The organism is Dyadobacter psychrotolerans, assembly GCF_004349265.1.
Taxonomy (GTDB): Bacteria; Bacteroidota; Bacteroidia; order Cytophagales; family Spirosomataceae; genus Dyadobacter; species Dyadobacter psychrotolerans.
On the sequence record NZ_SMFL01000003.1, the window covers coordinates 1 to 57,671 of the forward strand.

Below are 57,671 nucleotides of genomic sequence, written 5' to 3' on the forward strand. Positions count from 1 at the left end.
AATGGATCAGGGATGGCAGGAGGTTAAATTGGGTCGTGTTTTCAGAGAAGGAAGTAGGATTGAAAATGGTACGAAGGAAGAAAACGAGATACGCTACAAACTTGAAGAATCTATATATAGTGGTCATTTAGGGTCATATCTGGATTTTATCCCAAAGTTTGAGGCAAGTCTGGGGACTTATAACGACCATGAAAACAAACTGGTATTTATTACAGATGGAGCCCAGTGGATACATAACTACTTGACTAACAGATTCCCCGACGCCATACATATTTTAGACTATTACCACGCTGTAGAACATCTAACAGATTTTGCTAAATTGAATTTTTCAGACACCACCAGGCGCAAAAACTGGGTAAAAGATCAAAAATTTGAATTGTTAGAAGGGTCTGCTTACAATGTGCTCGGTAATATATTGAAACTCAGAAACCTATCCCACGATGCGAAAAAGAGACGAATAAGCCTGGTGGAATATTACAAAAACAATATCGAAAGGATGCATTATAAACTTTTTCGTAGTCAAGGCCTTATGATTGGAAGTGGTCCAATGGAAGCAGCCCATAGAACTGTTAATCAAACACGAATGAAGCGTAGTGGTCAGCGGTGGACACCTGTTGGTGCGCAGGCCATGCTCAATCTTAGAGTCATAAGAGAAAGCAATCGATGGGATTGCGTCACGAACATGCTAACACAGGCTGCGTAAAATTGAAATGCACCCGTCAAAAATTAATAAAACATTGATTCAACAACTCATTGATGCAGAACAAATGACACCAGCGGGATTTGAGGCTATCGAAGTGGCCAAGCAGAATAATTCATGGAGCATACTAGACGAGGTAGAAGAACTTATTTTGCCTGTTGACCTGACCCAGGCTTTGGCTAGTACTCCCAATTCCGACACCTTTTTTGATCAATTAAGTGGGTCTGATAAACGGAACTTATTACAATGGCTGGTTTTAGCAAAACAAATGAAACACGTCAAAAACGGATCAGAGAAATTGTTGAATCTGCAAATCAAAAATTGAAACCAAGTATCCTTAAATGGGCAAAAAAGCCTGAGCCATGAAAGATACCGAAGTTACCCGCCTGTCGCGTCTGGTGGCCTTGCTTACACTTCTCCAGACAAAGCGGACAATTTCTGCAACAGAACTGGCAGATCGCTTTTCAGTGAGCACGCGCACGATTTACAGGGACATCAGAACCCTTGAAAGCGCAGGGATACCGGTTGTCACTCAGGAAGGAAAGGGATATTCGATGGTGGAAGGATACCGTCTTCCACCTGTCATGTTCACCAGAGAAGAAGCCATGGCATTACTCACAGCTGAAAAGCTTGCTTCCAGGCTTACTGATGCGGCCACTGCCAAGCTCAGCGGTGCAGCCATGGACAAGCTCCGGGCAGCACTCCGGCATTCAGACCGCGACCATCTGGAAACTATTGCTCCTTATATTCAGGTAATGGAACCGGCCAGCGCGTCTGATCGGCCCAATACGTATCAGCAACTGATTACCGCTGTGACATCTTACGGAGTTGTCCGCATGGGTTATCAGGCGGGAGAATCCGGAGAAACTACTATGCGCGAGATTGAGCCGATCGGGCTTTATCTAAGCGATCATTGGCATGTAGTAGCCTATTGTCGCCTGCGGCAAGCGTTTCGAAATTTTAGGCTTGACCGTATCAGCAGCTTGACCATAACGAATGAATCGTTCGCTGCACGTGCTGAAACTTTGCAACAATATTGGACAGACCAAGCTAAACGAATGGACCAGGAAAAAGTGGTGATACATTTCGATCCTTCAAAGGTATCGCCGGCCCAGGTCCAGCATCTTCATGATACCAAGCACAAATATGGCTGGGCTTATGAAAAAAACATGACCGACGGCAGCATAGAGATCTTGTTTTTTGTAGGCTCTCTCACTTACCTGTCTATTTGGTTACTACCTTTTGCCGGTTCAGTTAAAGTTATAGAGCCTGTTTCGCTATCAGGACATTTATCCAGGCTAGCAAAACAGACATATGATTCTTTTTATATAGAATAGAGTTTAATACTCCAATTAACGCATTGCAAATAAAATTAGGCTCGTCATGGTGATACCCACTAAGTGGTAGCTGCTGGTAATGACGCTGTAAAGCAGCGGCCGCGGAATATTTGGATTAATCGCGATGTTCGTGGTATTAGAAACTAAAAATCCAATCCCGATAAGCATTGCAAACTCGATAGCTTCACCGTAGGTTGTAATATTTAAATTATAAAACAGGATAGCGCTTGCAATGATGATCACTAATACGCAGAGCCCGGGGCCGGCAATAAAAAGCGGACCCTGATTATTAAGTTCTTGCCCATCTTTTCCTAGTGACACTTTATAGATTTCGCCAAACAATTTGAGAAACCACAACGCTCCCAACATAAAATAAGCAAAGAACGCTACCAGGACGCTTATCCAATTAATACTGCTCAGTACATTAATCATCGATTTAAAATTTTAGGTGTAATAAGATGCTTTGTCATTCGACTCTGTAAAGGTCGCAGTGGTGTGTGACAGCCTTATGTCATACCTGGTAATGGCAGCAAAAAAAAATTAAATCCATTTCATTGGAAACAGCATATACCAGATCATATAGGTTGTCGAGAATACTCCATGTAAGGTTGTGTGTGCGATAAGATAGCTCTTAGCCAAATCCGCCAGTATAAACCAGAAAAGCCTTTCACCTTTCGGGCTATATATGTTCCTTCATTTTTTGCCATGAAGGCAACTAATTATGGCCTATGGATCTTCTTCCCATTTGTTATTTGTCCGCGTACGCGAAAACGGTTGCTAAAGTGAGAATAACGCATGCAGTAAGTCCGAAGCCATATTCAAGTTGGGATCTAGCTTGCTGGTAGGACTAATCCCACTTCCTAATATGGGTCTAGAAATCGACAAATCCGCATTCGAAAGCACAGCACAAACCAAGGCAATCAGATAGATAAAAAAAAGCATATACCAGCTTATCTACACTAAAAGCCCTCCAATACTAAGGAACACAACTCCGCCAAACTCAATTGCCATACCTTGCCAGGCAATCATTTTCAGCCGATCTTTTCATCGAAATAATTCGGCAATCAGCCCGGTTCCCGATGCCATTACAGAGACAGTCGCCGCTCCTAATAAGATTCGGTCAACAATGACAATATATTGATTGTGAAGGGCTACAACAGCGACACCGAAAACTGCATATGGGATTAGTCCCGATAAAGAACGATAGTTGACTTTATATAGCAAAGATTTAGTTTCTATTCAAAAGTCAAGGCCCCGAAATAACTTGCCAAATAAAATGACATTGTTACCGCACCCAGGAAGAATGCAATCCATAAGAACTTTGACCTATTCCTGAGCTTGACAAAGTAAATAATAGCGAAACCGATCAGGAAATTGATCATGGCCCATAGCACATTATATGCCGGAGATGACGTCCCCTTACCGGGAGGATCAGCGAATGGCGTTGGAAAGGCTTTTCCGGTAATGCCATGAATGTAGTGCGGAAGCGTGTTGACAAGGAAGATGCCTGCAAAAAATGCGAGCAAATAATGAAACCATTTTGTTTGCATACGATGTTTGTTGTTATTAATCTTCTTTTAGCTACAAGTGAGCCGTAAAGCTAAGATATCCAGCTGTCAGCAACATGAGGCAAATGTCTCAATTTATCTTGCCGGATACGGGTAATCGTCCTTCTGTTCATACCCAGGTAGGAAGCAAGGTTCGATAATGAGACCCGGTGCAACAGTCGCGGGTTGGTTCTTTCAAGGTGTGCATACCTATCCCGCGCATTATACACTCTGAGAATAAAATCTTGGGTATCATGGTTGAGCAACATATAAGTCAATAGCCTTCTTGCGAAGGTCAGGATGTCCGGATGAGCGTGGCAGAGCGCTTCCAATTTTTTTCGGTCAATCAGCCACACTTCACATTTTTCACAGGCTTCTATCGTAAATGGGGAAGGATTACCGATTTTTCCATTCTTATAATCAGAAGTCAGCTCCCCTTCCAGATGAAAGTGGAGATTAATCTCGGCTCCTTCTTTAGTAATGAAAGTACGCAGGGCTCCCATTTCGACAAAATAGAAGGCACTACAAACCTGTCCTTCCGTCAACAATGCATCCCCCTTTCGTAATGGCACAAATTCAAACAATGTTGCGATCTGCATAATGCAGGAACCGCCATGCGGCGCAAGTAAACTGAGGAATTCCAATAGTCTTGTGTTTGCCATAATCTGGGGAGTTTTTGTCTGCATTAACGGTCAGCTTTTCCAAAAGAAGGCATAAAGATAGTAGTTCTTTACAGGTCACAAATTCTGTCCATCGGTAACAATGTTGAGTTGGCCTACTTTCCTTACCCGCTAAGAGCCAATTTTAAATTCGGTTCAGGACAATGCGCATCGAAAGCGGAGTTTTAGCACAACCTGCATAATTTGGTTAGGTTTATACGTCTATTCCAAGCGTATTTTGATTTACCTTTTTTAAAATGGAGTTACGATATTTTACTCCCCAATCCCCCATTGCTTCGATGACAGTACTTAAACTTTTACCTAAGGCTGTAAGCTCATATTCAACTGTAACAGGCCAGCAGGGAGCTTAGACTCGTGGCTTTTTCTCTCAGTTGTCGTTTCCCAGCGGACTTGAAAAGTTGTATACTCCCAGTGTCTCACTAACTCTTGTGAACGTTAATTGGCAATATCTATTGGACTTCTGACACCAAACCATATCTTACTTAAAAGCGTAATCTCCTTCGGAAAAACAAAATTACCCCAAGCATCAGGACGAGAAATAGCAAAACAAGACGAAATGATATTTCAGTGCTCTCGGGGATCTGGTGCCCGCTTCCGATGAAACAGAACCAAATGAATAGGTGCGCAAAAATAAGAAAGGCAACCAGCCAGTTTGTTATTTTCAAAAATAACTTAATAGTAATGCGTTAAATCATAGGTACGGTATAAAAATGCAATTCTATTAAGATGGAGGATGTTGAACAAACAAAAATTTTGTTTGCTTATGCTGCCTTTTGATATTTTTTGATTCTATGCTTTTTAATCCAATTAGATAAAAGTGGCTTCCGTAATTTGTTAATGGTCGGCAATATACTTCTGACTCGAACCACTCAGCAGCAACGCTTCGATCTCAGGTCTGAATTGATCAAGTTTGCTTTTAACTATACCGGTTGGCCGGTCTAGCTTTATTCCGGATAATTTCTTGGCCGCAAGTGACTCTTTCGTCCGCTTGCTGATCAGGTCTCTTCGGTTCGCTGATGCGATCAATTTCTGATGCCATCGCAAAAACCATGGCCATCACTTTACTCTGGATTGAGTCGTCAAGTTACCATGCTTCTTTCACAGTATGGATCCGGATACCTTTCTGCATGGCTATCGATATGATCTCCATCACTTCAAGCATGGACCTGGCCAGTCCGGAAACTCACTCAGCAAAATCACATCTCCTTTTTTAGCTCGTCCAGGATTGGACCGATTTTACCATTGCACCAGGAAACTTTTCCGGAACCGGTTTCCTGCACAGACTCTTCTTTCCCAAATTTTTCTCATTAGCCAGGTGCAGGATGTCGGATTTATTCTTTTCAAGGTCCTGGTCCACTGTTGAGACACGTAGATAGGCGATATTCCTGGGCTTTACCAGGCAATTAGATGAAAACCTTTTTTTTGTAATTATCTTACAATAATAGGTGATGTAGCTTTAATGCTTTTACTAAATTAGCCTTATTATTTATATGAACGTTTATTTTTGTAACAAATAAACACCTTTGAAGGCATCGCCGTTTGTGATCAATTCAGCGGCCAGGTTGGCAACCTGCCGTTTTTCGTGTTCTTTGCTTTCTATCATGTTTAGTAAAGCTTTATAGTATTTGGTATTAGCAGGAGTTCTAATCAGCCGAAAAGTAGAATTAGTTTATTCAGATAGACGCATTGTGCTGATCTGTGTCAATATACCAGGCATATCGGGTTGTACATGCTCCTCATGATCTGCCAGCCTAGTGCAACAAGCTGCTATCATTAAAATGATGATAGCGGACAGAATTAGATTTATTTTCATGATAATGGCCTGTTTGAAAGATGGATGGGACTCCTTTTGTAGAGGATTGTTGAATGATGACACAAAATTAATCTGATGATTAGCAGAAGAGTTAAATGTATTCAAACAGAAGGTTAATACATTCAAACAGTTTGACTTAACTTCAAGCAAACGATTTAAAAACAGTCATGGAATGGAAACCATACAAATAGGTTAATTGGGGTAATGTAGTTGCATTGTGATGATGCAGTTACAAAAAAATCTCCGGAGATGGTTTCCCCGGAGATTTGTAATTCACAATACGATTTTTAGCATCAATTAGCACCATTTATTCTATGACGGAATAGTCGACACCGTCGAGTGTTCATCTCTGACTGCCAGTGGATTAGTACCTGTTCGCTTTTTGAAAAAATTGTTAAAGTAAGTAGGATATTCATAGCCAAGACTATACGAGATTTCTGCAACGTTCCAATCCGTGTTTAAAAGTAGCGCCCTGGCTTCCGCAATAATACGGTCATTCAGATGTTCGGTTGTCGTTTTACCGGTTGCATCCCTGACAGCCCTGTTCAGGTGATTTACGTGAATCGAAAGTAAGTCCGCATATTGGTTGGGTGTCCGTAGTGTCAATGGTCTTTGCGGATCGACCGGAAATTGCCTGTCGAGCAGCTCCATAAACAGGGAGGCAATCCTCGTTGCTGCATTCTGATGCTCAAAATTCGTGTCAGGGGCTGCATTTTGAGCGCCTCATGCATTAACATATTCAAATGATTACGCAGCAGATCAAATTTGTGCACATAATCGGAATTAAACTCCTTGTACATGGTTTGAAAGATCGGTTTAATGTAAATGATCTGATCCGGATCGATGTAGTAGACCGGGTCAGATCCAAGCCTGAACAAGGGCGAGTGTTACAGAGCAGCATCCGCGTTGGTTTCCTGGTAGAACTCTTCGGTAAACAGGACAAAATATCCTTTTTGCTCTTCTGATATTGGCTCCCAAAAGTATGGTATTCTGGAATTTGTAAAGAGTAAGGCCGGTTTATCGATCAGAATTCCTTTGTCGGCATATTCCAACCGGCTGGTACCGAACTGGAGTGTTATTTTATAAAAGTCCCTGCGACTATATGGTACTGGCCGTGCCTGGAAATCATCGCATTCATAGATATTGAACTTGCTTCCGACATTCGGCAGTTTGTCTCCAAAGACTTCCTGCTGCGATTTTGCTTTTATCATCACCTTATCATAATAAATTCAAACAATACTTATATAAAAGCTTACCTCCTGAAAGGATCCCAAAATGGAAGTAACGAAAAACCAACCTGGACAAATGGTGTGGCACCCGTTTTGTTCCTGATCAGGTAATCATTCTGTTTTGCTCCAACTTTAAAAATCCTGGATTGCAGCGTTGAATTCAGTCCTCCTGAAAAGCTTATAACCGCTTTCTTAGTAAGCCTGTGCTCAAACATCAGCCCTGATTTTAATTCCGTTGTGGCAAAAGTCATACGGTGTGGCAGCGTCAGGTTCGGACCGTCGAATCCAAAGAATGAATTATTACCTGCCATTTCACTGAAAATACTTATAGAATTTCTTTTACCGATCGTTTTCCGAAGAGCGGCCCTGTACGGCAGGTCAGCGAGCAGATAAACGTCCAGTTCTTTAAATTTATGTGAATAGCTGATCAGGGGAATAAACGGGGTTAGTGAAGATGGATCGATGTTAAGCACCACCCCCACAGTCATATTCGTATTTTCCTTTCGAATGACCGGTATTGTAAGAACACCAAGGAAGCGTAACTGTTTGCTGGCAAAATCAGGATTGAAAATTCCCCCAACAGAGGCCGTCAGCGAAACAGGAATATTAAATAATGTATCTCGTCTGTTGAAACTTGCAGCCAGGTTGATCATCGGAACGTAACGGGTTTCTTCTGTAACCGAATATTCGGGGTTTTGTGTTGTGATTTGGTTCAGGTCAAAAAACTGATGAACAAACCCTACGCTTGCAACTAAGGTGTTTTTGTTTTGGGTCAGGATCGGAATATTCATGTTTACTGTTGTTCTGGACATCCGCATGCGACCACTAAAAAATTCACTGCCATAAAGTTTAGACCGGATATTTCCCTCGGCACTGCTTTGGTGGGTTATAGTCAGCTGACGAATTCGGGGATATATCAAAGCGGCCTCGTCAATACGGGCCGAACGGATGGAATCGATCATTTTCCGCTTCATTTCAGCCATCATTTTTTGTCTCACCGGGTCCATTTGCGACTGAGCTTGTACATATCCTGAAACAACTAATAAAAGAATCAAAATTTTAATGTTACGCATCGTATTTTGTTATTGATTAATAATAATGGGAGTTAATTGCTTGATTTAATGCTCAAATTAGATACAGCTCCATTTTTCGCCAGTGGCGCAGCAATAGCTAACCAACTGGCTTAAAATGGAAGTGCCCTATTGAAGGCATACTGATACATGGCTAATATTCGGAAAGCTTAATAAATCCTTCCCTGACCCAAAATTTGCCATTTAAATATCAGTACAGTAATCGTTTTAATGTGAAGCGGGCAAAAAGAGCAATAAGCCGACATTGGGGAATAAGAAAAGGCAGAAATCCGCGTGGAAATAAACTAGCAGACCATTTCGTGCCACAATTTGGTTGGTAAAATCCGGGGCCGTGATGACTATCTAACAATTCTTATCATGCTGAATTGTCCAAAAGTTGTAGGTTAATTGATGACTCTCAGGTTCCTGATAACCATTTAAGGAAGGCAGGGGCTTTTTCCTTACTAATCGTTATTACTTCGTCAACGGGTACGGAAATATTCAACGACAATTTCCTGGAAAATATACTTGAAGCGTTAACGATTGCTTTCCGGTTGATAAGCATTTGCCTGTTGACCCTGAAAAAATCATCTCCTACAATTTCTTCAAGCTCTTCAAGACTTTTTCCCGGATAATGTTTCTCCTGCCTGAATGTAATTAAGTGGACATTACCATTATCCAGGCGAAAAAAAGCGATATCGTCGATTTTTAAAGGTTTAATTATATCACGGTACTGTATCAATAACGATGAAGGCTTTGGAGATTTTATTCCCGACAATAGCCTTTTTATAGATTCATATTGGTCCGTCTGGGCTTCAACATTGGTCCTGGTTAATTTTCTGAATTTCTGTAATGAAGCATCAACCGACTCAGAGGAAAAGGGTTTGAGGATGTAATCAATTCCGTTTGCGTGAAATGCATTGAGTGCATATTCGTCATAAGCGGTACAAAAAATGACCGGCACAAATTCACTGCCAAGGATTTCGAAGCTAAGGCCATCTCCCAATTGAATATCACTGAATATCAGATCAGGCGCGGTATTGGTTGAGAACCACTTTTTTCCTTCTTCAACTGATTTAAGAATCGCTACAATTTCGATTGTAGGATCCAATTGCATCAGGGTTTGTGACAGGTCAAATGCGAGTGCATTCTCATCTTCTATAATGACTATTCTCATTTATCCAGAATTCTTATTGTAACGGTAAAATACTGGTTGTCGGAGGTGATGCGTATATCTTCGCTTCCCATAAACAGGTAACGTTCGGAAAGATTTGAAAGTCCATATCCGGTTGATGGCTCCTTATACCTGCGCGGCTGCATGTTATTTGAAATACTCAGGTAATCACCCTGCTGTTCAATTTGAATATGAATCGGCCGATTTTCAGTTAAATCATTGTGTTTTAGCACATTCTCAACCAGTGGCTGTAAGGCAAAGTAAGGCAAAAATCGTGTTTCCGCCGTTTCCTGGTCAATGGCTATGGAAAAGCTAAGTGCCTGGCCAAACCTGACCTCCTGCATTTTCAGGTAATCCAGGCAAAATTTCAGCTCATCTTTTATCAAGGCGGTCGTAGTATTGTTGCTTGATATGGCTACCCGGAGAAAATTGGCCAGGTGGATCAGATAACTTTCACCTTGCTTTGCATCGACTTTATAAAGTGATTTAATCGTAGTAAGCGAATTAAACAAAAAATGAGGATGAACCTGCTGAATTAACAATAGGTTTTTCGTTTCACTGGCACTTGCTTTCAGTTGAAGGTTTTCAATTTCGCCCTGCACCCTTTCGTGCTGTATAATGACTAATCTTTGGACGACTAATATCAATGAATTTAAAGCTATAACAGCCACAACAGATGGGCCATAATCCCATATTTCATCAAATCCTTTTGACTCCCAGGATGCTGTGGAAATTATTGTAAACAGTAACCGTGTCAGAATTCCGATGATAATTGAGGCAGTAAAACTCAGTACATAAAAAATTGTTGGGAGAAGTCTGCCAATCGATTTTTTATTATGTTGAAAAACTTTTAATAATAGCAGATTAGTAAAACTGGTTGCAGAAAAAAACAGTAAAGTCTCAAAAAACCGATTTACAGCTGCACTCAAATCTCCGATAATGGAAAGCAGGAAAATAAATATGACGATGGATGACATCAATGAGAGTACCCAGTTTAATCTGACCAGGCTCTTTACAGGTAATTGATTTGCCATCACTGAATTTAACTTATTTGAGGCTGATTCATATTTTCCCAAAAGTACATTTTATCGTTAACAATGATTTGTCATTTGTTTTGAACATATATCAAGTTATTGGCCTGATGGTCATAATTTCTCAAATTTGGTCAAAGTGAACCGAATCCGGCAACGACACAGCTGCGAACCGGGCAAAACAATACTTAAAGAGGTTAAAGTGAGGATTAAAATATCTGGTTTCAAGCCTAAGACACATCAGCCGACGTCTTGGCAAGGCTAATGCATAACAGCTTAGATGCAGCTCTAAAGATTAACAGTAAATGTTTGACCTTTTTTGATTGATAAATCATATTCGTTAAAACCTGGAATTGATATGGTAGCATTACCGACGGATTCGTTAATAATCGGCTGCAAAATTTCATGGATTTTATAGAACGTATTAGGATTGACACCAGTCGCCTTTTGCAAAGCAGTCGAAGAAGAAAAACGCGATTCTGCCAGTCTTATCCGGCAGTTGCCTCCCAGATTCGAGTGAATAGTTAATTTGGTGATGTGCTGATTTTTCCAGGTCATGTCCACCACAAATCCACCACGAGCCTTAAGACCTTTCACTTCACCATCTTTCCAGCCATCTGGTAAAGCCGGCAAAAGATGTAAGGCACCATCGTGTGACTGGAGCAACATTTCAGCAATCCCAGCCGTACAACCGAAATTACCATCAATCTGAAACGGCGGATGCGCGTCGAGTAAATTCGGATAAGTACCGCCACTTTGTCCTTGCTGCTCCTCTCCCGCCGGGCTCAGCTGATCTGCAATCAATTTATACGCCTGATTGCCATTGAGCAAACGTGCCCACCAATTCACCTTCCAACCCATGGACCATCCTGTCGATTTGTCGCCGCGATAAACCAGCGATTTTTGCGCCGCCTGAAATAGATGCGGGTGCCGGATCGGTGATATTTGTGCGGAAGGATACAGTCCATACAAGTGAGATATGTGGCGGTGCTTATCATCAGCGCGGTCCCAATCTTCCATCCATTCCTGCAACTGTCCTAGTTTACCGACTTGCATAGGCGCCAGTCTTTGTTTCATATTCGAAACCGAGTCCCTGAATGCAGCATCCAGACCCAGAATTTCGGAAACTTCCACGTAATTTGTAAAGACATCGAACACCAGCTGATTGTCCATTGTGGTACCAGCCGAAATTCCGGCACCACCCGGATGCGTATTTTCGGGAGACATAGATGGCGCCACCACCATCCACTTGTGTTTGGGTTCTTCCTGTAATACATCAACATAAAATGTCGCAACCCCTTTCAAAACAGGATAATATTCCTTCAAAAAAGCTTCATTTCCGTTGTAAAGGTAATGCTGCCATAAGTGTTGCGTGAGCCAGGCACCGCCCATTGGCCAGAGTCCGTAAAAGCCACCGTCCACATTACCGGTTATTCGCCAGATGTCCGTGTTATGATGCATGTTCCATCCACGTGCATGGTAATAATTCCTGGCGCTTTCTTTTCCTGTTTCGGAAAGATCCTTTAGCATGCTGAACAATGGCTGATGCATCTCACTGAGGTTTGTAACTTCTGCGGGCCAGTAATTCATTTCCGTATTGATATTGACCGTATACTTGCTGCTCCATGGTGGAGACAATTTATCATTCCAAATCCCCTGAAGGTTGGCAGGTTGCCCACCCTGCCGTGATGAACTGATCAGAAGATAACGCCCAAACTGGAAATAAAGAGATGCCAGTTGCGGATCGTTACCCTGATGGAAATCGGCAACGCGTTGATCCGTTGGTTTTTTCATGGCTTCGGTTTGTCCCAGATTCAGAAAAACACGGTTGAAATAACTTTGATAATCCTTTGTGTGACGTGCGCGAAGCTGTGTAATACTTTGCTTTGCACCAGCTGTCAAATATTGTTCTGCCCGTTTGAGCGCATTGGAGCTCAGATCTTTGTAATTAACAAAGTTGGTACCAATAGAAATAAATACTGTTAATTCGGAAGCATTTTTAACGACCAGGCTATTTCCTTCGGTTGACAAAGAACCACCTTTAATAACCGGTTGAACGGCCATTACAAACTCAACCTGCCCTTTTTTGTTGGTTACATCGCCCGAGCGGCCGGTTAGATAGATGCGTTGATTGCGAACTTCGCTTTTGTTCACCAATTGTATTGTGCTCAACGCCAGCTTACAACTGATGCTCCCGGGTTTGTCGGCGGTAACCCGCATGATAATTACCTGATCCGGATATGAAGCAAAATACTCACGTTTGTAACGAACTCCATTATAAGCATAACTCACGGAGCTAATTGCCTGCTGTATATCCAGATCGCGGCGGTAATCGGTTGCCATTTGATGTCCGGGAAAATCCATCATGAGATCACCGGCAAGCTGGTAGGGCATTCCATAATTATTGTTCTCTGCTGCCCGACGCGGCATGGCTTCATTGGCCAGATCCTGAGCTTGCTTGTAGTCTCCTTTAAAAATCATTTCCCTCAGCCGCTCCATGGTCGGAAACAAATCCTGGTGCGCATTGTTCCCCGGGCCTCCTGCCCAGATCGTTTCTTCATTTAGCTGAATCTGCTCGCGCTCTAATCCGCCAAAAACCATTGCGCCAAGGCGGCCATTACCAATAGGAAGCGCCTGATTCCAGTTGGAAGCAGGTTTATTATACCAAAGTTTGTAAAAACCATCCGGCACTTCCTTTGCAAGGGCGCTGTTAACTACCACTAATAACAATAAAAAAGACTTGCAAACAGTCTTCGTTTGAAAAGGGAACTTGCTTAAAATCATTATTCGTTTGCTAAATAAATACTAAAAATCAGAAGACGTTTTTACTAGGTTACAAGTAAAGTAAAATGCCTTTGGAAATTATCTTGTAAATTTCAGGAATAAGGAACAAAATAAGTTTTATACTTATCTTGCTGAAAAGAATCTGCCCTTTGTAATGGATAACCGTTTTACCATTTACAGGAGCCTCAGACAGTTTTCGTAAGACCCCTTGCCAAATTATTCAGCTTAAAAATCCAGATATAGCCAACCTGATTTACTATATTAGTTTAACGATAAAACCGTATAGTGCAATTGAAATATTTGATGTAATGAAAATTATCTGTTTTTTGCTTTTTTCAGTATTTATTAGTTGCGGGCCAAAATATGATACGAAGTATTACAAAGCCATTTCTCAGGATAAACGGGATACTGCATTATTAAAGTTAGTATCATCAGAGGAAGGCTTTTACGGAGATTACCAGATCAAATACTCCGACAAAACAAAAGATGATGGTACCATTAAAGGCAATGTTAAGGGTGATACATTAATAGGAACTTATAGCTTTCTATCAAGGGGCAACTCGAGAACTGTGGCTCCTATTGCTTTTTTAAGGGCAAGTGAAAAATTAAAGCTTGGTACCGGTATAGTCGGGACTTACATGGGGTTTCATGTTTATCAGGGTGGTAGTATATCCTTCAATGATTCTTTATTCCAGTTTCAACCCATTGAATCTGATGAATTAACTTTTATAAAAAATTCAATCAAATAAATTCTGTGTGAAGCAAACCTCTTTATATTCGTATCCAACGAAGCAATAAGTCGCCTATGTACGATGTCTTTTTCCAAAAATTCAATGAAAAAATTTCCCTGACAGAGCAGGAAGAAAATTTCATCAGGCAATACCTTACACCGAAGAAATTAAGAAAACGGCAGTATTTACTCCAGGAAGGCGACATCTGCAAAAGTATTGCCCTTTTAGAGAAAGGATCCATGCGGAGCTATCTGGTGGATCCTGCTGGCCAGGAGCATATCACTGCCTTTGCCCTGGAAGGATGGACCATCGGTGATCTGTCCAGTTTTCACAGTGAACTGCCCTCAACGCAAAACATTGACGCGCTGGAAGATTGTGAACTGGTATTGATCAGCAAATCAGCACATGACGAACTGCTGAGAACAATGCCAAAATATGAAACGTATTTCCGTTTGTTGATTACAGATGCCTATTTGGCGCTTCAAAAGAGAACTCTAAGCATGATTAGCCTGTCTTTGGACGACCGTTATAAAGCTTTCATGGAATCCTATCCAAACATCGCCCAGCGTGTTCCCCAGCACATGATCGCTTCTTATATGGGCTTGTCACCAGAGACCCTCAGCCGGATCAGAAGCAGAATAAACACTTCGAAATAACAAATCATTGATTCTGGTCAATGCCTGATCTTGACCAAAATCAATAGAATTTCTTGTCCAAACGCATTGGCTCACGGGGCTCCATGCTGGTACTTTTGTGTATCAAAATCGACAAGAAAATGAACACAAAACAGACCATCGCTATCATCGGGGCTACCGGTAACATGGGTTCCGGCATATCTAAAAAACTTTCAAATGGAAACTTCCGCCTTCTTCTTTTTGCAAATCAGCTTAGTAAGCTACAAACGCTCGAGGCTGAAATACTGGAAGCAAATCCTTCTGCTGACATTGAAGTAACGGCCTGTCCTACTGAGGCTTCCTGGGAGGCTGACATCATTATTCTTGCTGTCGCCTACCCTGTTCAGCAGCAAATTGCACAGAAAATTAAGGAGGTTGCCAATCAAAAAATTGTTATCAGTATTGCCAATCCGCTAAACGATACTTACGACGGACTGGTTACAGCTCCCGATTCCAGTGCGGCCGAAGAGCTTCAAAAATTGCTTCCCAATTCAAAGGTTATCAAAGCATTCAATACGGTCTTTGCTGCCGACTTTGCACAGCCCGTTATTGCTGACAAACAAGCGGATGCATTCATTGCAGGTGATGATCAGGGTGCCTTGCAAACGGTGAGCGAGCTAGTAGTAACCGCTGGTTTTAACCCCATCATTGCCGGTGCATTGAAGGTGAGCCGCACGCTGGAAAGCATGTCACTGCTGCTGATCCAGCTTAATATAAAAAACAATTACAACTGGCTTGCCGGCTGGAAAATCCTGCACCAGTAATCTCCAAATTAAAAAATTTTTAACGATAATCTTTTAATACAAAACCAATCATGAAATTTACATCTGTAAAAAATACCGTATTAACACTTTCAGTAGCAGCACTTTTTGGTACAATAGTAAGCTGTCAGTCACCGTCTTCAACATCTGAAACGTCTGGCGTCAATATTGACAGTATTAAAACCGTTGCGTTAAATCTGGCGGCCTCGAACGACAGTACCGCCTCCCGTCTGAAAACATTTGACGCACTGGATTTTGACGTATTCAGTAACCAGAAATGGGATCAGTTTAAGGAAAGCCATGCACAGGATATCAAAGTTTACTGGCCTGATGGTCATGTGACGGAAGGACTTGATATTCACATTAAAGATATGAAAGACCTTTTTGTATATGCACCAGATACAAGGATTAAAGAACACCCGATAAAATTCGGATCCGGCGATTACACCATTGTCACAGGCGTGTTCGAAGGCACCTTTACCAAACCAATGCCGACCGGTAACGGAAAATTTATTCAGCCAACGGGCAAAGCCTTTAAATTTCCAATGGCAACCGTTGGTCTGTGGAAAAATGGGGTGATGATCGAAGAGCACCTTTTCTGGGACAATGCAACCTTCGCAAAACAGATTGGTATTTAATTGCAACGGCCTGCATGCAAAGGAAACAATTCTTAAAAACAGCCTTATCAGGCGCAATCGGGATGAGTACTTTAACAGAGTTTAAAAATTTCACTGGCAATCTTCCAGAACAGCAACAGCTGATGCCGGTTTTGTTTATTGGCCATGGTTCGCCTATGAACGGGATTGAAGACACTGCATTCAGCCGCAGATGGACACAAATGGCCAAAGAAATTCCTACGCCTTCGGCGGTTCTGGTCGTGTCTGCGCACTGGTTTACCCAAGGCACAAAGATTACCGCAATGGATTTCCCCGAAACCATTCACGATTTCGGAGGATTTCCACCAGCGCTTTTTGCCGTACAGTATCCGGCTCCGGGGAATCCGGTTCTGGCCAAAGAGACTGCCTCTTTGATTCATTCAGCCAAAGTGGAGCTCAATCACGACTGGGGACTGGACCACGGAACCTGGACGGTGGTAAGACATATGTATCCTGAGGCTAAAATTCCGGTACTGCAGTTGAGCATTGATTATACCAAAGGTCCCCAATACCATTACGATCTGGCCAGAGAGCTTTTGGCCTTACGCAAAAAAGGTGTACTTATTATTGGTAGCGGAAATATGGTACACAATCTTAGAATGGTTGCCTGGGACAAAATCAATCAGACCGGCTACGGGTATGACTGGGCGCTTGATATCAATGAAAAATTCAAGTCGCTGATTACAGAAAATGATCATAAGCCACTGATCAACTACGCACAAATGGGTCGTGAGGCGATGCTGGCGATACCAACGCCGGAACATTATCTTCCTTTGATGTACACATTGGGTTTAAAATCAGGTAACGAAAAGGTTTCATTCTTTAACGATCAGGCCGTCGGCGGTTCGCTTACGATGACTTCTGTGAAAATCGGATGAAAACCAGTTGGAAATACATCATAGTCCTGCTGCTCGCCTTCGGCAGTGCAGGACTATATTCAAAGCAAAAAAGCAGTACAATCATGAAACAAGAAACAACGGTTGAAACCAAAAATCTGGCATTAAAATACCTAATCCGTGAGCCAAAAGTAAAAACAGATAAGCGCAAAGGAATTATTTTGCTACACGGCGTTGGCAGTAATGAAAAGGACTTGTTTGGTCTGGCAGAACATTTACCAGACGACTTTTACATAATATCGGCACGCGGTCCTTTTACTTTGGGAGCCGAACGGTATGCCTGGTATAACGTTGATTTTTCAACAGGAAAACCGGTTTATGACGCAAAGCAGGAAGAAGTTAGCCGTGAGATTATTTCCACTTTCATCGGGCAAATCAAGCAGCAATACTTGCTGGATGATGTTTACCTGGGCGGTTTTAGCCAGGGCGCGATCATGAGTTACAGCATCGGTCTGACCCAGCCAAAATCGTTACGCGGTATTGTTGCACTGAGCGGCAGGCTGCTACCAGAAATACAGCCTTTGGTCAAAAAAAGTGATGATCTCAGCAAATTAAGCGTGTTTGTTGCCCACGGAACACAGGACCGGACACTGGGCATTGCATACGCAAGGGAAGCAAAAACCTATCTGAAAGAATTGGGTGTGAACCTTACTTATACAGAATATGAAAACGCGCATCAGATCAGTGAAAGTGTCCTGAAAGATCTTCGGGACTGGATGACCAGGCAAGACAGCGCGCAACCTTAATATAGTTTAAGCTTATTAGTTAAACTATGTTATGGGCTTAACCGAAACATTTACAGCAATTTTGCATCATTAAATTGGTTAAACACTTTTGAAAAATGACAACGAATGACGTGCTGATGCACCACCTAACAGCTTTTGGCAATAACGATCTGGTAGAAATACTGAAAGATTATACCGAAGAATCAGAATTGTTGACACCAAATGGCCCCTTGAAAGGGCTGGAAGCAATTAAGGGATTTTTTGAAGACTATTTTGCAGTGATACCAACCGGATCAGCTTTTGAAATGAAACAGCTAAGTGTAACCGGCCCGGTAGCATACGTAGCCTGGACCAGCGAATCGGCCACTTTTACCTTCCCGATAGGTACCGATACTTTTTTCATACAAGATGAAAAGATTGTTTATCACACCGTTGCCGATTACAGGATTGCCAGGTAAAACCAAATTTAAATCACTTCAAACATGAAAATAACTTCAAAGTTTATCAAATTTTCGTCTGCCATTTTGATGGTAGCGGGTTTAAGTTTCACTGTTCAGGCACAGGAATACCGTTCTGCAACAGCTTATGGCGAACCGGGCAAAGCGCCTGGAATGTAGGTGAAATTGCTTAGTACAGTTGGGGAAGTTAAAAATTATGTAATCATTTTTGCCAAGGGAGACGAGGCCGTTTCAGGCATGACTGAATTTGCACAAAAATACAATGTCAAGAGCGGCCATTATCAGGCTATTGGCGATGCACTGCATATAGAATTAGGCTGGTTTGATTATAAACGCAAAGAATTTTTGGTGATTGATGTCGATTCATCTGAGGTAACATCCTTTACAGGTGACCTTGTCTGGTATAAGAACAAACCGGTTGCTCATACCCACATGACTACCTCTTTGCGTGATGGTTCTGTGAAAGGCGGGCACTTGCTGCAACTCATCGTCGGCCCAACCCTGGAGGTCTTTGTTACGGTCGAACCAACTCCTCTGTACAAGAAATTAGATGAAGAATTTAATGCAGGGTTGATTGATCCGGATCTCAAAAAATAGCTTTAAAAACGAATTACATGGAAATTACAGCAGCTGTGTACCGCAGGAATTTATTCCCAAGCTGATCAAAATGTATCAGAACGGACAGTTTCCCTTTGATAAACTGATCAAAACGTATCCTTTTGAGGAAATCAACCAGGCGGTTGAAGACTCGGAAAAAGGAAGAACGATCAAAAGTGTATTAAGGATTGGTGAGTACAATGCTTAATATTTTATTTGTTTGAAGCAGGCTTTTCTTAATTTGTGGAAGCAGGCTTTTTTATATAAAAAATCCATGTCAAAAGTCGTAGTTAAAAAACTACGACTTTTGACATGATCCCTTCATTAAAATCATAGGGTTGTTCTACGAAGAAATCCTGGCGTAAGGGAATATCGTTTAAGTATCTCGAAAATTCAACCGCCAAGCGGCCTCGTCAAAATAATAAATTGAGACATTAATTTTCGAGATAACTTGTTAAGAATGATATACATGGAGTTCAGGCATTCGCTTTAAATTCGTTGCATCCCTCTAAAATCCGACGTTTCGTGATACTGCCAGGTAATCTTTATAAGTAAATTCTTTAATAGGCTCCTTTTCAACAATAGGACACGCATTGCGTATTTTGTATTGAACGTGTGTAAATCGCCGAGTTGCCTGCAAGCTTAAACCACCCTATATTTGACAAACTATGCCATTTAAAATTTCAAAAAAATACTTCAACGATAAATGGACAGACTTAGGTTTAACTGAGGACAATGGGGATAATTGGGCAGAAGGTATTTTAATAATAAAAGATAGGTTTGACAGTCCGTTCTTCAATCACCTTGACAACATAAAGAATGATGAATTTAGTGGTTTCGTTATTATGTCAATCGACTGTTTGTTAATTGAGACGCTTATGCAATTTTATTTAGGTGTTGACAATACAGAAATTAATTATAGCGGAGAAAATTGGAAAGCATTTAGAGACTTTTTAAAACAAAGCAGTCACTTCAACACGTATTTCAAGACTAATAAAATTTGTAACGTTTTTTATCAACAATTTCGTTGTGGACTTCTACATCAAGCGCAGACAAAACAAAAATCTCTTATTAAAGTTTGCCAACCAGATTTTGTTATATTGGCGGACACGACAAACGTAGACAAAGGACTTATCATTGACAGAATTCAATTTCATCAGAACCTAGTTTTAGAATTTGAGGAATACATTGAAAAATTGAAGACAAACGAGACCAATTTTAAAGGAGAGAATTTAAGATTGAAAGCAATAACCAAAATGGACTTGATTTGTGCAGAATGACAAGCCAGCAGACAACAAGGGTTTGGCGTTGTTTGGCGTTATAGGGGCTGAAGAATAAATCCTTATCTTTCGTTTTTTCAATTTAGCTTTTTATTATAGTTGGGCTAAAGTTCCCTGATTTCCCCTACAACGCCAAGCCCAAAACCGTTCTGCCTCACCATAAAAGGCGACACGACCGACATTATGCAAAAAGAGAAATGAAAGAAATCGCATTTACAATATGAAACTTGTTACCAGAAATAATCTTGAAAATTGGGCAGACACTACCTTTTCAAAAGCCACTTTACCTTACCTAATTTCAAGATTGGTAAGAGCAACGACACCTGCAAGCACAAAGGCAAACCTTCCTTCGGGCAGTGCATCCTATATCGGAGGTTGGGATGGTATTGTGAATTGTGAAACTGAAACAGCTTACGTACCTCAAGGAATTACTCTGTGGGAATTTGGTACTTCTTCCGACTGTAAAGGAAAAGCCGATGATGATTATGATAAAAGAAAAACAAATCCAATAGGATTTACACCAAGCGATTCTGTTTTCATATTTGTTACGCCAAGACTTTGGACAAAAAAAGATGAATGGATTGCAGCGAAAAAAGCTGAGAAGCATTGGAGAGATGTTATTGTTTATGATTCAGTAGACTTAGAACAATGGCTTGATAATGCACTTTCTGTTTCTCGTTGGCTTGCTTCGCAAGATGGAGTCGGAACATATCCATTTGATGGAATAATGACGGCTGACGAATTCTGGGAAGAATGGTCAATGGGTCCAAAAGGGTTGCTTCTTTCACCAGAATGTGTAGTAGCAGGAAGAGAATATGAGAAAGACTTGTTATTAACAGCGTTACAAGGAGACCCAACAATCAAAGGAATAAAAGCATCAACAAAGATTGAAGCAATTGCATTTATAATTGCTTCAGCAAAATTATTCCCAACAGAAGAGTTTGACCGATTTTTTTCCAAAGCATTAGTCGTTGATACTGAAGGAAATTTTCGTGGAATAGTAAGGAACAATATAACCTCTACTTTAAATCTCATTCCAAGATTTGATGAAGCGCAACCTCTTTACTTAGCTGTATCAAAAGGAAACCACGTATTAGTTCCTCTCGGTGCAGATGATGACTTCAATCAAGAGATAATTACTCTTCCAACAATTGATAGAGATGGTCAAATCAATGCACTAATAAATAGTGGCATATCAAAAGAAGATGCAGAGAAATTTTCTAGGGAATCAGCCAGAAATATTACTATACTCAAAAAACTACTTGGATTTCCGCACTACAAAGCAAAATGGATAGAGAAAGAAAACATTCGTGAGATAATTCCTGCTCTTATACTTGGGAGATGGAATGAAATATTTGATGGAGATATTGAACTAATTGAAAAGCTTTCTGAACAAAAATATTCCGACTATTTAGTTAGTCTAAACAAATGGAAAAACTTTGAAGAATCGCCCATCATCCAAATAGGGGAAACTTGGAGGTTAACCTCACCTCTGGATTTATGGACAGCTCTTTCATCTCAACTTTCATCCAAAGACTTTCAGAACATTAAAGAATGTTATGCATTAGCATTCGAAAATGGAAATCCGATAATCGAACCTGCAGATAAAAATAGTTTCGCAGCTTACTTCAACAAAAAAAACAAATATTCCAATTGGTCAAGAGAAGGGCTAACACAATCGTTAATTTTAGTTGGACGTTTAAATGAAGTAAAAATTCCCAATCTTGACAATCCCCAAAATTGGGTTGATAAAATCATTTTTAATTTACTCAACAACGCAAGTGGAGAAATGTGGATTTCCGTTGACCACGAATTACCCCTTATTTCGGAGGCATCGCCTGAAAGTTTTCTCAAAGCAGTAAAAAATTCATTGGCAAAAGAACAGCCCGAAATAATGGATATGTTTAAAGAGGAAGATGGTTTTTTGCACAAAACAAGTCACCACACTGGTTTGTTGTGGGCACTTGAAAATTTGGCTTGGTTGCCCGAATATTTAAGGGATGCGAGTTTGGTACTGCTTAAACTTTCAAGACTTGACCCAGGGGGTGGTTTATCAAACAGACCACTGAATAGTATTACAGAAATTTTCAAACCTTGGTATTTTCAAACTCTTGCATCTTATGATGAAAGAATGGAAATTCTAAAATACATTACCGAAAAGGAGAAAGAATCAGGTTGGACTCTTTTGATTAGAATGCTTCCAGACCATCACGGCATAGCACATCCAACACATAAAATGCGGTGGCGAATGTTTGATAAGAATACCAATCTCACTTACACTTATCAAGAAATATGGAATACTCATTCAGCAGTAATAGAAATGCTTATAAATCTTTTTGATAATGATGAAGAAAAAATTTCTCAACTCATAAATGAAACAACCAACCTTTTACCTAAAGACAGGAAAAGAGTTTTAGATTGGGCCGATGAAGTTTACCCAAATATCAAACAAGAAAAATTTTCAACTTGGGAAACAATCAGAGGGATTTTAAATCATCACAGATCGCATCCTGATACCGATTGGGCTTTACCCGAATCTGAGTTAGTGCGTTTAGAAAATTTGTATAATAAACTTCAACCAACAGACAGTATTCATAAATACATTTGGCTTTTCAATGAACATTGGCCTGAGTTCCCAGAAGGTTTTATATATGAACCCAATGAATCAGAAAAACGATACGAGCATCAACAAAAGCGCATTGATGAAGCAAGAAAAAAAGCAGTAACAATTTTTCTTCAAGAATTAGGCTTAAACGCAACCGTAGAATTACGAAAACAAGTTAAAGAGTTTTGGCTTTTAGGTGGTGCTTTAGCTGACTTAATTAAAAATCAAGAAGATGTTCTTACAGTTTGTGAATGTTTATATGATGAAAAAAAACTCATTGGTTTTGCTCATAACTTTATCTATCGTAAATCAAATATTGAAAGTTTTGATTGGATAAAATCACTATTCAAAGAATTACAAGGAAAGAAGTATAGCGACAAAGCACTTTCCAACGTTCTAATTCCACTAAATCAAAATCAAGAATTATGGAGTTTTGTAGCTTCGTTAAATGAAGAAATACAAAATGAATATTGGCAAAATATCAATCCACATTTTTATCACATAACCGATGATGAAAAAGTAATCGGAATTGAAATGCTTTTGAAACACAAAAGATTCTTTTCTGCAATAGATATTGCTTCACATTTCACAAATGTAATTCCAAGTAATCTGCTTTCAGAAATATTGAAAAAAGCAGGAAAAGAGGAAGCAAGTGAAACACCTCGCTTTAGAGGTTATGAAATTGAAAAAATTTTTGAAGAACTTGACAAAAGAACAGATATAGAGAAATCAACTCTCATTCATCTCGAATGGTTATATCTTCCAATTTTAGATTCATATGGAACAAAAAGAAATCCCAAGACCTTGGAAGAAGAACTGGCAAACAACCCTGATTTTTTTATTGAGGTTTTAAAATGGATTTACATTCCAAAAGACAAAACATTATTGGAAAAAGAACGAGAAGGTATTTCTGATGAAACTATTCAAAATAGAGCAAAACAAGCCTACCATTTGCTTCATTCGTGGAAAAAAATTCCGGGGATGAAAGAAGATAATTCTATTGATGAAGGGGTGTTAAAAGATTGGATTATAAACGCGAGAACTTTGGCCGAATCAGCTAGCAGATTAAATGTTGCTGATTCTGAAATCGGAAAAGTATTAGCTGAATACCCTGAAAATATTGAAGAATGGCCTCAGGAAAAAATATTTCAAATTATTGAAGAAATAAACACGGATAGTTTGAAGAGCGGTTATTCTTCTGCGATGTTTAACAAAAGAGGCTCTTCAACAAGAGGTGCTTTTGATGGTGGAGATATTGAAAGAAGAAAAGCTGCCTACTTTGAGAAATTATCAAATGATTTTAAGAATAAATACCCAAATGTTGCTGAGGTATTTAAACGAATGCAACAAGGTTATTTAGCAGATGCAAAACGGATGGATGAAGAAGCAGAAAGAAACAAACTGGAATATTAATTCCTATAAACCAAAATAGATGCTAAATCACAAAAATTGACACGATTAAAAAAGAAGGGCGAAGGCATAACAGCACCTACACGCAAGTGGGGGGACTATGCTTCTATGAAAGTGAAGTGCAAAATTCAAGCTTTGTGTATTTAATGAAGTTTATTCAAACGGATTTGCAAAGAGCAAATTACCCTATTTACGCTGTGAACCTACAACGCATCACGCTTAACAATTTTATATTGATTTTGCCACGATGGAAATGTCTTGATCAAAGGTGAAGAAAAGTGATAAAGACAGATCCCTATCAGAACGATCACACCAAGAACAGTCACCCAACCAAAGATATCTCTGCCGGCCAGAAGCATTGCCTGCTGGTTTAACCTGGCCGAGATTGCTTTGGAAGCCAGCTGTGAAGCCTGAAGGCTTGGCGAGCCGCTTTTCAAAGATTGATTATAAATACCTGCGGCTAGTGGTTCGAGCCCGCTTGCATCTATTTTTGAAGCCAGTTTTTGCAAATAATCCTGAGAAAGCCGGTAAACATTTTCGCTAAAAAAAGCGCCCATGACCGCATTTCCCAAAGCGTTTCTGAACATGGCCACGTAACAAAGCATCTGGGCAAAAACATCAAAACCTACGCCGATTGTCACGTATTTAGCGGCAGCGGCAAAGATGATGATGTTGCCCAGGCCTTTAAGAAAGTAAGGCAGATACAGCTGCTGCTCGCCTGCGCTGCCGCTGAATGCAAAATACAACAGTCCATGGTGCAATGTAAGCGCTGCAAAACCTGCCGCAAAGATGATCCGGAACGGCCCGTTTATATATTTAAACCAAAAGTATCCCATCACGGCACCTGTCAGGATCCCACCGGCAATCCACCAGTTCAGATCACCCGTATGCAAATTATCCAAACGCATCACGGAACCTGTAAAAGGTCCCAGGATACTACCGGTAATGCTGAGCATTACCTGAGCGATCAGGATAACAAGGATGGCAACCTGTACATTTTTAAGCGCGAACACACGCGGTAAGATCAGTGCACGCCGGATGGTGTAGCTGCGGTAAACAATCAGCAGAAACCAGAGCAGTGCTGCCATTGTGGCAACCATAATTTTCTGTGAGCCGTACCAGTCAAGTACATGCCCGTAAGTAAGAACGTAGCTGATCATTAAAAAAAAGACCGACCAATGAAAAATGCCTTTCCAGTCGATACCAAAAAGCGGCAAAGGTTTTACGATCCGAAAAGGCCGGAGCAGAAAAAGGATCAGTAGGGTCTGAATCCCCAGCAGGATGGCCACCAGGTTATAAATCATTTGCCAGTCGTAGCTGTCGGCCAGTATAACCGCCAGCGTGGCATTCAGCTGACCGCACAGTAAAACGATAGCCAATGCAACACTGAAAAACATGCCGTAATCTTTCTGCCGGGTGATAATTAACTGGAGTGCAACGAGTGTTTCAAAAGTTCCGATCATCTTGAAGGCGCCAATAAAAAAGGCACATACGATCAGCACAGGCACCGATGAAGTATACATGCAAACCAAAAGTAATACTGCCAACAGAAGCGAGCAGACAGAAAGGATCTGCTGAGATGTAAAGCGGAACTTGATGCGGAAAAGTATTGGAAAAATAAATGTGACGCCGATCGTACTTACCTGGTAAACAAAGCTCAGATCCTCCCGGTACAGCTGATAGGCACCTGTTACATCGCCCATCAAACTCAGGTAGACCGGACTGGCGCATTGAAATATTACGGCAAACAAAATGAATAAGGCGATCCGTAACCAGACCGGCACAAAATCTTTGAAACAAAGCAGTGGCTTATCCATTATATCCCTTCATCAAAATAAACAACGGCATTCATTCCTGCCCTCAGCCGCGCTACTTCCGCTTTGTCTTTGGGATCCAGAAATTCCAGGCGGATAGGAATTCGCTGCTGGATTTTCACAAAATTACCCGTTGCATTATCAGTAGGAACCATCGAGAACACCGAACCGGTGGCTGCTGAAATGGAAGTGATCGTAGCGGTAAAATCGTGGCCGTCAACTGCATCGATCTGCACCCTGGCTTTTTTACCTACAGCCAGTGATTGCAGCTGTTTCTCTTTGATATTGACAGTCAGCCATTTTTCATCTGCATTGACCACAGCAGCAAGCTGCTGACCGGCCTGCACGAGCTGGCCTTCCGTTATATTTTTTCGTCCCATAAACCCGTCGCAGGGCGCGAGAATAACCGTGTAAAATACGTTGAGCTGCGCCGCTTTCAGCTGTGCCTGTGCCCGCTTGACGGCCGCGTTGTTTACATTAATTTTGGCACCAGCTTCCCTGACTGTCAAGGAATTGCCTCTTTTTACGTTTTCCAGAGAACCAAGTTTTGCGTTTAAAGCGTCATATTCACTTTTTACCATATCGTATTGCTGCTCGGTCACAGACTCCTGCGCCAACAGCGTTTCATAACGTTTCAGGTTTTTACCGGCGTTCCATAGCCTGGCTTTGGTTTCTTCCAGGTTCGATGCAGCGACATTTACTGTATTTTCAGCCGTTGTTACGGACGATTGGGTCACATGTTTACCTGCCATTGCGTCCAGCAGATTAGCATCTGCCAGTTGCTCTTGTACCAGATAATCGGTATCATCAATAATGACCAGTGTGTCGCCTTTTCTGACTTGTTGAAATTCTGAAAAATTAACTTTTTTAATATATCCGCCAACGCGGGCATTGACCGGTGAAAGCAGCTGCTGTATCTGCGCGTCATCACTGTACGTTGCCTGATGGAATGAATAGAAATAGCCAAGTCCTATGGCTACGACGGCCGCCGCAAGAAGGCCCGTAAGCCAGCCTAACCAATTATTTCTCTGATTATTTTTTGGGTGATGTACGCTCATGTTAATTTAATTGACCTGTCACTTTTTGTAGTTCAAAGTAGCGCATGATCTGCATCGTCTGTGCAGTTGTCAGCTGCAATTCAGTTTCGAGTTTCTGGTTACTGGCATCCGTCATGTCCGTGATCAGGGCCACTTGCTGTTCATATCCGTTTAATATCCGCCGGTAATTTTCCGTTGCCAGTTCCAGTTTTTTCTGTTCACTGGCCAGCTGTTGCCCTGCTTCTACCCAGAGCGTATAAGCATTAAAAACAGCTTTGCGCGTATTTTCCATGACGAGCTCAGACTGCTGCACTGCCGCGGTTAGCCCCTGGGTTGCAGCGGCCATTCTTGCTTTATTTTTATATAATCCACCCAGACTGTAATTGAGCCGCAGGCCCACATTGAGGTTGTTTGCATAAATGTCCTTTGCGGGAATATCATACACATAAGGCCTTGCAAGCCCGTTTGATGCATACAGGGAAGCCTGGGGAAGATAGGCCGCCCGGACCTGCTGCTGTCTTTTTTGAGCCGTTTGTTTATTGAGCTCATTGATCTGAATATCAGGTTCAGTTTGCACAGCTGTTTGCGTCCAGTTGTCCAGTTTTACTGCTGAATTAGCTACCGCAGGTAAAGTGGGGTCAGGCTCGATGATCGTTCCTTCGGGCAATGAGAGTGTTTCAGCCATGGCGTTGCTGACGATCCTGATGCGGCTTGAAACCCTGACCAGTTGCAGCTTCATATCTTCCAGTAAAAGTTCGCTGCGGATCTTGTCGCTTTTTAGCAGGATACCGGCTTTCAGACGAGTATTTATTTTTTCAAGCAGCAAATTAGCCTGATCTATATTTCTTTCGTAGACGGCTCGTTGGCGTATCAGCCGGTACAGATCCAGGTAATAACCTGCCATTAGAAGTTTAATTCCCATTTTATCTTTCTCAAAATTCAGCCCGGCAATTCTGCTCCGTAGTTCTGAAATCTCAATATCCCGCCTGACGCTTCCACCGCTAAAAAGCAGATAGCTGGCCTGCACCAGATAACTGTTGGAAAAGTGCGGCATATCATAAAAACCACTTTTCATCGTGCCCATCCCAATCACCCCTACGTTGGAAAGATATCCTGCGCTCACGGCCACATCGATATCCGGCAAGAGCTGGTTTTTGGCTATGTCGGCGCCTGTTTCTGCCTCCTGGATCCGGATGGCACTCAATTTCAAAAGGCGGCTGCCAGATTCAGCCAGTTTAAAAAGATCTTCCACCTTTAAACGCAGTGTATCCTGCGCGCGTGCAGAGCCAATGCTGCCCATAAAAAAACTTAAAAATATAAGAACAATCCGTGCTTTCATTACAAAAATTTCAAAGCACAAAATTGCTGCTATAAAGCGTTTAATGAAATGGGTAAAAGATGGAATATATATCAAAAAGAAAGATCTATGTATAATTTTTAAAAGAATCAAATAGCGAATACTTAAATTATATACCCAAAAGAAGAGTTATCAGCTTAAACCGTTGCGATAATCTGTCGGCGTAAGTGCCGTGTATTTTTTAAAGAAGCGGCTGAAATGAAATTGATTTTGAAAATGAAGCTGGTCGGCAATATTACTGATGGTCAGATTGGGATAGTCAAGCAGAACCTTAGCTTCCAGAATAACCATCTGGATCATAAAACTCCGGGCAGTATGAGTTGTTTTCTGTTTAAGAAGCTGTGACAGATATTTTTCATGAATACCGAGCAGGCTTGCATAAAACGACACATTACGCTCCGTCTTATAGTGACTAACCAGCAAATTGAAGAATTGTTGAACAATACTATTATATGAGCTGCTGAGTTTCCGCTGCTCTTCGTAACAGTAACCTACCTGTGAAATAACCGCCTGAAATACAGAACGAATCATCTCTTCGTTAACCTTTTGAGCTGCATGATCACGGATCAAGAGTAAATGGATCAGTTCAATCATACGGCTGACAATTGCCTGGTCTGCCGGATTCAGGGAAATCATAGCCTGCTCATCACTTTTGAATAAAGGAAACCGGGCGACACTTTTGGTGTAATTTCCGGAAGCTAAAATAAAGTCGGCAGAAAATAACAGCGACAAAAAATGAACTGAGTTTTCCTGCCAGCTCATTTCCCGGATAGCCGAGGGTGGAATAATGAGCAGCTCACCCTGATGCAGCGTGTACTCCTGCAAATTCACTTTCACGTACATTTGTCCTTTTTGGACCAGGATTACGGAGTAATGCGCGGAACGGAACGGACGCTTCCAGGTATTGTCAAATAAGTGAACCGACGAATCAAAAACCATTAAACCCGGCAAAGCATCACTCAGGCCCAATGCTCCCATCAGGTGCGGTATTTCCAGATTGGACGGCAGTGACTTTTCGGCAGACTTCATTAATAATTTATTTTGATAAACAGAACGATTGTAAATATGAATAAAGTATCACTGTCAAACTACAACAGCGCCAGTGAATTCCCTGGCACTACCCCATAAAACAATAGCCAATCCAGATTGACTGAACGGGCTATTGTTAAAATAACTGCGGTTGTTACCGATTATCACATTGGCTGGTTATATTCATACCAGGCAATTTTCCAGTTTCCATTTACTTTTTTTACTACAAAGATCTCGCGGTAGCTGGCCGGAACAGTCTGCCCGGTAGCATTAATCAGCATTGTTCCGGATGAATGTGATCTTACATATCCAAACTCGCCGTCAATAACAACTTCGTCAATGTTGAAGGTCAGATTCAGTTTAATTGCCGAAAATACGCTGGTATAAACATCTTTAATGACAGCGCTGCCAATGGCAGTCGGTGAATCCGGGGCCATCAGTACACCATCAGTGGTAAAGGCAGCTGACACAGCAGCCGGATCAGAAGCAGTAACTGCACTGGCATAAGTTGAAGTTACCAATGCGTTGATAGCCAGCTTGTCCGAATCCGTTGAAGCAGCAGACTTGTTTTCGATCGTTACAGTACTTTGTGCCTGGTTTAAGGTCCCCATTTTATTGTAGATGTACCTGGCAATTTTCCACTTATCATCTGCCTTTTTCACGATGAATACTTCCCTGTTTTCCTCAGGTGCAGTTGCTCCGTTTGCTTTTACAGAAAGCGTACCGGCAGACGTTGACCTGACAAATCCATATTCTTTGCCGACAATGATCTCATCAATTTTGAAATTTAAATCAAGTCCAACCGCACCAAAAATTCCATCATAAGTTGATTTCAATTGTGCCAAGCCTGATGCTGTCGGTGAACCTGGGCCCATCACAACGCCATCGCTGGTGAAAGCAGAAGTAACTCCATCTGCACTTGATGCTGCGAGCGCATCACGGTAAGTAACGGTAACTAATTTTTTAATTGCATCACCTTCTTTCACCGTATCAACCGCATTGATGTTGTGATCTGTACACGAGAAACCCGCAAAAGCGATTGCCAATAAGAGCGAAAATTTTTTCATTTTTTTTATTTTTGTTTGTGATACAAAGGTCACACACATTACCGGTATGCACCCATAAACAACTTTAAGAAGCAGCCTTAATATTGTTTAAGATTCAGTATTGATTTTAATCAACAACCAGACGTATTCCAGTGAATTGCCAGCGCAGATGGGGATGAAGAAATTTCGGTATGTGCTGCGGCTATGACCTTCCGGGGTTGCCACAGAAGCTCCTCTAAGAACCATTTGACTCACCATAAATTTGCCGTTGTATTCACCTATTGCGCCATCCGCTTTTTTGAAACCGGGATAAGGCAAATAGGCACTATTGGTCCATTCCCAGCGTGTTCCCCGACTGTTTCGTTTAATTTGGCTTCAGACAGCCTTCCATACCACATCGGCAAACCATCCTTTGGAATCCGTAAATGTAGATACAGGTTCAAAACCGCTATCGACTGCCATCTGGTTGATCTGGCTGAGCGTGTACTTTTGAGAAATTTCCATCCAAATACATTCTCCTTCGCTGAAATGAATATCCGCATTAGGAAATGTCACGGTATGCTTACGCTGAGACACGAGGTAGCTTTTACAGGCACCAGTCAAAGGATCGTAACTGCAATAATGATCAAACAAATCAAGATCAAAGTCTGCGCCCAATTCTGAATTGATCCGCTGTAACAGATTCAGATTAAAAGCTTTGGTAATGCCCTGCTGATCTGAATACGCCGCCCGAATCAAATACGGGTCTTTTACTAAATCGAAGCCTATCAGGACCCTATCGCCGGGCCTTATCGATTGCCGTATGCGGGTGCAAAACCGGAGTGCATCTGCCGGTGGCATGTTCCCAATGTTCGAACCCAGAAACATGACCACCTTATGTAGACTTGATAATGAAACCGCCTGATCGAGCATCTGGAAATATTCCCCTTCCAACGGCTGGATATTCAGCTCAGGGTTTTGGGCAAGTAAGTTACCAGTCAACTCATCAAGGATATTTCCGGAAATATCAACCGGCATATAACGGAACGATTTACCTTGCCGGGCAAGACTATCCAGCAGATGCACCGTTTTTGTTCCATCTCCCGCCCCTAATTCAATAATATCAAAGCTATCTTCACCATTTTGGATCGCGGCGCAAATCTGTTCACGTTGCTGTCTTATAATGGCAGCCTCACAGCGTGTAAGGTAATAATCCTCACAGGCCATGATCCGTTGAAACAGTCGGTCGCCCTGCTTATCATAAAAATATTTTGAAGGAAGCGTTTTAAATTCCTTGGTAAGACCCTGAATCACATCAAGATAAAATGCACCATTTTCTCCAGTTACTTGGGTTGGGGAAAGTGCTTCCTGAACATTTTGTTCCATAAAAACTCGTTATTTCAGTCGGTAGTTATTACAATTTTCCCGCTTGCCTTATTGCTATCCATCAGCTTGTGCGCTTGGGCAATATCGTCAAGCTTGAACACGCCGCCGATGCTTAATTTTATTTCACCGCGCTCTACCATCGATATAAAAGACTGAAAGGCATCCACGTCGACCTTGATCTGTCCGGTGTCATATACAGTCAGGTTTACAGCGGCAGGAATGTAATCCATTGGGGCAAAATCCTGAATGCTCCAAATTTCAGAAAGCATGCCGGTCATACACACGCTACCTCCCGGTTTAGCGCAGGAAAGTGAATCTTTTAATGTATTGGCTCCGACCAGCTCCAATATTTTGTCGATTCCCCCGGGATACAGCTTATCAACCTGTGCTTTCAGGTTACCATCATCAATCAACACTGCTTCTGCACCTGCTTCGATTAGGAATTGCTTTTTCTCCTCGCTACGACTCGTTGCAATCACACTCAGTCCTGAGTGGCGGGCAAGCTGTATGGCCAGAAGCCCGATTGACGATGTACCGCCGCGAATCAGTATACTTTCGCCTTTTTGTATGCGCAGCGCAAGATGCAGAGAGCCATAAACGGTCTGGAACATTTCAGGAATGGCGCCGAGTATGTCCCAGGAAAGCTTACTGTTAAACGGATAGATGATCGAGCTGGGTAAGACAGCATATTCTGCGTAGCTCCCATCATAATCCCTGCCCATTCCACCCATGCACGCAGCCACTTGCTGTCCGGGTTGCCATTTACTATCGGGGTCAGCAACGATTTCGCCCACACATTCAATGCCCAGTATCCTGGGGAAGAGCACACCGGGTGAATATCCTTTTCGGGTCATCAGCTCAGAACGATTTAACCCGAAAGCCTTTACCTTTACCAGCACTTGTCCCGGATTTGGTTCTGGCACTGATCTATCTTCAATGATCAGCCGCCCTGGCCCTCCCGCTTGGTAAATTACCGCTGCTTTCATAGATACCTATATTTTTATTTAAAAGGTATTAAAAATGTACCGCGCTATTTTCCAGGATCCTGCCTGCCGTTTTAGCACAAACAAATCACGTGTTTTCTTAGACGTTGTATGACCGGCAAAGTTCTTGATTGCAAACGTTGCTACGCAGTCAACAATGCCAAAATTCTGATCAACAACTACATTTAAAATTGAATAGCCGGCCTGTACAGTCTGGCGCTCAAAGAATTTTCCGGCACTGGCCAAAATCTCGTCAGCCCCTTTGATTGTAGGAAGGCCATCCGGCATAAAACATCCGTCCTGCACATACAGGGCTGCGATTGCAGCAGAATCGCTATTGTTGAGCGCAGTAGAATATGCATTCAACAATTCTTCAATCATTTTCTCGTCTTGTTCCATTGTCACTTTGTTTATAGATAGCTATGAGTCGATCTTATTCCCACAAATTATTTGTTGGATTTAAGATCAGGAGTTATAAGACAAAGTTCTGACAAGCAGTCAAAACGAACCCATAAACAACTGCAAGAAAAACTCTTAAACTATATTAAGATTTGTCCTTGGAAACGATTGACTTTCGGATTTTACTCAGGAATTCAGGGGTGATCCCCAGGTAAGATGCAATCTGTGCATTTGGAAGCCGGTTAGCCAAATGAGGATATTGGGCCAGAAATGATTGGTATCGCTGCTCGCCGGTAGAGCTGATGTTTTCCAGTACCCTGTTTTGAAGCTCCACATACTTTTGTTCTGTAATGATACGGAAGTTCCGGTCAAACTTGTGATGATTGATAAACAGGTAAAGAAGATCTGCTTTTTTGATTTGCAGGATTGTAGATGGTTCCATAGCCTCAATGTACATCAGGCTGGGTTTTTCAGAATAAAAGCTGCTCAAATCTGCTATCCACCGGTCCGCCGGCCGACCATTTTCAGCAACAAATTGTAAATTATGCTCCACGCCCTTCTGATCCACATGGTACATCTTAAAGCATCCGGATACGACAAAAGTATAGTACTGGCACAAATCACCCTGTTGCAGGATGAAATGACGACGTTTCACCTGCTTTTCAACAAATAACAGAGTTATTTCAGCCCGTTCTTTCTCATCAAGCGGAAAATACTGTTTGAAATATTCTATAAGTTGAGATATTGCCAAAGTTGCAGATTAAAAGCGGAACCATAATTTAATGTCATTCAGATAACACTATTTTATGATTTTTGTTACCTGCAATTATAGGTTTTGTTCAAATGCCGACAATGAAAGGTGCAAATCTCAACTTTTAACTCCTAACCCTTAAAGTAGTTTAAGAGTATTTCTTATATTAAGTTATGAGTACACATGCCCGCAAACAGCGACTTTTGTAAAGGAATTAATGACCGTTAGAAGCAATTCCCTAAAAATGAATAATGATCAAGCTATGAAACAAGCCGTATTTATATTATTGAATTGCCTGTTTTTGTTTGGCAGTGTTAAGGCCCAAACCATCAAGCTCGACCTGAAAAGGCTTGAGCCAATCCAGGCATCAATGTCCATCCAGACGATCACCGGCAAGCAAGCACTTCGGGTTTTGAAGGATACAGCGGTAAAGAAGGTGGATGAACCCACATTTGTCAAATTGAAAGGAGTAGACTTTCGTGACGGTATTATTGAAGTGAAAGTGCTAAGCAGGTTGCTAAAAGACGCACCTGAATACGCCCGTGGTTTTATTGGTATAGCTTTTCGTATCGATGAGCATAACTCAAAATACGAGAGCATTTACATACGCCCAACCAATGGTCGGGCCCAGGATCAGGTACGTAGAAACCATTCCATTCAATACTACTCATATCCGGACTACAAGTTTGACGTACTCCGCAAACAGGCGCCAGAAAAATATGAGTCATACGCCGATATGGAGCTCAATCAATGGATCAACCTGCGGATCGTAGTAAAAGGAGCATCTGCCAAATTATTCATAGATAAAAATCCGCAGCCATCACTAGTTGTCAATGACCTCAAACTGGGACCCGATGTATCAGGCGGTGTAGCACTCTGGGTGGAAGTGGGCACGGAAGGTTTTTTTACCGATCTGAAAATTTTAAAGCAAGATTAATACAAACTGAAAATGAACCAATTACAAGACAAACTTAAATTTTTATGCTGTCTGCTATCACTGGTATGTATAAATGCTATTGGACAGGATCTGAAACAGCTCAGGCATTTCATGCAGCAAAACCCATCTTCCGAAACTTCCATACCTTATGGAAACAATCCAAAAGCTGGTCACTATCTAAAAGCTGATAATGCCAGGATTTATTATGAAGTATATGGCAAAGGAAAACCTTTTGTGATCTTACATGGCGGCATATTTGGGTCAACGCTTGAAATGGGGCGGTTCATCGACAGCCTCTCCAAAAACTACAAGGTCATAGCAATATCGACCAGAGGGCACGGGAAATCAGAAATAGGGAAGTCAGATCCCAGCTATGAGCAAAAGGCAAAAGACGTTAATGCAATCATTCAGGCAGAGACCAGCGACAGTGCAACCGTGCTTGGATTTAGTGACGGCGCTTACACTGGATACTATCTTTCTGCGGCATTTCCTGCAAAAGTAAAAAAGCTGATCGCGATTGGGGCAGGTACCTGGAAAAAGGGGTGGAGAAACTTTACTGTTAATAAAGAAATGGCCCTGAGTTTGGACAGTCTTTATTGGAAACAGCAAATGGCATTAGTACCTGAGCCAGAAAGGGTTGATGAGTGGTTTGCCTCCATTAGCAAAACGTATAATTCCACCGAAGTCAAAGAAGATCTTTTCAAAAAAATTCAATGCCCTGTGCTGGTGCTATCTGGCGAACTGGACCAAAACGCGCCACTTCAAAGCGTCATTGATGCTTATCGTCTAATACCAAATGCCCGGCTGGGAATTATTCCCAACGCGCCACATCCTGTTTTCCTGGTCAATTTTGATGCTGTTTGGGCAAGTATGACACCCTTTCTACGACTTTGACTTTGGTTGCTATTCTGGCTTGAGTGTGCATTTTCAGGTATCCTTGGCCAAGTTTATTGAGCAAAAACGTGTCTGCGCATAAATTGCAGGTACGTTTTCTGCCATCGTGACTAATCGACAATAGTTCATTTTAACCACCGTTTTTTGAAGTACAACTTTAAGGCTATCTATCGTTTTAACCTAAATTAAATATTGCCCCTCCGCTACAGCAATTCTTAAAAGGCGTTAATCAGCCATTTAATTTAATCCTTGACAAACGTTTCCAGCACTTCTTTGAACAGATCAGTTCCGGCCTTTTCCAGCCATTCAAAAGCCAGCATATCCTTCGTAATAATTTCAGCACCGTTTTGCTTCATTCTTTGGAGTCCTCGTGAATTGTCGTGCGACAGTCTTGAACCTACGCCGGTATCCACCACGAAGACATGGTAACCTATTGCCAGCAAATCCAGTACAGTCTGCAGTACACAAATATGTGTTTCCGTGCCCACAACGACAACCTGCCTTCGATTATCATCAAAATTATTGACCAGATTACCTTCTGTCACAGCCGAAAAATAGGTCTTGGACACAATATTACTTTGATCCACTTTTGATCGTAAAGCAGTAGGTGTTGCACCAATCTTCTCCGGAAAATGCTCAGTTAATAGAACCGGGATACCTATTGTTTTTGCAAGATCAACGACCCGGATCACAGTCTTAAATACTTCATCTTTCTGGTCTATCTTAGGTAAAAGCTTTTCCTGAATGTCAATGACCAATAAGATTGAATTTGTTGGTGAAATTTTCATAATTTAACTTACATGGTTAAACATCCTCATTCTATGAATCCGAGATAAAACGCCGTTGCCCGTCCGTGTTCCTTACCTTATCTCCGATTTGCCAATGATACTAAAAACAATTGCGATTTGGCAGTACTTAAAAGATAAAACTTAAACACCATTGTATAACAACACCCGGAACATATCCATTGAATGATAAAAAATTTTGAAAGTATTTTACTAATAACTAACAAAAATCAATTTTATGGCAAACATCGCTCTTTATGGTTTTGGTCGTATTGGCCGTCAATTTTTACGGGTTGCCCTCGAAAATAATCTCTTTGTTCCCGTGTCCGTCTCCGACATTCACGATGTCAAAATTCTGGCTTCTTTGTTCAGCGTAGATACCAACTACGGGCGCTACGGCGAAAAGGTTTCTAGCGAAGGTGATGACCTTCTGATCGGTGACAGAAGAATTAAGTATGTAAATTCAAAAACGGAAGTACCTGACTGGAAATCACTTGGTGTAGACATTGTGGTAGATTGCACCGGCCGGGCCACTACGCGCGCCGGCGCACAGGTACATATTGACCGGGGTGCAAAATACGTACTGATCAGCGCTGCCAGTAAATCACTCCAGGACTGCGATGCGGTACTTTTGAAAGGCATCAATCTTGAAACTTTTAATCCTTCATTACATAAAATCGTCAGCATGGGAAGCTGTACAACAAATGCGCTTGCGGCCGCCGTTAAAGTAATACTTGACAATTTTGGCATTAAATATGGCCTGTTTTCAACAGTACATTCCTACACCAATACGCAGTCATTGACGGATCAGCCAATGAAGGACAGACGCGATTCGTGGGCGGCGGCCGAAAACATTATACCATCAGCATCTGGTGCCGCACGCGCCCTGCAATTTATCTGGAATGACTTACAGATTACCGGCAAAGCGTACCGGGTGCCAACCCGTACTGGCAGTATTGCTGAACTAAATCTAATCACTGAAAAGGAATGCAGTGTTGAGCAGGTCAATGAAGCTTTCCGCAAAGCTGCGACAGAGGGTCCGCTAAAAGGTGTATTGGATGTACTTGAAGAAGAATGGACATCAGCACGCATTGTGGGCGATCCACACTCTTCAATCATCGACCTGCCTCTTACCGTTAAACAGGGTGAGTTGCTTTCCATTGCGACCTGGTACGACAACGAATGGGGTTTTACATGCAGATTAGCCGAAGTAGCCCAGTACATTTCGCAGAAAATCTGAGTTGAGAAAATACCATTTTAAACGCTCACAAAAAGTAATTCTGAACATTTCACAAACTCTTCGACGTGCAATGTTCAGAATTACAATCTCTTTCAGTTTATAGAATTATATTTAATGCCTTTCTGATATTTTCTTCGAAACTCGGAAAAAGTTGTCCCTGTTTTTAATTTAAAGAACTTACTAAACTGGGATGGATCTTCAAAACCAATTTGAAAAGCAATCTCCTTCATCGTGTAATCGGAATTAATTGCGATGCGTTTTGCTTCAAGAACTACCCGGTTGTGAATAAAACAACTTGCCGAAAAACCTGACGACCGCTTTATGACCTCGCTCAGATAGTTAGGAGTAATTGCAAGTTCATCGGCATACTGATTGACCATTTTGTAGGAACAAAACTTCTTTTCCACAAGATCAATAAAACGATTAAGAATTGGCTCGCTGTTTTTCATTGCCTGGAGAATTCGGAACCACAGATCACCACAATTCGGAAATTAAGACATGTCGTTTCGGTTGAAATTGACCATGCTAAATAATTGATATATATTCCTTTAACTACTGATGAACGATGGTCTGTTGATGGTCAATCTGCCACGGAACCACATGGTCAAGCCATCCGAATTCTCCAGTTAATAAAAGGATGACACCGAACGACGTCATAACCAGGAACCTTCGGATCTTTGAAAAAGATGGTGAATCAGTAAAAATTTACCATGACCATAAATGCGGAAAAACCGAGTTTTATGACGCAGTTGAGTTATTTTTGTTATCCATCGATCCGGACGAAGCAAAAATATTAGGGCAGCCGCTTTGGAAGGGATAAGATGATATTAACGAAAGTACTATTGGGCGACCCAGAAAATAAGCACCCAGCATAGCACTGGGATGTTCTTTCGATTAATGCTGCCACTAATTTTAAATATAATACTTATAATATGCAACTTCTAAATACGCAAATTAAAAATGACTCAAACTAGCAGCAATAGCACCAGGCACCCCTATATCCATGATTGACAACATGTCCGGGAGGGCTATGTTGCCCCCAGCACATCGCAACCACCACATGACGACAAAAACACATCTTCTCCATACCGCTTTATTGTTTTTGTTGTATCGTTGCGAGGTAGTTCCGAATATCCTCCAATTAACGAATCAATTATGGCTTCAAAAGACGTTCCCGAAAAGTCTTTCTTGGTCTCGTACAACACATTGGTAAACTCCGTAATAGTAATCTCAGTATCTCGTGTGCTTGCTCCTGAGAATTTAATACTGATCCGCGCATAATTAGATTTATTCAACCTTGAGATCTCTTCTTAACTCATTACTCGAAATTTTGAAGGTTTTTCCATAAAAGTAAGTGAACGTTTTTGTGAAAATTAATTTAACTATGGATTAAAATCAGTTTTTCACAAAATATACTTATTGACATCTCTCTTATATTCAAGCTGTTATAACAACTTATTGAAAATTTGACAAAGTCCCTTGGGCAGGTTCAAAGAAATAAAAAGTAACTTTTCAAGATCTGGAGAAAGTTTCGAAAAGCAAGCAATAACACTGTCGGCAGAGTACACAACGCCTGTTGATGAATAATTACAATAAGAGCGTGAAAAATTTAGTGAAGGGTTTTAAACCCTCTTAGTAAGGTTGTTGAGTACTCGATACCTAAACAACAACATCTGGCATGATTTTAATGAAAAATTATTATACCATAAACCGTCTAATTGTATTCTTATGATATAAGTGTATTTGAAAATGTTTTTCATGCTTACTAATTAAATGATCAGTAATGCCTCCATCTGAAGTGCAGATGGTGTTTTTAAACATTTAACCATATACACTCATGGGATCAATTCAAAACAGCGCGCTTGCCCTACTTTTTACAGCGGGACTAGCACATCCTTCAGTTGCCACGCCAAATTTGGCAAATTCAACAATTTTGGTAGGTATGTGGAAAAACGAAGTTAATCCAAGTGTCTTCCACGTACAATATCAGGGAACCAAATCAGGCCGCACTGAGGTACATATTTTGTCGCCAAAGTCAAACTATACCACCTATTCTCTTCACGCAGTCACAAATTTAGGTCTTACCAATTCAAATACTGAGTATCTGGCAGAAGATTGGGACGGTGATGGCATTTCCGATTTGTGGGCCATAAAAAAATCGTTAACCGACTCCAAAAGTACAGAAGTTCATATTCTGTCAGGTGCAAGCGACTACAAAGAATTCATCTATCACGATTCAACTATTCTTGAAGAGTCAGGTGATAATTTTAAGTTTATTACCAAATCTAATCTTTCTAAAAATGGTTTTATTAAACCTGACTTAGTTGCGATTAAGTTATTCGGCTCAAAAACTACTGAACTACACATCCTCTCCGGCGTGGGTAATTTTAAAAAGTTTTTCATGCAATCAGAAACTGCGCTTCATCCCACCACAAGAGAATGGACTTTTGCATTTCAAAAGCAACCTGGCTTGGACCAACCAGAATTGATTTGTATAAGCCCAGCTAATGGAGGAGAATTACATGCTCTTGGTGGAAAAAGTTATGACCGTTTTACTGGCCACGAAATAGTATCAAGAGAAAACGGCGCATCAATTTCTAAGTTTGCCATTAGTAAAGAAGCAAAAGAAGCTGTTGTCGCTTGTACAGCTGCTGCCCTGAGTATCGGTGCGGCCGCAGTTGCACCGGTAGTCACACTGTTTACATACGGGCAGATGCTGCTGCTCAGTGCTGTATGCAGTTGGAAATCATATGAGTATTTCAGTATGAAGTATGCAGAAGAGAACAGTGGCTCTGGCGGAACAAGCGGCGCTAATCGCGCGAACGATATGAGGGGCTCTAACCAATCTGGCGTTCGTGGCCGCGTTGAAAATGGTGGTGCAACGATAATAAGACGGTAATTTACGGCGGCGAAGGATGTAATTAATGATCTAGGCACAATACCACTTGGCCTAAATCTACCAAGACAATGCTAGCAATTTCAAAACTATGGAATAAAGGATTTGAGATTGCTGGTATTGTTATGGACTTTTATGTCTGTCTATAGTTCGAAATGAGACCCTCACCAATTATAATTTTCAATATTTGGATCCGTCCGAAGACCAAGTGATTTTAGGTATATATCCGTCATCTGTACAGTGCTATGGCGAAGCATCAGTTGCAGTTGCTTGATCCCCACCCCCGAAAGGTATGCATTGACTGCTCCTGTGTGCTTCCAAGAATAAAGTGTGTAACCCTTTCCCAGCAAATTAAGTTTTTTTAAAACTTTCTCGTGCCTTCGAAAGGCAATCTGCTTACCAAGTTGAAACTTGTTAATCCGCATATCCTTGCCAAACAAGTAGTAAAACTGTCTCTTTTCTTCCAGGTCGAGTTTTTTAAGCTCCTTCATTAAGGCCGGGATTATAGGAACTGTTTCAGTTTTCCCATTCTTTGAAAATTCTCCTCTTATAATGACATAGCTGTCATTTAGCCTGATATCATGCAGCTTTAATGAATTAAGTTCTCTGGGTCTATTGAAGGCATAATATATAACCCTGGTAAGCAAATACAGCTCGGGCTCATTTAAAATCATATATTGTTCAACTCTCGCCCGATCTTCATCGGTAAATGCGATATTCTTTTTTGTATGAACCTGTTTCAGCTTTTTTAGCTTGAAGGGGCTATCTTCCAGCTTGACCCGATCTTTCAAATGACCGTAGACCGTATTGAGATGAATAAGTGTATTATTCGCCGTCCTTGACGTGTTTTTTAACGACGAGATAAGATAGTCCCTGAACTTAATTGCATCCCGGTCCGTAAATTCTGAAATATCCAGGATCTTTTCATTCGCATAGTCCTTCAACTTGTTAATGGCCGACTGATGGGTTCCGGCAGTTTTTGGCCGGAGCGAGCTTTTTATTGTTTCGAGAACCTTATCAAGTGAGACTACCAAGTCATTAGATGATTCTTTTACAATGTCTGTTTCAATTGTAGTCTTGGGGATCTTGAAGTAAAAACCTTTTTCAAGCAACGTGTTTGTATCAGAAATGATCTTTACTGCTTCCGCCATCCTGGCTTTTTTCGTCTGTAAGGAAGTAGGGATTTTGATGCGCCTGCGAATTAGATCATTCGAAGCTTCGTCAAACGCATAGTATTCAAAGTACCATTCTTTGGTTAGGTCGCCGCCTCGATCACGCAAGACAGCCAGCTTTTAAGGCTTCTTATCCTTTTCATACCTAGTGTGTGTTTCTTATTAGCTTTTTTTGTCCCCAATAATGTCCCGAAAATGGGAAATGCCGCTCCTGCTATCAGGAGCGGCATTAAGTGGAGATGCAGGGATTCTAACCTTGGCACATGTCACATTATTTTACCGGATGGAGGTTCGTTTCTGACATATTCTTAATGGAATTACATTCAAACAAACTTTTTTCTGAGAATGCTCATATCCTCACTAATCTTCCGATCGACAATCTTGGCATAAATCTGCGTTGTTTTGATGCTGCTGTGTCCAAGCATTTTGGAAACACTTTCAATAGGCACTCCATTGGTCAATGTTACCGTAGTGGCAAAAGTGTGTCGCGCTAGATGAAAAGTGAGCGTTTTGTCAAATCTGCAAACGTCAGCAATCTCTTTCAGATATGAATTAAGTTTTTGATTGGATAAGACTGGGAGAAGCCGGCCAGACGCTATACATTGCGGATGATCTTCATATTTTTCCAGAATTTCAAGTGCAATCGGCAGCAGCGGAACTCTGGATTCTGAATCCGTCTTCTGCCTATTAACGACAAGCCACATCTCGCCGTTGATCCCTTCTATGATTTGCTGCCGGCTGAGATTATAGACGTCTATGTATGCTAAACCCGTAAAACAACTAAACACGAAGATGTCGCGAACCTGATTCAATCTCTCATTTTCAAAATCCTTTCCGTTAACCTTGCTTAACTCAGCTTCGGTTAAAGCGCTACGCTTCACAACCTGCCTACTCATACGGTAGCTAGCAAACGGGTCTTGAGTTAGCCATCCGTTTTTCACGCAGATCATAACTATTTTTTTGAAGTTGGTTAGGTATTTCATCACTGTATTATGCCCACAGGATTTTTGGCTTTTCAACCAAAACTCGAATTCGGAGATAAACTCATAGTTTAGCTTCTGAATATCAAGATCGTTTTTTTCATACTTGCAGCGAATAAACTCAGATGTATGGTCATAACAAGTCTTGTACTTCGTCAATGTGCTTTTCGCAAAACCCTTTCCGATGAGTTGGTTTAGCTTTTGGTTATGCTCCTCAAAGATTTCAAGAGTCATCTTCGGGCGTACACTTACGCCAATGAGCACATTTCGGACATTTTCGACATTGAGTTCTGCACCAGTTTCCAGAAGCGAGCGGTACACCTGATAGACCTTGGACTGCACGGTATCCAAATAGGCATTAAATTCCTTCGTATCGGACTTTGTACCGGTTCTTCGACACGAAATATTATTCCATTTTTCAGGCTCACAATCACGGCCCATTGACATTTCGCTGCGAGATCCATTTACTGAAATTCGCATGTAAACAGGAAGCTTCCCTGATACATAGTTGCTGCGCTTTTTAAGATAAAAAAGCAATGTGAAATTTTTAGCTAACATAACAACACGTTTTTTAAGTGAATAAAAATACGATTGCAGCTACCATAAAATCAAGATGTTTATGCCGTGAACAAGCTGTATTACAGTTTGTTACACCAAATTTGGTGAGCACTTTTTAGACTCCGTTTCTGCTCACCAAATGCTCACCTTTTTTTTGCGAAAATTTGAATAATTTGGTGTATTTCAGAAAAAGAAAAAGCCTGTAAATGTATGATTTACAGGCTTTTAATGTATTTTAATATTGTTTCTGGCGGTCTGGACGGGACTCGAACCCGCGACCCCATGCGTGACAGGCATGTATTCTAACCAACTGAACTACCAAACCAGACTTCGCTGCGACCATCGTTATGGTGTAACGTGGTGCAAAACTAGTATTTTATTTTTCCATTGCAATACTTTTTGCATCTAAATAGTTATTTATTTGTAAATAAAATCAGCTACTCTTGCAAAGATTCTGATTATGAAATAGTTGTAAATTCAAAAAAATGCCGCAAATAAAAGATATAACCAGAGAACTGGAAAAACTTGCACCACTCTCCTATCAGGAAAGTTACGACAATGCAGGACTGCTTGTTGGTAATGCCGCCACCGAGATCACGGGAATATTAATTTCACTTGATGTGACAGAAGAGGTCGTTGAAGAAGCCCGCGCCAGAAACTGCAATCTGATCGTGGCGCATCATCCTATTATTTTTAAAGGACTGAAAAGACTCAACGGAAATAATTATGTGGAGCGGACCGTTATCAAAGCGATTCAAAACAACATTGCAATTTATGCAACCCACACCAACCTCGATCATGTTCAGCTGGGTGTAAACAACATGATCGGGCAAAGGCTTGGACTGCAAAATCTAAAGGTCCTTGCCCCTAAAAACCAAGTTTTGAAAAAACTCACCTTTTTCACTCCGCTTACACATTCGCAGATAATTCTGGATGCTTTGTTTCAGGCGGGGGCAGGAGAAATAGGTCAATACAGCAATTGCAGTTTCCGGACAGAAGGAACAGGTACTTTTTTGCCGTCACTCTCAGCAAATCCGGCAATTGGCATTCCGGGACAAGCTAAAGACGTAAATGAGCATAGGATTGAAGTTATGTTTCCTTCGCATATGCAAAACAAAGTAGTCTCAGTACTTCGTCAGGTTCATCCTTATGAAGAGGTTGCTTATTATGTGCATATTTTGGAAAACGAAAACCAGGAAGTAGGTGCAGGTGCAGTTGGCGAGCTACCCGAAGCAATGCCCGCAGACGACTTTTTGAGGATGTTAAAAAAACAAATGAATACAGGCGTGGTGAAATATACATCATCTGCAAATACGATGATCAAAAAAGTTGCCGTGTGCGGCGGGGCCGGAAGTTTTTTGTTAAAAGATGCAAAACGTGCTCAGGCAGATGCTTTTGTAACGGCGGATTACAAATATCATGAGTTTTTTGATGCCGAAAATGCCATTATGATCTGCGATATCGGCCATTATGAAAGTGAAGTATTTACTAAAGATCTACTATATAATTATTTGTCAGGAATTTTTAGTAATTTCGCACTCTGTTTGTCGGAGGTCACTACAAATCCGGTTAAATATTTTGTCTGAAAGAAATTTCGTCAGTTTAGCTAAGCCAATTTGGAAAAAACAGCCGGTAAACTATCTCTCACCATATTACGCATTGAAACAAGTCCATTAAAGACATACATGGAAAATACAATCGCACAAAAATTAGACGCTCTCCTGAAATTACAGGAAATTGATTCAAGCCTTGACGAAATTCTAAAAACGCGTGGCGATCTTCCCGAAGAAGTTAGGGATCTGGAAGATGAAATTGCAGGTTTTGAAACGCGTTTAGGAAAATTCAAAAGCGAAATCGCCAATTTAAATTCTGAAATTGACAGTTTCAAAAATGCTCAGAAGGACGGAGAAAAACTGATCAAAAAATACAAGGATCAGCAAATGAATGTTCGCAACAACCGCGAATACGATGCCATCACAAAAGAAATTGAACTGCAGGAACTTGATATGCAGCTGGCTGATAAGAAAATCAATGAAGCCAAGGCGCGTATCCGTTTGATCGAAGATGATGCCAACCGTGCAGAATCAACTTTGAACGAAAGAAACGAAGACCTTAAAGCTAAAAAAGGTGAACTTTCGGTGATTACCAACGAAAGCGAATCAGAAGAAAAAGAGCTTCTTGCAGAACGTGAAAAACATATCAAAAAAGTTGAAGACCGTCTGTTGAAATCGTATCAGAAAATACGTGACAACTCAATGAACGGTCTTGCTGTGGTACACGTTTCCCGCGGTGCCTGCGGAGGATGTTTCAGCATTGTTCCGCCACAGAGACAGGCAGATATCCGTGAACGCAAAAAATTGATCGTTTGCGAACATTGCGGACGTATTCTTGCTGACGTAGAAAGTGTTGAGCCGGTTCACCAACGCCGATAGTCACAAAAAATATTTTATTTAAAAGGTTGTCTTCATCGGCAACCTTTTTTTGTTTAAAGCCAGTTGTTATTTTTGAAACTAATGTAATTTGTAAGCATGCAATTCAATTTTAGGTTAAAAAATGCACAAGGTTATTGTTTGATGTTTCTATGGCTGATACTTTCAGCAAGTCCCGCCTATCCGATTCAGACAAAAACTTACGACGTAAAATTTATACCAAAATTGCAGCGCGCCTATTTTGAAATCCAAAAACTCAGGTTACAAACCGCAAGGGCTTTAATTGAAGAAGAAAGAAATTCAAATGCAGATAATGCTTTGATCCCGTATCTGGATAATTATGCAGATTTGCATTACCTGCTGATTTCCGAGGACAAAACCGCCTATAAAAAACTGTCTGAAAAAGAAGAACAACGCCTTTCAGCAATTGATGAACTTGCTGACAATTCACCTTACAAAAGATTTTTCCAGGCAGAAATCCGCATGCACTGGGCCTTTGCCAAAATGAAATTTGGTAATGAAGTTAGCGGAGCCTGGGATATCATCAAAGCTTACCGGCTTCTGGATGAAAACCGAAAGAAATTTCCGGCATTTTCACCCACTTTAAAATCGCTCGGTCTTTTACATGTTTTAATTGGGTCTGTTCCCGAAAACTATACCTGGGTTACAAAGATTTTAGGTCTGAAAGGAAATATCCCCCTGGGCGTTCAGGAAATACAAACAGTCATACGTGAAGAGCCTTTTTTCCAACAGGAAGCGCAACTTATTGACTTGCTTTTGCATGCCTACACCCTGCAATTATCTAACGCGCAAAGAGCTAAAATAAAACAGCTCCCGAAAGACCAGCCTGATAATTTACTTTTACATTTTTTTGCGACAACCATTTTGATAAAAGAAGGAAACAGCCGGGAAGCATCCTCGTATCTCAATGAGGCTCCACAGGGAAATGCTTACATCCCCTTTCCATTTCTAAATTACCTAAAAGGTGAAATCGCTTTGCAGCAGGGGAAGTATGACAGCGCATTTTCCTGGTATGCCTTATTTCAAAAAAATTATAAGGGTTTTAATTACATCAAAGACAGCAACCTGAAACTCTTTATGTGCCGCTGGCTCGCCAACCGGGATGGTGAAGCAATACCATTTATCAGACGTCTGCAAAATACCGGAAGTGAAATTATTGAGGCAGACAAACTGGCCCAGCGAACGGCAGCGGAATTTCTGGCAGGTAAAATTCAGGTTCAGCAAAAGGTTCTTTACCGGTCGCGGTATGCAACGGATGGAGGTTATCTGGATAAAGCTTTGGAGGAACTGGAGTCAGTTTCAGAAAAATCATTTTCCAACGTTTCCGACAAATCCGAGTTCAACTATCGGAAAGGACGAATTTTGCAAAAATCAGAAAATATGGAAGGATGCATACCTTATTTTGAGCGGGCTGTCGCCTTGACTAAGAATACGTCAATCGGCTTTGGCGCCAGTTCGGCTTTGCAGCTTGGCTATATATTCAGGGACAGGAAACAAAAAGACAAGGCGGTAAGCAGCTTCAAAACCGCAATGAGTTACAAAAAGTACGAATACAAAAACAGTATCGATAATAAAGCAAGGGCAGCATTGAGCGAACTCGGACAATAAGCGCATTACTATTTCCCGCACAGATCGTCATAGGATAAGTAAAAATCATCCTCATGGCAGAAAAAAAGTATCCTGAAAACAACAGAAAAATTCTCAGTTGGGCAGAAGCAGACAGGCCCCGCGAAAAATTACTAATGAAGGGCAGGTCAGCTTTATCCGACGCTGAGCTGATCGCTATTTTGATTGGTTCAGGTACCGTCTCTCTTACTGCTGTTGACGTAGCAAAGGCACTGATGAACTCGGCAGAAAATAATATTCACAATCTGGCCAGACAAAGCGTTAAAGACCTGATGAAAAACAAGGGCATTGGCGAGGCTAAGGCAATTACCATTATAGCTGCCCTTGAACTGGGCCGAAGGAGAAAAGACGCAGTTCCTGAGCAAAGAAAAAAAATAACCGGCCCAAGAGATATTTATGAAGAAATGAAACCCTACCTGATGGATCTTCAACATGAAGAATTCTGGATTCTTTTATTAAACAGGGCAAACGAAGTAATGAAGCCGATCCGGATCAGTGTGGGCGGTGTTGACGGAACAACGGCGGATATAAAAGTTATCTTCAAACTGGCGCTTGAAAATCTGGCGAGCTCGGTAATATTGGTTCATAATCATCCTTCCGGTCAGCTAAAAGCCAGTCATCAGGATAAAATTCTCACAAAAAACATGGTGGAAGCTGGCCGTATCTTAGACATTCCAGTACTGGAACATCTGATCTTCACGGACCATGCTTTTTATAGTTTTATCGATGAGGGAGATATGTGAGCTGCCAGTAAAAATTCCGCGCGGAGATAAAGGGGATAAACGCAGAGGTAAAAAAGTTAATTATTTGGAGATAAATGATTTGACTTTTAAAAACTCTGCGCTCTCTGCGCCTAACCTCAATGTCTCTGCGTGAAAAAAATAGAAGTCACAAGGTTCACAAGAGCTCTCCTTTTCTTAACCTCAATTAATGTAAAACATCAGAAAATCAGCTCCTTTTTTACAATACCTTCCAGCTCACTATAGGGAATTGTGAACTCAATGGCGCCTCTTACGTATGGGGCAATTTCGTAGGGGTTGTAGTAAAATAAAACTCCTTCACGCGTAAAGGTATAGTTCGCTGGCAGAAAAAATTTATGGTCAGCCAAAAAGTAGCCCTTAGCCTCCAGGTTATCTTTAACATCCAGTTTTTCAAGTTTTCTAAAAGCGGCTTCTGCCTTTTTAAGCAAAGCTACACTGTCTGCCACAAAAATTCCAGCTTCTTTCTCCTCGCCGGTTAAAATGTCAAAGATATGCAATGAACGAAAACTGTTCGGATGTGCACCTCCGGTAAAAGCGTAGTGATCAAGCTGGTAAAGAAGAATTTTTGGGGTTACCATTGTAGTATCACCCTTCAGATCAACTTCCCAACAACCGGGAGCATCGGGGAAATCCTTTTTAAAATCGTAGTAATTTTTAGAAAAAACCTCATAGGCATCACCAGCGCTTCTTTTAGCACCCGGATTGGCCGCAATACTTGCCGAATCCGCATACGAATTGACCCGTTCGACCACTTTGGCATTCAATTCCCGGCTGATGTTCACTTCTGCTTTTCCGGAATCTGCCGGCATCCACATTTTGATATGCAGTGATACGCCGCTATTACGCGTCGTATCACAGTTACCAAAAGTTTGTTTATTTATTTTACCATTTTTTAGTCCCGGCATTACTTTTTCTTCTTCTTTTTTTGATGAAGAATTACAGGCCAGCACCGCTGCAAGCAAAACAGGAAGGACAAAAATTGATAAACGCATTAACTACAATGTTTCTGTATGACTTTTTTATAAACTCATTAACTCTTTGAATCGAATGGCCTGTCTGCGGGAAATCTCTATCTTATCGCCACCCTGTAAAGTAACAAGTAAACCTCCGCTAAACCAGGGTTCTATTTTTTCAATCCAGTGCAGGTTGATGATATGTTTACGATTGGCCCGGAAATAGGTATTAGGGTCCAGCCGTTCTTCAAGATTATTTAAAGATTTGAGAACCAAAGGCTTCTGATCATCGAAATGCAGACGGACATAATTTCCCATCGACTCGAACAAGCGTATTTTACCCAATTTGACAAACCAGCATTTTTCTCCGTCTTTAACAAAAACCTGATCTGACTCTCCAAGAATTTTTTCAGTTCGCTCGTGAGGCGCATGCGAAAGCTCAGGCTGAGACTGATTTTCTTCTATCCTGTGAATCGTTTCCTTTAACCGCTCGTTATCAATTGGTTTTAGTAAATAATCAAGCGCATTAAATTCAAAAGCCTTGATGGCATATTCATCATAAGCGGTTGTAAAAATCACTTCCGGACTTTTTCCTTCGATTGATGACAGCAATTCAAATCCATTTTTACCAGGCATTTGAATATCCAGAAAAAGAAGTTCCGGCTGCAGTTCGTCAATCATTATTAAGGCTTCGTCGGCATTGGCCGCCTCACCTACAATTTCAATTTTTGTATACGGTTCAAGTAGCCTTTTCAGCTCATTGCGGGCTAAACGTTCATCATCTACTATAAGGGTTCTCATGGCTGGCTTTTATGGTTAACAATAATAAATTAGTATCTGCTTTCGAAATAGCTTTTATCATTCAGTCATTAAAGTATTGTCCGAAAGCGTTGGTATTCTCACCTCCGAACAAACAATTTTATCCGCCTCCTGAAAGATACGAAACGAAGCGCCTTTGCCATACAAAATCGAAAGCCGTTCTGCCGTATTTTTCAATCCTACCCCACCCGATTCAGAAGTTGATGATTCCGTTGAAATTAAACTGCCTGAATTCTTTATTGTAATAAATAAAATATCGTCAACAATATCTGCAGACAAGTCCACAAAACCACCACCCATTTCCTTGGAAACACCGTGTTTAATTCCGTTCTCAACCAGCGTTTGTAGCATCATCGGCGGCACCTGCCAGTAAATGGCCTGTGGATTGGCTGTGATGGAATAACGCAAACGTTCCTCATAGCGTACCTTCTCCAGTTCCAGATAATCCTCAACCGTTTTGAGCTCTTCCTGCAAATCCACCGTTTTCCGGCGATCTGCCAAAAGCGAATTTCGTAAAATATTAGATAACTGCGTTATACTCACCTGCGCTTTGGCCGGATCTTCATAAACCAAAGCCCTGATACTATTAAGCGCGTTGAAGGTAAAATGGGGATTTAACTGTGAACGAAGCACCTTCGCCTCTGCTTCCCGCATGGACATGCGCAGCATAATTTTTTCATAACCCGCCAGCCTTGTCTGTTCCACATAATGATATACTGTGTAGGATAAAATCCAGGCAAACAGGTTTTTACACCATGTCGCATAATAACCCCAAAAAACAAACGGCTGGTTAATAAGGTTTTCAGCAAGATAATGACGGTCCAAAGGTTGATTGACAAGCGCCATAATCAACCCCAGCAATAACACTGAGCCAATAACACGCAATGCAAGCCGTGGAAGTGGAAGTGATGACCAGTTCCATTTTTGTATAACAAGCCGGTAGATATGAGTTAATACAATGCCCAGGAAAACATTCGCCAATGCAGAGTAAAGCACTCCTGACTCAAAACCATATTCCAGCGTGTAGGGTACGAACTCCAGCATGATGAGCAACGTCCATCCGACGATCTGAAGGGTCCAATAAATACGTCTTTTGGACATTTGTCTGGTATTTCCGCGGATGGTTGCTACGGATAAGGCACAAAAGTAGGGAAGCGGTATTGAGTTACCTTTGGAAATACACCAAAGGAACCGCCCCTACACAAGCGGTTCTTTAAAAGGTTTGAGGAATTTCGAGAGAAAGAAGATGGGTAATATCGTTGGATAGTTCCAGCTCGAATTCCTGAGTGTCGTATGAATAATTGATTTTGTATAAACACAGATTGCTGTGTTCGTAATCATCCATCCTAACCAGCGGCTGTTTAAAAAGAACCGTCAGCAACACCCGCATTGCGCGCCCGTGCATGGCAACAAGTATATTTCTTTCGTGAGGACGGGATAAAATCTTTTCAATCACAGGAATCTGCCGCTCACGTACCTGAACCGGGCTTTCACCTTCTTCCGATGCAAGCTCAACCTGACCGTTTTTCCAGGCGGCAACCAGTTCCCTGTAATAATTTCCGTCACCTATATTTGGCTCTTTACCTTCTCTGATTCCCCAGGAAATTTCGTTTAGTCCCGAGTAGCTTTCATGAGGTATCCCCTGTTTGATGAACCCGCGTACTGTCTGATGTGTTCGCTGTAAATCGGAGGTATAAATTTTATCAAAAGGTACATGCTGGTAGGCGTTGTAAAAAGCAGTTGCCTGCGCTTCACCAAATTCATTAAGTGGAGAATTAACACCACTTCCCTGAACCACACCTTTACGATTAAGATCTGTCTCGCCATGACGAATCAGATAGATAGACTTTCTTTTCAAAATAATTGTATTATTTAAATATTATTTTTGCAAATACCTTGTTTTTGATTAATATAGCCGTTACAAATTTATACAATTTTTAGATATGTTTACAACTTCAATTACACTGGAAGGCCTTCATTCTTTAAGCAGTAAAACACTGGCGGGTCATTTGGGAATTGAGTTCACTGAAATCGGGGCCGACTACATCATCGCCCGTATGCCGGTTGACAGCCGAACGCATCAGCCATTCGGCATTTTACATGGCGGAGCATCCGTTGTGCTGGCCGAAACTCTGGGAAGTATCGCATCTTATCTTTGCCTGAAAGATCCTCAAAAACAACATGCGGTTGGATTGGAAATTAATGCCAATCATATTCGTTCTGTAAAAGACGGATTCGTGTATGGAAAGGTTACGCCTATCCATGTCGGAAGGTCTACACAGGTTTGGGATATTAAAATTACCAATGAAGAAAATAAGCTCGTCTGCATCAGCAGACTGACTGTTGCCGTTGTTGATGCAAATCGTTAGAATTAATTTGCAAAAGTTTTAGTTAAACAAGAGTGACATTACCGATTACAACAAACTAAAATGGTTTCAGTTCAAACAGGATCCAAAACATCGATATTTGAAGGACTAAAAACGGAAAATCTTTGGGAAGCGTCCAAAACGCTTGGATTTCCGGCTGCCTTATGGAGACTACCTTACACCAACGAAATTAAAATACTGATTTCTATTCAGGACGCAATTTCAAAAATACAGCCGGATTTCGAAAAACTTCCCTGCGGATTTCTGATGGGGTCTTTCGACTGGCAGGAAAATGAGCCGGTCAATTTCATGGAGGGAGATATCATTGTAACCTTCGGTGAAAATAACCAGGCAGTTCAGACAAGTAACCGTTTGGGCGAAGAACATCCTGACGTAAAAAGACTGGTTGCACTTTCGTGGGAAATTCAGGAAAAAACGGTTTATAGACGGGCCGGAGAACACGCGCTTTCCGGTGTGCTGCTGACAGATGAAAGATCCAAAGAACGTTTTAAAAGAACGGTCGAACTCGCTGTTGCGGCTATAAGTCATAACCAGTTTAAAAAAGTAGTATTATCGAGAACAAAGGAAATCCAATACAACGATGATTTCCAACCTGCCAAAGCTTTTTCGAAACTTGCAAAAGCTTATCCTCATGCCTTCGTTTCACTTGTAAACCTGGCTGAGCAAAATGAACTTTGGCTTGGCGCAAGCCCGGAAACACTTGTAGAGCAAAAATCAAACGGAACTTTTAAAACCATGGCACTGGCAGGAACACAAAAAGCCAGAAACAGCGAAGGTGACTTGATTCCAAAATACGATGTACGGTGGGGACAAAAGGAAATTGAGGAACATGCCCTGGTAAGCCGTTATATCGTTGAATGCTTCAAAAAAATCCGTCTGCGTGAATATTCAGAAACCGGTCCGAAAACAGTTCTTGCAGGAAATGTCTATCATTTAAGGACAGAATTTGATGTAGATACGATCGCTCTGAACTTTTCAGAACTGCCTACCACCATGTTAAAACTGCTGCACCCTACTTCCGCAATCTGCGGAGAGCCCAAATTACCCAGTTTAAAGTTTATTCAGGAAGTGGAAGGATATGACCGGTCCTTTTACAGCGGTTTTCTCGGACCTGTACAGGTTGAGGGAGAATCAAATATATTCGTAAATCTCAGAACAGTAAGATTAAAAAACGGAGTTGCAACGTTGTTTGCAGGAGCAGGCATTACAGAAGATTCTGTGCCCGAACAGGAGTGGCAGGAGACCGAACTGAAATGTGATACGTTATTAAAGGTCATCGCGGAAGATTTTATAAATTAATTTTCGGCTACATTAAACTTTTTTTAATGAACATTAAACTATTCATGATACTAAAGGTCAAATCGGTTCGATTAATTATATAATTTTGCGCTTAGTTTAAAAATAATAAGAATATTGTCTAATTAAGCCCCTATACCAAACAAGCTCTGGAAACGATTATAACCCGTATGAACCCTATTTTCTCCTGGTCTGCCCGTGCAGGCAGAATTAACCTAATTCCTTATCTATCATCTGTTTTCATTACGGGTACGCTTCTCTTTTCGGTTTCGTGCAGAGAAAAAAAAGACACCTTCGAGAAAAAGTCCGGAGGGGGGCCGACAACTGTTGACGTAATTATCGCAAAATCCGAAAAAATCGGAAATCAGGTTGAGGTAAACGGAACTGTTGTTGCCAACGAATTTGCGGAATTGCGCCCGGAAGTAAGTGGTTTGCTTACATTTCTAGATGTTCCTGAAGGCAAAACGGTGACAAAAGGTACCGTGATTGCCAGAATTAACAGCGCTGATCTGGAAGCACAGTTAAACAGATCGAAAGTACAGCTTGAGCTTTCTGAAACAAATGAGAAACGGCTGCAGCAGTTGGTGGCCGTAAATGGTATTAACCAGGCTGACTATGACGCGGTGGTTAATTCTGTAAACGTTTTAAAAGCCGACATGCAATATACCCAGGCGCTGATTGCAAAAACAATCGTGCGTGCTCCTTTCACAGGAACAATTGGTTTGCGTAAAGTAAGTGCCGGTTCTTTTGTAACACCCACCAGCGTAATCGCTACCATGCAGCAGCTTTCTCAGCTAAGGATTGACTTTACAATTCCTGAAGTGTATCAAAAATATGTTCAGAAAGGGAGCAATGTGCAGGTTTTAATAGATCAAAGCGCCGGTACAATGCAATATGCCAGGATTATTGCCACAGAACCTCAGGTAAATCAAAGCACCAGAAATATTACGGTAAGAGCTGCACTTAGCGGTGCATCGGTCAGTCCGGGGTCTTTTGTAAAAGTTTATTTAAATGCAGGTGCTGAGAAACAAAGTATCCTGGTTCCTGCAAACAGTATTATCCCTGAATCAAAAAGTAAAAAAATTGTCACGGTTAAAGGTGGCAAAGCTGTTTTTGTGACGATAGAAACCGGTGCCAGACAAGAAGAATATGTTGAAGTTACCAAGGGCCTCAGTGTCGGTGATTCGGTTGTAGTTTCCGGTGTTTTATTTACCCGCCCGGACGCTCCTGTAAAAGTGAGAAGTGTGAGAAGCTTAAAAGTCGTAAACAAGGAGTCGGCTCAGGAATGACCTTTCTATTGAAACCAGCATTATGAATATTTCGGAATTATCCCTGAACCGGCCCGTACTGGCCGTGGTAATGAACCTGCTCATCATCCTTTTTGGTGTGGTAGGTTATAACTTTTTATCACTTCGTGATTATCCCGCCATTGACCCTCCTATCGTAAACGTTCGTACGAGTTATGTAGGTGCCAATGCCGATATTATCGAAAGCCAGATTACCGAGCCGCTTGAAAAAAGTATCAACGGTATTCCCGGTATCAAAACAATCAGCTCGTCGAGCCAGGTTGGAACCAGTAACATTACGGTTGAATTTAACCTCGAATCGGATCTTGAAGCCGCTGCGAACGATGTTCGGGATAAAGTAAGCCAGGCGCAGCGAAACCTGCCGCAGGATATTGATGCACCTCCGGTTGTAAGTAAAGCCGATGCAAATAGTGATTTTATCCTGCTTCTTGCTGTCCAAAGCCCTTCAAAAGGAATTTTGGAATTGAGCGAATACGCCGAAAACGTTTTACAGCAAAGTTTGCAAACGATAGACGGTGTGAGTGCGATCAATATCTTTGGTCAAAAGCGTTATGCCATGCGTATCTGGCTGGATGCCGACCGGATGAGCGCTTACAACGTAACCTTTAATGAAATAAGTGCTACATTAAGTGCTGAAAACGTTGAACTTCCTGCCGGTAAAATTTATGGTGACAACACGGAGCTCACCATTCGTACCATGGGACGGCTTACGACGGAAAAAGAATTTAATGACCTGGTTATCAAAGATGACAGCACCGGTATTGTTCGTCTTTCCAACGTAGCCAAAGTTGAACTGGGACCTGAAAATGAAGAGCAAAGCTGGAAATACAACGGCGTACTGGCTGTTGGACTTGCTGTAATTCCGCAGCCTGGTGCCAACTATGTGAACATCTCTGAGGAATTTAACAAACGTCTTGCTGAAATCCAGAAATCAAATAAATCAGACATTAAGTTTAGTGTTTTGATTGACAATACCAGGCTTGTACGCCAGTCTATTGAGGAAGTTGAAGAAACACTTCTGATCTCATTCGGACTGGTTGTAATCGTAATTCTTTTCTTCTTCCGGAATTTCCTGGTTGCCGTTCGTCCTTTGATCGATATTCCGATTTCGCTCGTCGCAACGTTTTTCGTGATGTACATCTGCGGATTTTCGATCAATATCCTGACACTTTTGGGAATTGTACTTGCAACAGGTCTTGTGGTGGATGACGGTATTGTTGTCACGGAAAATATTTTCCGAAAGCTTGAAAGCGGTCTACCGATCCGGCAGGCTGCGCTGGAAGGTAGTAAGGAGATATTCTTTGCGGTAATTTCTACCTCGCTGACACTAGCCGTGGTATTTTTACCCGTAATCTTTCTGGAAGGTTTTGTGGGAAGCTTATTTAGAGAATTTGGTATCGTAGTAGCCTCTGCCGTTTTAATTTCTGCTTTTGTTTCCCTGACAATCACACCTGTTCTGAACGTTTTTCTTAACAGAAAAAATTCTGGTCATGGTTGGTTCTACAACAAAACAGAACCTTTTTTCACCGGAATGGAAGATGGTTACAACCGGATGCTGAAAGGTTTTATGAATATCAGGTGGGCTGCCTGGGTACTCGTGGTTGCCTGCGGGGTGGTGATTTGGTTTACATACACCAACCTCCAGAGCGAACTTGCTCCCATGGAAGATCGTAACAGCGTGAGGCTCACGATGACGGCTCCGGAAGGAACCAGCTTCGACCAGATGCAAAAAATATCCAGCGAGGTGGTCGATTATCTGAACGACTCTATTCCTGAAAAATCTTTTACATTCTCATCCACACCCGGTATGGGCGGATCAGGTGTTAACAGTGGTATGGGAAGGGTTGGGCTTGTTCCGGCGGATCAAAGGAAACGAAGCCAGAACGACATCGCAATGGCTATCAACAAAAAGCTCCCACAGTTCAACGACGCAAGGATTTTTGCTACACAGGAACAAACCATTGCCGTAGGTATCGGCTCCAGAGGTGCCTTGCCGGTTCAGTTTGTGCTTCAAAACCTTGATTTTGCAAAGCTGACCGAGGTTCTTCCCAAATTCCTAGAAGAGGCAAGAAAAGATCCTACTTTCCAGAATGTTGATGCCAACTTGAAGTTCAATAAACCGGAAGTACGCCTAACAATCGATCGTTTAAAAGCAAAAGATCTTGGTTTATCGACCAGTGATGTTGCGGCAACAATCCAGTCTGCATTTAGCGGAAGGCGACTTGCTTACTTTATCATGAACGGGCAGCAGTACCAGGTAATCGGTCAGGTTGAACGTACAGAGAGAAACAAACCGGGTGATATTGAAAAGCTTTATGTAAGAAATAACCGTGGTGATAATATTCCTTTAACAGCCGTTGTAAACATGGTTGAAGAAAGTGGCCCGCCAACGATTTATCACTACAACCGTTACAAAAGTGCCACCGTTTCTGCATCTCTTGTAGAGGGAAAAACAGTTGGTGATGGTGTTGCAGCCATGCAGCAGATTGCCTCCAAGTTACTCGACGAAAGTTTCCAGACTTCTTTAACAGGCCCTTCTCGTGATTATCAGGAAAGTTCTTCGAACACCAGTTTCGCTTTTGGACTTGCATTACTTTTGGTTTATCTGGTATTAGCCGGACAGTTTGAAAGTTTCACAGATCCGTTTATCATCATGATTACGGTGCCTCTG

Annotated in this window: 55 protein-coding genes, 1 tRNA gene and 2 pseudogenes (1 of these 58 running past the window's edge); 29 read left to right on the forward strand and 29 right to left on the reverse strand. The window is 41.5% G+C overall.

The window, feature by feature from the left end; all coding sequences use genetic code 11:
* The 3 genes from E0F88_RS33630 to E0F88_RS07700 form a co-directional block, all read left to right on the forward strand.
* Window positions 1-703 (forward strand): UPF0236 family transposase-like protein (locus E0F88_RS33630; RefSeq protein ID WP_374756311.1); only part of this gene is annotated, 703 nt, incomplete at its 5' end.
* Between the two features lie 7 nt (window positions 704-710).
* Window positions 711-1,025 (forward strand): YdeI/OmpD-associated family protein, encoded by a 315-nt coding sequence (locus tag E0F88_RS07695; protein WP_220466255.1) that lies wholly within the window; start codon window positions 711-713, stop codon window positions 1,023-1,025.
* A 37-nt stretch (window positions 1,026-1,062) separates the two neighbouring features.
* Window positions 1,063-2,037 carry a helix-turn-helix transcriptional regulator gene (locus tag E0F88_RS07700; RefSeq protein ID WP_131957667.1) on the forward strand — a complete coding sequence of 325 codons (975 nt, stop codon included), beginning with the start codon at window positions 1,063-1,065 and terminating at the stop codon, window positions 2,035-2,037.
* Between the two features lie 15 nt (window positions 2,038-2,052).
* On the opposite strand, the gene E0F88_RS07705 is transcribed toward E0F88_RS07700, so the two are convergent.
* The 4 genes and pseudogenes from E0F88_RS07705 to E0F88_RS07720 form a co-directional block, all read right to left on the reverse strand.
* The gene (locus tag E0F88_RS07705; RefSeq protein WP_131957668.1) at window positions 2,053-2,469 is read right to left on the reverse strand and encodes a DUF1761 domain-containing protein; all 417 of its coding nucleotides are present in this window, start codon (window positions 2,467-2,469) and stop codon (window positions 2,053-2,055) included.
* A gap of 803 nt (window positions 2,470-3,272) precedes the next feature.
* Window positions 3,273-3,587 (reverse strand): hypothetical protein, encoded by a 315-nt coding sequence (locus tag E0F88_RS07710; RefSeq protein ID WP_131957669.1) that lies wholly within the window; start codon window positions 3,585-3,587, stop codon window positions 3,273-3,275.
* Between the two features lie 50 nt (window positions 3,588-3,637).
* Window positions 3,638-4,246 (reverse strand): Crp/Fnr family transcriptional regulator, encoded by a 609-nt coding sequence (locus E0F88_RS07715; RefSeq protein WP_165940016.1) that lies wholly within the window; start codon window positions 4,244-4,246, stop codon window positions 3,638-3,640.
* Window positions 4,247-4,457: 211 nt separating this feature from the next.
* A pseudogene (locus E0F88_RS07720) lies at window positions 4,458-4,589 on the reverse strand (winged helix-turn-helix transcriptional regulator); the annotation flags it as partial.
* A 691-nt stretch (window positions 4,590-5,280) separates the two neighbouring features.
* On the opposite strand from E0F88_RS07720, the gene E0F88_RS33635 reads away from it, so the two are divergent.
* The gene (locus E0F88_RS33635) at window positions 5,281-5,478 is read left to right on the forward strand and encodes a hypothetical protein (RefSeq protein ID WP_165940017.1); all 198 of its coding nucleotides are present in this window, start codon (window positions 5,281-5,283) and stop codon (window positions 5,476-5,478) included.
* Window positions 5,479-6,389: 911 nt separating this feature from the next.
* Here the strand turns inward: E0F88_RS33635 and E0F88_RS34015 are convergent.
* The 6 genes from E0F88_RS34015 to E0F88_RS07750 all read right to left on the reverse strand — a co-directional run bounded on the left by E0F88_RS34015 (window position 6,390) and on the right by E0F88_RS07750 (window position 13,365).
* Window positions 6,390-6,728 (reverse strand): helix-turn-helix domain-containing protein, encoded by a 339-nt coding sequence (locus E0F88_RS34015; protein ID WP_220466256.1) that lies wholly within the window; start codon window positions 6,726-6,728, stop codon window positions 6,390-6,392.
* A 236-nt stretch (window positions 6,729-6,964) separates the two neighbouring features.
* Entirely contained in the window at window positions 6,965-7,288 is a 324-nt protein-coding gene (locus E0F88_RS34020) for a hypothetical protein (protein WP_220466257.1), read from the reverse strand.
* Between the two features lie 41 nt (window positions 7,289-7,329).
* A complete protein-coding gene (locus E0F88_RS07735) occupies window positions 7,330-8,379 on the reverse strand; it encodes a hypothetical protein (protein ID WP_131957671.1) in 1,050 nt (349 codons plus the stop codon).
* Between the two features lie 415 nt (window positions 8,380-8,794).
* On the reverse strand, window positions 8,795-9,553 hold the full coding sequence (locus tag E0F88_RS07740; protein WP_131957672.1) for a LytR/AlgR family response regulator transcription factor: 759 nt from the start codon (window positions 9,551-9,553) through the stop codon (window positions 8,795-8,797).
* Window positions 9,550-10,584, reverse strand: coding sequence for a sensor histidine kinase (locus tag E0F88_RS07745; RefSeq protein WP_131957673.1), 1,035 nt, complete (start codon window positions 10,582-10,584; stop codon window positions 9,550-9,552). The genes E0F88_RS07740 and E0F88_RS07745 overlap by 4 nt, the downstream gene beginning before the upstream one ends.
* Before the next feature lie 285 nt (window positions 10,585-10,869).
* Window positions 10,870-13,365, reverse strand: coding sequence for a glycoside hydrolase family 95 protein (locus tag E0F88_RS07750; protein ID WP_131957674.1), 2,496 nt, complete (start codon window positions 13,363-13,365; stop codon window positions 10,870-10,872).
* Between the two features lie 308 nt (window positions 13,366-13,673).
* On the opposite strand from E0F88_RS07750, the gene E0F88_RS07755 reads away from it, so the two are divergent.
* The 12 genes from E0F88_RS07755 to E0F88_RS07805 all read left to right on the forward strand — a co-directional run bounded on the left by E0F88_RS07755 (window position 13,674) and on the right by E0F88_RS07805 (window position 24,161).
* Window positions 13,674-14,114 (forward strand): hypothetical protein, encoded by a 441-nt coding sequence (locus E0F88_RS07755; RefSeq protein ID WP_131957675.1) that lies wholly within the window; start codon window positions 13,674-13,676, stop codon window positions 14,112-14,114.
* Window positions 14,115-14,170: 56 nt separating this feature from the next.
* The gene (locus tag E0F88_RS07760) at window positions 14,171-14,752 is read left to right on the forward strand and encodes a Crp/Fnr family transcriptional regulator (RefSeq protein ID WP_131957676.1); all 582 of its coding nucleotides are present in this window, start codon (window positions 14,171-14,173) and stop codon (window positions 14,750-14,752) included.
* Between the two features lie 119 nt (window positions 14,753-14,871).
* Window positions 14,872-15,534, forward strand: a complete 663-nt coding sequence (locus E0F88_RS07765) for an NADPH-dependent F420 reductase (RefSeq protein WP_131957677.1) — start codon at window positions 14,872-14,874, stop codon at window positions 15,532-15,534.
* A 50-nt stretch (window positions 15,535-15,584) separates the two neighbouring features.
* The gene (locus E0F88_RS07770) at window positions 15,585-16,169 is read left to right on the forward strand and encodes an ester cyclase (RefSeq protein WP_131957678.1); all 585 of its coding nucleotides are present in this window, start codon (window positions 15,585-15,587) and stop codon (window positions 16,167-16,169) included.
* 62 nt (window positions 16,170-16,231) lie between these two features.
* Window positions 16,232-17,065 carry a 4,5-DOPA-extradiol-dioxygenase gene (ygiD, locus tag E0F88_RS07775; protein WP_131958405.1) on the forward strand — a complete coding sequence of 278 codons (834 nt, stop codon included), beginning with the start codon at window positions 16,232-16,234 and terminating at the stop codon, window positions 17,063-17,065.
* A gap of 83 nt (window positions 17,066-17,148) precedes the next feature.
* The gene (locus E0F88_RS07780; protein ID WP_131957679.1) at window positions 17,149-17,829 is read left to right on the forward strand and encodes an alpha/beta hydrolase; all 681 of its coding nucleotides are present in this window, start codon (window positions 17,149-17,151) and stop codon (window positions 17,827-17,829) included.
* Between the two features lie 95 nt (window positions 17,830-17,924).
* Window positions 17,925-18,266, forward strand: a complete 342-nt coding sequence (locus tag E0F88_RS07785) for a nuclear transport factor 2 family protein (RefSeq protein WP_131957680.1) — start codon at window positions 17,925-17,927, stop codon at window positions 18,264-18,266.
* 24 nt (window positions 18,267-18,290) lie between these two features.
* Window positions 18,291-18,425 carry a hypothetical protein gene (locus E0F88_RS34515; protein ID WP_262709870.1) on the forward strand — a complete coding sequence of 45 codons (135 nt, stop codon included), beginning with the start codon at window positions 18,291-18,293 and terminating at the stop codon, window positions 18,423-18,425.
* A gap of 6 nt (window positions 18,426-18,431) precedes the next feature.
* Window positions 18,432-18,863 carry a PPC domain-containing DNA-binding protein gene (locus E0F88_RS07790; RefSeq protein WP_131957681.1) on the forward strand — a complete coding sequence of 144 codons (432 nt, stop codon included), beginning with the start codon at window positions 18,432-18,434 and terminating at the stop codon, window positions 18,861-18,863.
* Window positions 18,841-19,071 (forward strand): hypothetical protein, encoded by a 231-nt coding sequence (locus E0F88_RS07795; RefSeq protein WP_131957682.1) that lies wholly within the window; start codon window positions 18,841-18,843, stop codon window positions 19,069-19,071. The genes E0F88_RS07790 and E0F88_RS07795 overlap by 23 nt, the downstream gene beginning before the upstream one ends.
* Before the next feature lie 460 nt (window positions 19,072-19,531).
* The gene (locus E0F88_RS07800) at window positions 19,532-20,143 is read left to right on the forward strand and encodes a hypothetical protein (protein ID WP_131957683.1); all 612 of its coding nucleotides are present in this window, start codon (window positions 19,532-19,534) and stop codon (window positions 20,141-20,143) included.
* A 220-nt stretch (window positions 20,144-20,363) separates the two neighbouring features.
* Window positions 20,364-24,161 carry a hypothetical protein gene (locus E0F88_RS07805; RefSeq protein ID WP_131957684.1) on the forward strand — a complete coding sequence of 1,266 codons (3,798 nt, stop codon included), beginning with the start codon at window positions 20,364-20,366 and terminating at the stop codon, window positions 24,159-24,161.
* A 200-nt stretch (window positions 24,162-24,361) separates the two neighbouring features.
* Here the strand turns inward: E0F88_RS07805 and E0F88_RS07810 are convergent, their stop codons facing one another.
* From E0F88_RS07810 to E0F88_RS07855, 10 genes and pseudogenes are all read right to left on the reverse strand, one after another.
* Window positions 24,362-25,975, reverse strand: coding sequence for an efflux MFS transporter permease (locus E0F88_RS07810; RefSeq protein ID WP_131957685.1), 1,614 nt, complete (start codon window positions 25,973-25,975; stop codon window positions 24,362-24,364).
* Window positions 25,975-27,030 (reverse strand): HlyD family secretion protein, encoded by a 1,056-nt coding sequence (locus tag E0F88_RS07815; RefSeq protein WP_131957686.1) that lies wholly within the window; start codon window positions 27,028-27,030, stop codon window positions 25,975-25,977. Before E0F88_RS07815 ends, E0F88_RS07810 begins: the two co-directional genes overlap by 1 nt.
* Window position 27,031: 1 nt before the next feature.
* Window positions 27,032-28,348, reverse strand: coding sequence for a TolC family protein (locus E0F88_RS07820; protein WP_131957687.1), 1,317 nt, complete (start codon window positions 28,346-28,348; stop codon window positions 27,032-27,034).
* Window positions 28,349-28,498: 150 nt separating this feature from the next.
* On the reverse strand, window positions 28,499-29,395 hold the full coding sequence (locus tag E0F88_RS07825) for an AraC family transcriptional regulator (protein WP_131957688.1): 897 nt from the start codon (window positions 29,393-29,395) through the stop codon (window positions 28,499-28,501).
* Window positions 29,396-29,559: 164 nt separating this feature from the next.
* Window positions 29,560-30,462, reverse strand: a complete 903-nt coding sequence (locus tag E0F88_RS07830) for a YybH family protein (protein ID WP_165940019.1) — start codon at window positions 30,460-30,462, stop codon at window positions 29,560-29,562.
* A 106-nt stretch (window positions 30,463-30,568) separates the two neighbouring features.
* Window positions 30,569-30,792 (reverse strand): annotated as a pseudogene (locus E0F88_RS34225) (ergothioneine biosynthesis protein EgtB); the annotation flags it as partial.
* A gap of 24 nt (window positions 30,793-30,816) precedes the next feature.
* Window positions 30,817-31,806 (reverse strand): L-histidine N(alpha)-methyltransferase, encoded by a 990-nt coding sequence (gene egtD / locus E0F88_RS07840; protein ID WP_131957690.1) that lies wholly within the window; start codon window positions 31,804-31,806, stop codon window positions 30,817-30,819.
* Between the two features lie 14 nt (window positions 31,807-31,820).
* Window positions 31,821-32,792 (reverse strand): zinc-binding alcohol dehydrogenase family protein, encoded by a 972-nt coding sequence (locus E0F88_RS07845; protein WP_131957691.1) that lies wholly within the window; start codon window positions 32,790-32,792, stop codon window positions 31,821-31,823.
* An 18-nt stretch (window positions 32,793-32,810) separates the two neighbouring features.
* Window positions 32,811-33,188, reverse strand: coding sequence for a YybH family protein (locus tag E0F88_RS07850; RefSeq protein WP_131957692.1), 378 nt, complete (start codon window positions 33,186-33,188; stop codon window positions 32,811-32,813).
* Between the two features lie 145 nt (window positions 33,189-33,333).
* Window positions 33,334-33,939, reverse strand: coding sequence for a Crp/Fnr family transcriptional regulator (locus E0F88_RS07855; protein ID WP_131957693.1), 606 nt, complete (start codon window positions 33,937-33,939; stop codon window positions 33,334-33,336).
* Between the two features lie 244 nt (window positions 33,940-34,183).
* Here E0F88_RS07855 and E0F88_RS07860 point away from each other — a divergent pair, with 244 nt between their 5' ends.
* Together E0F88_RS07860 and E0F88_RS07865 are read left to right on the forward strand one after the other, a co-directional pair.
* Window positions 34,184-34,876 carry a hypothetical protein gene (locus E0F88_RS07860; RefSeq protein ID WP_131957694.1) on the forward strand — a complete coding sequence of 231 codons (693 nt, stop codon included), beginning with the start codon at window positions 34,184-34,186 and terminating at the stop codon, window positions 34,874-34,876.
* Between the two features lie 12 nt (window positions 34,877-34,888).
* Window positions 34,889-35,770, forward strand: coding sequence for an alpha/beta fold hydrolase (locus tag E0F88_RS07865; RefSeq protein ID WP_131957695.1), 882 nt, complete (start codon window positions 34,889-34,891; stop codon window positions 35,768-35,770).
* Between the two features lie 242 nt (window positions 35,771-36,012).
* On the opposite strand, the gene E0F88_RS07870 is transcribed toward E0F88_RS07865, so the two are convergent.
* Window positions 36,013-36,558 carry an isochorismatase family protein gene (locus tag E0F88_RS07870; RefSeq protein WP_131957696.1) on the reverse strand — a complete coding sequence of 182 codons (546 nt, stop codon included), beginning with the start codon at window positions 36,556-36,558 and terminating at the stop codon, window positions 36,013-36,015.
* Between the two features lie 235 nt (window positions 36,559-36,793).
* Between E0F88_RS07870 and E0F88_RS07875 the strand changes: the two genes are divergently transcribed.
* Window positions 36,794-37,795, forward strand: coding sequence for a type I glyceraldehyde-3-phosphate dehydrogenase (locus E0F88_RS07875; protein ID WP_131957697.1), 1,002 nt, complete (start codon window positions 36,794-36,796; stop codon window positions 37,793-37,795).
* 92 nt (window positions 37,796-37,887) lie between these two features.
* On the opposite strand, the gene E0F88_RS07880 is transcribed toward E0F88_RS07875, so the two are convergent.
* Window positions 37,888-38,244 carry a helix-turn-helix domain-containing protein gene (locus tag E0F88_RS07880; protein WP_131957698.1) on the reverse strand — a complete coding sequence of 119 codons (357 nt, stop codon included), beginning with the start codon at window positions 38,242-38,244 and terminating at the stop codon, window positions 37,888-37,890.
* A 188-nt stretch (window positions 38,245-38,432) separates the two neighbouring features.
* Here E0F88_RS07880 and E0F88_RS07885 point away from each other — a divergent pair, with 188 nt between their 5' ends.
* Window positions 38,433-38,615, forward strand: a complete 183-nt coding sequence (locus tag E0F88_RS07885; RefSeq protein ID WP_131957699.1) for a hypothetical protein — start codon at window positions 38,433-38,435, stop codon at window positions 38,613-38,615.
* Window positions 38,616-39,632: 1,017 nt separating this feature from the next.
* Entirely contained in the window at window positions 39,633-40,694 is a 1,062-nt protein-coding gene (locus E0F88_RS07890) for a hypothetical protein (RefSeq protein ID WP_131957700.1), read from the forward strand.
* A 161-nt stretch (window positions 40,695-40,855) separates the two neighbouring features.
* On the opposite strand, the gene E0F88_RS07895 is transcribed toward E0F88_RS07890, so the two are convergent.
* From E0F88_RS07895 to E0F88_RS07905, 3 genes are all read right to left on the reverse strand, one after another.
* The gene (locus E0F88_RS07895; protein ID WP_131957701.1) at window positions 40,856-41,971 is read right to left on the reverse strand and encodes a tyrosine-type recombinase/integrase; all 1,116 of its coding nucleotides are present in this window, start codon (window positions 41,969-41,971) and stop codon (window positions 40,856-40,858) included.
* A gap of 215 nt (window positions 41,972-42,186) precedes the next feature.
* Window positions 42,187-43,401, reverse strand: a complete 1,215-nt coding sequence (locus tag E0F88_RS07900) for a site-specific integrase (protein WP_131957702.1) — start codon at window positions 43,399-43,401, stop codon at window positions 42,187-42,189.
* Window positions 43,402-43,649: 248 nt separating this feature from the next.
* Window positions 43,650-43,726 (reverse strand) — tRNA-Asp (locus E0F88_RS07905).
* Window positions 43,727-43,886: 160 nt separating this feature from the next.
* On the opposite strand from E0F88_RS07905, the gene E0F88_RS07910 reads away from it, so the two are divergent.
* From E0F88_RS07910 to radC, 4 genes are all read left to right on the forward strand, one after another.
* Window positions 43,887-44,987: a Nif3-like dinuclear metal center hexameric protein gene (locus E0F88_RS07910; protein ID WP_131957703.1), complete on the forward strand. Its 1,101-nt coding sequence runs from the start codon at window positions 43,887-43,889 to the stop codon at window positions 44,985-44,987.
* Between the two features lie 99 nt (window positions 44,988-45,086).
* Window positions 45,087-45,833 carry a zinc ribbon domain-containing protein gene (locus tag E0F88_RS07915; RefSeq protein WP_131957704.1) on the forward strand — a complete coding sequence of 249 codons (747 nt, stop codon included), beginning with the start codon at window positions 45,087-45,089 and terminating at the stop codon, window positions 45,831-45,833.
* A gap of 96 nt (window positions 45,834-45,929) precedes the next feature.
* On the forward strand, window positions 45,930-47,459 hold the full coding sequence (locus tag E0F88_RS07920; RefSeq protein ID WP_131957705.1) for a hypothetical protein: 1,530 nt from the start codon (window positions 45,930-45,932) through the stop codon (window positions 47,457-47,459).
* 53 nt (window positions 47,460-47,512) lie between these two features.
* On the forward strand, window positions 47,513-48,220 hold the full coding sequence (radC, locus tag E0F88_RS07925) for a RadC family protein (protein WP_131957706.1): 708 nt from the start codon (window positions 47,513-47,515) through the stop codon (window positions 48,218-48,220).
* 197 nt (window positions 48,221-48,417) lie between these two features.
* Here the strand turns inward: radC and E0F88_RS07930 are convergent, their stop codons facing one another.
* From E0F88_RS07930 to E0F88_RS07945, 4 genes are all read right to left on the reverse strand, one after another.
* Window positions 48,418-49,230: a PdaC/RsiV family protein gene (locus E0F88_RS07930; protein ID WP_131957707.1), complete on the reverse strand. Its 813-nt coding sequence runs from the start codon at window positions 49,228-49,230 to the stop codon at window positions 48,418-48,420.
* A 27-nt stretch (window positions 49,231-49,257) separates the two neighbouring features.
* On the reverse strand, window positions 49,258-49,992 hold the full coding sequence (locus tag E0F88_RS07935; RefSeq protein WP_131957708.1) for a LytR/AlgR family response regulator transcription factor: 735 nt from the start codon (window positions 49,990-49,992) through the stop codon (window positions 49,258-49,260).
* Between the two features lie 57 nt (window positions 49,993-50,049).
* Window positions 50,050-51,111: a sensor histidine kinase gene (locus E0F88_RS07940; RefSeq protein WP_131957709.1), complete on the reverse strand. Its 1,062-nt coding sequence runs from the start codon at window positions 51,109-51,111 to the stop codon at window positions 50,050-50,052.
* A 112-nt stretch (window positions 51,112-51,223) separates the two neighbouring features.
* Complete coding sequence (locus tag E0F88_RS07945) at window positions 51,224-51,868, reverse strand: histidine phosphatase family protein (protein ID WP_131957710.1); 645 nt, start codon at window positions 51,866-51,868, stop codon at window positions 51,224-51,226.
* Window positions 51,869-51,953: 85 nt separating this feature from the next.
* Here E0F88_RS07945 and E0F88_RS07950 point away from each other — a divergent pair, with 85 nt between their 5' ends.
* From E0F88_RS07950 to E0F88_RS07965, 4 genes are all read left to right on the forward strand, one after another.
* Window positions 51,954-52,379, forward strand: a complete 426-nt coding sequence (locus tag E0F88_RS07950; RefSeq protein ID WP_131957711.1) for a hotdog fold thioesterase — start codon at window positions 51,954-51,956, stop codon at window positions 52,377-52,379.
* Window positions 52,380-52,439: 60 nt separating this feature from the next.
* Entirely contained in the window at window positions 52,440-53,696 is a 1,257-nt protein-coding gene (locus E0F88_RS07955; RefSeq protein WP_131957712.1) for a chorismate-binding protein, read from the forward strand.
* Between the two features lie 167 nt (window positions 53,697-53,863).
* Window positions 53,864-54,982 (forward strand): efflux RND transporter periplasmic adaptor subunit, encoded by a 1,119-nt coding sequence (locus E0F88_RS07960; RefSeq protein ID WP_131957713.1) that lies wholly within the window; start codon window positions 53,864-53,866, stop codon window positions 54,980-54,982.
* 22 nt (window positions 54,983-55,004) lie between these two features.
* Window positions 55,005-57,671: the 5' portion of an efflux RND transporter permease subunit gene (locus tag E0F88_RS07965; protein WP_131957714.1), read on the forward strand. 438 nt of this gene lie beyond the right edge of the window; the window shows 2,667 of its 3,105 coding nt (coding positions 1-2,667); it begins with the start codon at window positions 55,005-55,007; the stop codon falls past the right edge of the window.

Excerpts from the sequence above, each read along its gene's own strand:
- E0F88_RS07695 (WP_220466255.1), top strand. The coding sequence starts at position 711 with ATGCACCCGTCAAAAATTAATAAAACATTGATTCAACAACTCATTGAT.
- E0F88_RS07700 (WP_131957667.1), top strand. The coding sequence starts at position 1,063 with ATGAAAGATACCGAAGTTACCCGCCTGTCGCGTCTGGTGGCCTTGCTT.
- E0F88_RS07705 (WP_131957668.1), bottom strand. The coding sequence starts at position 2,469 with ATGATTAATGTACTGAGCAGTATTAATTGGATAAGCGTCCTGGTAGCG.
- E0F88_RS07710 (WP_131957669.1), bottom strand. The coding sequence starts at position 3,587 with ATGCAAACAAAATGGTTTCATTATTTGCTCGCATTTTTTGCAGGCATC.
- E0F88_RS07715 (WP_165940016.1), bottom strand. The coding sequence starts at position 4,246 with ATGGCAAACACAAGACTATTGGAATTCCTCAGTTTACTTGCGCCGCAT.
- E0F88_RS33635 (WP_165940017.1), top strand. The coding sequence starts at position 5,281 with ATGCGATCAATTTCTGATGCCATCGCAAAAACCATGGCCATCACTTTA.
- E0F88_RS34015 (WP_220466256.1), bottom strand. The coding sequence starts at position 6,728 with ATGGAGCTGCTCGACAGGCAATTTCCGGTCGATCCGCAAAGACCATTG.
- E0F88_RS34020 (WP_220466257.1), bottom strand. The coding sequence starts at position 7,288 with ATGATAAAAGCAAAATCGCAGCAGGAAGTCTTTGGAGACAAACTGCCG.
- E0F88_RS07735 (WP_131957671.1), bottom strand. The coding sequence starts at position 8,379 with ATGCGTAACATTAAAATTTTGATTCTTTTATTAGTTGTTTCAGGATAT.
- E0F88_RS07740 (WP_131957672.1), bottom strand. The coding sequence starts at position 9,553 with ATGAGAATAGTCATTATAGAAGATGAGAATGCACTCGCATTTGACCTG.
- E0F88_RS07745 (WP_131957673.1), bottom strand. The coding sequence starts at position 10,584 with ATGGCAAATCAATTACCTGTAAAGAGCCTGGTCAGATTAAACTGGGTA.
- E0F88_RS07750 (WP_131957674.1), bottom strand. The coding sequence starts at position 13,365 with ATGATTTTAAGCAAGTTCCCTTTTCAAACGAAGACTGTTTGCAAGTCT.
- E0F88_RS07755 (WP_131957675.1), top strand. The coding sequence starts at position 13,674 with ATGAAAATTATCTGTTTTTTGCTTTTTTCAGTATTTATTAGTTGCGGG.
- E0F88_RS07760 (WP_131957676.1), top strand. The coding sequence starts at position 14,171 with ATGTACGATGTCTTTTTCCAAAAATTCAATGAAAAAATTTCCCTGACA.
- E0F88_RS07765 (WP_131957677.1), top strand. The coding sequence starts at position 14,872 with ATGAACACAAAACAGACCATCGCTATCATCGGGGCTACCGGTAACATG.
- E0F88_RS07770 (WP_131957678.1), top strand. The coding sequence starts at position 15,585 with ATGAAATTTACATCTGTAAAAAATACCGTATTAACACTTTCAGTAGCA.
- ygiD (WP_131958405.1), top strand. The coding sequence starts at position 16,232 with ATGAGTACTTTAACAGAGTTTAAAAATTTCACTGGCAATCTTCCAGAA.
- E0F88_RS07780 (WP_131957679.1), top strand. The coding sequence starts at position 17,149 with ATGAAACAAGAAACAACGGTTGAAACCAAAAATCTGGCATTAAAATAC.
- E0F88_RS07785 (WP_131957680.1), top strand. The coding sequence starts at position 17,925 with ATGACAACGAATGACGTGCTGATGCACCACCTAACAGCTTTTGGCAAT.
- E0F88_RS34515 (WP_262709870.1), top strand. The coding sequence starts at position 18,291 with ATGAAAATAACTTCAAAGTTTATCAAATTTTCGTCTGCCATTTTGATG.
- E0F88_RS07800 (WP_131957683.1), top strand. The coding sequence starts at position 19,532 with ATGCCATTTAAAATTTCAAAAAAATACTTCAACGATAAATGGACAGAC.
- E0F88_RS07805 (WP_131957684.1), top strand. The coding sequence starts at position 20,364 with ATGAAACTTGTTACCAGAAATAATCTTGAAAATTGGGCAGACACTACC.
- E0F88_RS07810 (WP_131957685.1), bottom strand. The coding sequence starts at position 25,975 with ATGGATAAGCCACTGCTTTGTTTCAAAGATTTTGTGCCGGTCTGGTTA.
- E0F88_RS07815 (WP_131957686.1), bottom strand. The coding sequence starts at position 27,030 with ATGAGCGTACATCACCCAAAAAATAATCAGAGAAATAATTGGTTAGGC.
- E0F88_RS07820 (WP_131957687.1), bottom strand. The coding sequence starts at position 28,348 with ATGAAAGCACGGATTGTTCTTATATTTTTAAGTTTTTTTATGGGCAGC.
- E0F88_RS07825 (WP_131957688.1), bottom strand. The coding sequence starts at position 29,395 with ATGAAGTCTGCCGAAAAGTCACTGCCGTCCAATCTGGAAATACCGCAC.
- E0F88_RS07830 (WP_165940019.1), bottom strand. The coding sequence starts at position 30,462 with ATGAAAAAATTTTCGCTCTTATTGGCAATCGCTTTTGCGGGTTTCTCG.
- egtD (WP_131957690.1), bottom strand. The coding sequence starts at position 31,806 with ATGGAACAAAATGTTCAGGAAGCACTTTCCCCAACCCAAGTAACTGGA.
- E0F88_RS07845 (WP_131957691.1), bottom strand. The coding sequence starts at position 32,792 with ATGAAAGCAGCGGTAATTTACCAAGCGGGAGGGCCAGGGCGGCTGATC.
- E0F88_RS07850 (WP_131957692.1), bottom strand. The coding sequence starts at position 33,188 with ATGGAACAAGACGAGAAAATGATTGAAGAATTGTTGAATGCATATTCT.
- E0F88_RS07860 (WP_131957694.1), top strand. The coding sequence starts at position 34,184 with ATGAATAATGATCAAGCTATGAAACAAGCCGTATTTATATTATTGAAT.
- E0F88_RS07865 (WP_131957695.1), top strand. The coding sequence starts at position 34,889 with ATGAACCAATTACAAGACAAACTTAAATTTTTATGCTGTCTGCTATCA.
- E0F88_RS07870 (WP_131957696.1), bottom strand. The coding sequence starts at position 36,558 with ATGAAAATTTCACCAACAAATTCAATCTTATTGGTCATTGACATTCAG.
- E0F88_RS07875 (WP_131957697.1), top strand. The coding sequence starts at position 36,794 with ATGGCAAACATCGCTCTTTATGGTTTTGGTCGTATTGGCCGTCAATTT.
- E0F88_RS07880 (WP_131957698.1), bottom strand. The coding sequence starts at position 38,244 with ATGAAAAACAGCGAGCCAATTCTTAATCGTTTTATTGATCTTGTGGAA.
- E0F88_RS07885 (WP_131957699.1), top strand. The coding sequence starts at position 38,433 with ATGACACCGAACGACGTCATAACCAGGAACCTTCGGATCTTTGAAAAA.
- E0F88_RS07890 (WP_131957700.1), top strand. The coding sequence starts at position 39,633 with ATGGGATCAATTCAAAACAGCGCGCTTGCCCTACTTTTTACAGCGGGA.
- E0F88_RS07900 (WP_131957702.1), bottom strand. The coding sequence starts at position 43,401 with ATGTTAGCTAAAAATTTCACATTGCTTTTTTATCTTAAAAAGCGCAGC.
- E0F88_RS07910 (WP_131957703.1), top strand. The coding sequence starts at position 43,887 with ATGCCGCAAATAAAAGATATAACCAGAGAACTGGAAAAACTTGCACCA.
- E0F88_RS07915 (WP_131957704.1), top strand. The coding sequence starts at position 45,087 with ATGGAAAATACAATCGCACAAAAATTAGACGCTCTCCTGAAATTACAG.
- E0F88_RS07920 (WP_131957705.1), top strand. The coding sequence starts at position 45,930 with ATGCAATTCAATTTTAGGTTAAAAAATGCACAAGGTTATTGTTTGATG.
- radC (WP_131957706.1), top strand. The coding sequence starts at position 47,513 with ATGGCAGAAAAAAAGTATCCTGAAAACAACAGAAAAATTCTCAGTTGG.
- E0F88_RS07930 (WP_131957707.1), bottom strand. The coding sequence starts at position 49,230 with ATGCGTTTATCAATTTTTGTCCTTCCTGTTTTGCTTGCAGCGGTGCTG.
- E0F88_RS07935 (WP_131957708.1), bottom strand. The coding sequence starts at position 49,992 with ATGAGAACCCTTATAGTAGATGATGAACGTTTAGCCCGCAATGAGCTG.
- E0F88_RS07940 (WP_131957709.1), bottom strand. The coding sequence starts at position 51,111 with ATGTCCAAAAGACGTATTTATTGGACCCTTCAGATCGTCGGATGGACG.
- E0F88_RS07950 (WP_131957711.1), top strand. The coding sequence starts at position 51,954 with ATGTTTACAACTTCAATTACACTGGAAGGCCTTCATTCTTTAAGCAGT.
- E0F88_RS07955 (WP_131957712.1), top strand. The coding sequence starts at position 52,440 with ATGGTTTCAGTTCAAACAGGATCCAAAACATCGATATTTGAAGGACTA.
- E0F88_RS07960 (WP_131957713.1), top strand. The coding sequence starts at position 53,864 with ATGAACCCTATTTTCTCCTGGTCTGCCCGTGCAGGCAGAATTAACCTA.